At 60.0% G+C, this 57067-nt stretch carries 51 protein-coding genes; 13 read left to right on the top strand and 38 right to left on the bottom strand.

Annotated elements, in window-relative coordinates; genetic code table 11:
• Positions 1–118 precede the first annotated feature (118 nt).
• From ACCC96_RS22410 to astA, 7 genes are all read left to right on the top strand, one after another.
• Complete coding sequence (locus ACCC96_RS22410; RefSeq protein ID WP_007939684.1) at positions 119–898, top strand: transporter substrate-binding domain-containing protein; 780 nt, start codon at positions 119–121, stop codon at positions 896–898.
• 76 nt (positions 899–974) lie between these two features.
• Positions 975–1700, top strand: a complete 726-nt coding sequence (locus tag ACCC96_RS22405) for an ABC transporter permease (protein WP_019649665.1) — start codon at positions 975–977, stop codon at positions 1698–1700.
• Positions 1697–2407, top strand: a complete 711-nt coding sequence (locus ACCC96_RS22400; protein ID WP_019649666.1) for an ABC transporter permease — start codon at positions 1697–1699, stop codon at positions 2405–2407. The genes ACCC96_RS22405 and ACCC96_RS22400 overlap by 4 nt, the downstream gene beginning before the upstream one ends.
• Before the next feature lie 56 nt (positions 2408–2463).
• Positions 2464–3225, top strand: coding sequence for an ABC transporter ATP-binding protein (locus ACCC96_RS22395; RefSeq protein ID WP_007939681.1), 762 nt, complete (start codon positions 2464–2466; stop codon positions 3223–3225).
• A 12-nt stretch (positions 3226–3237) separates the two neighbouring features.
• A complete protein-coding gene (locus ACCC96_RS22390; RefSeq protein WP_007939680.1) occupies positions 3238–3717 on the top strand; it encodes an Lrp/AsnC family transcriptional regulator in 480 nt (159 codons plus the stop codon).
• A 271-nt stretch (positions 3718–3988) separates the two neighbouring features.
• Positions 3989–4945, top strand: a complete 957-nt coding sequence (ctlX, locus tag ACCC96_RS22385; RefSeq protein ID WP_413696935.1) for a citrulline utilization hydrolase CtlX — start codon at positions 3989–3991, stop codon at positions 4943–4945.
• On the top strand, positions 4942–5976 hold the full coding sequence (gene astA, locus ACCC96_RS22380; protein ID WP_019649670.1) for an arginine N-succinyltransferase: 1035 nt from the start codon (positions 4942–4944) through the stop codon (positions 5974–5976). The genes ctlX and astA overlap by 4 nt, the downstream gene beginning before the upstream one ends.
• 149 nt (positions 5977–6125) lie before the next feature.
• Here astA and ACCC96_RS22375 read toward each other — a convergent pair whose 3' ends face one another.
• From ACCC96_RS22375 to argH, 9 genes are all read right to left on the bottom strand, one after another.
• Positions 6126–6821 (bottom strand): HPP family protein, encoded by a 696-nt coding sequence (locus ACCC96_RS22375; protein WP_413696934.1) that lies wholly within the window; start codon positions 6819–6821, stop codon positions 6126–6128.
• A 160-nt stretch (positions 6822–6981) separates the two neighbouring features.
• Positions 6982–8160 (bottom strand): MFS transporter, encoded by a 1179-nt coding sequence (locus ACCC96_RS22370; protein WP_413696933.1) that lies wholly within the window; start codon positions 8158–8160, stop codon positions 6982–6984.
• 55 nt (positions 8161–8215) lie between these two features.
• Positions 8216–9559, bottom strand: a complete 1344-nt coding sequence (locus ACCC96_RS22365) for an MmgE/PrpD family protein (protein WP_413696932.1) — start codon at positions 9557–9559, stop codon at positions 8216–8218.
• A 17-nt stretch (positions 9560–9576) separates the two neighbouring features.
• Positions 9577–10464 (bottom strand): polysaccharide deacetylase family protein, encoded by an 888-nt coding sequence (locus tag ACCC96_RS22360; protein WP_413696931.1) that lies wholly within the window; start codon positions 10462–10464, stop codon positions 9577–9579.
• Positions 10457–11305 (bottom strand): polysaccharide deacetylase family protein, encoded by an 849-nt coding sequence (locus ACCC96_RS22355; RefSeq protein ID WP_413696930.1) that lies wholly within the window; start codon positions 11303–11305, stop codon positions 10457–10459. The genes ACCC96_RS22360 and ACCC96_RS22355 overlap by 8 nt, the downstream gene beginning before the upstream one ends.
• Before the next feature lie 75 nt (positions 11306–11380).
• Positions 11381–12205, bottom strand: a complete 825-nt coding sequence (locus ACCC96_RS22350) for an ABC transporter substrate-binding protein (RefSeq protein WP_019649676.1) — start codon at positions 12203–12205, stop codon at positions 11381–11383.
• A 39-nt stretch (positions 12206–12244) separates the two neighbouring features.
• The gene (locus ACCC96_RS22345) at positions 12245–13009 is read right to left on the bottom strand and encodes an amino acid ABC transporter ATP-binding protein (RefSeq protein WP_018929141.1); all 765 of its coding nucleotides are present in this window, start codon (positions 13007–13009) and stop codon (positions 12245–12247) included.
• 10 nt (positions 13010–13019) lie between these two features.
• Positions 13020–13898, bottom strand: a complete 879-nt coding sequence (locus tag ACCC96_RS22340) for an amino acid ABC transporter permease (RefSeq protein ID WP_018929142.1) — start codon at positions 13896–13898, stop codon at positions 13020–13022.
• A gap of 84 nt (positions 13899–13982) precedes the next feature.
• A complete protein-coding gene (argH, locus tag ACCC96_RS22335) occupies positions 13983–15410 on the bottom strand; it encodes an argininosuccinate lyase (RefSeq protein ID WP_413696929.1) in 1428 nt (475 codons plus the stop codon).
• Positions 15411–15706: 296 nt separating this feature from the next.
• Here argH and ACCC96_RS22330 point away from each other — a divergent pair, with 296 nt between their 5' ends.
• Positions 15707–16672 carry a LysR family transcriptional regulator gene (locus ACCC96_RS22330; RefSeq protein ID WP_413696928.1) on the top strand — a complete coding sequence of 322 codons (966 nt, stop codon included), beginning with the start codon at positions 15707–15709 and terminating at the stop codon, positions 16670–16672.
• 143 nt (positions 16673–16815) lie between these two features.
• Here the strand turns inward: ACCC96_RS22330 and ACCC96_RS22325 are convergent, their stop codons facing one another.
• From ACCC96_RS22325 to ACCC96_RS22260, 14 genes are all read right to left on the bottom strand, one after another.
• Positions 16816–18438 (bottom strand): ArnT family glycosyltransferase, encoded by a 1623-nt coding sequence (locus ACCC96_RS22325; protein ID WP_413696927.1) that lies wholly within the window; start codon positions 18436–18438, stop codon positions 16816–16818.
• Entirely contained in the window at positions 18411–19790 is a 1380-nt protein-coding gene (locus ACCC96_RS22320; RefSeq protein WP_258674036.1) for a UDP-glucose dehydrogenase family protein, read from the bottom strand. The genes ACCC96_RS22325 and ACCC96_RS22320 overlap by 28 nt, the downstream gene beginning before the upstream one ends.
• Positions 19787–20200 (bottom strand): 4-amino-4-deoxy-L-arabinose-phosphoundecaprenol flippase subunit ArnF, encoded by a 414-nt coding sequence (gene arnF, locus ACCC96_RS22315; protein WP_019578860.1) that lies wholly within the window; start codon positions 20198–20200, stop codon positions 19787–19789. Before arnF ends, ACCC96_RS22320 begins: the two co-directional genes overlap by 4 nt.
• Positions 20197–20541 (bottom strand): 4-amino-4-deoxy-L-arabinose-phosphoundecaprenol flippase subunit ArnE, encoded by a 345-nt coding sequence (gene arnE / locus ACCC96_RS22310; protein WP_018925830.1) that lies wholly within the window; start codon positions 20539–20541, stop codon positions 20197–20199. The genes arnF and arnE overlap by 4 nt, the downstream gene beginning before the upstream one ends.
• On the bottom strand, positions 20538–22193 hold the full coding sequence (gene arnT / locus ACCC96_RS22305) for a lipid IV(A) 4-amino-4-deoxy-L-arabinosyltransferase (protein WP_019649682.1): 1656 nt from the start codon (positions 22191–22193) through the stop codon (positions 20538–20540). Before arnT (ACCC96_RS22305) ends, arnE begins: the two co-directional genes overlap by 4 nt.
• Complete coding sequence (gene arnD / locus ACCC96_RS22300; protein ID WP_258674039.1) at positions 22190–23074, bottom strand: 4-deoxy-4-formamido-L-arabinose-phosphoundecaprenol deformylase; 885 nt, start codon at positions 23072–23074, stop codon at positions 22190–22192. The genes arnT (ACCC96_RS22305) and arnD overlap by 4 nt, the downstream gene beginning before the upstream one ends.
• Positions 23074–25068: a bifunctional UDP-4-amino-4-deoxy-L-arabinose formyltransferase/UDP-glucuronic acid oxidase ArnA gene (arnA, locus tag ACCC96_RS22295; protein ID WP_413696926.1), complete on the bottom strand. Its 1995-nt coding sequence runs from the start codon at positions 25066–25068 to the stop codon at positions 23074–23076. The genes arnD and arnA overlap by 1 nt, the downstream gene beginning before the upstream one ends.
• Entirely contained in the window at positions 25065–26084 is a 1020-nt protein-coding gene (gene arnC, locus ACCC96_RS22290; protein ID WP_258614310.1) for an undecaprenyl-phosphate 4-deoxy-4-formamido-L-arabinose transferase, read from the bottom strand. The genes arnA and arnC overlap by 4 nt, the downstream gene beginning before the upstream one ends.
• Positions 26081–27229: a UDP-4-amino-4-deoxy-L-arabinose aminotransferase gene (arnB, locus tag ACCC96_RS22285; protein WP_413696925.1), complete on the bottom strand. Its 1149-nt coding sequence runs from the start codon at positions 27227–27229 to the stop codon at positions 26081–26083. The genes arnC and arnB overlap by 4 nt, the downstream gene beginning before the upstream one ends.
• Before the next feature lie 415 nt (positions 27230–27644).
• A complete protein-coding gene (locus tag ACCC96_RS22280; protein WP_413696924.1) occupies positions 27645–28715 on the bottom strand; it encodes an ABC transporter ATP-binding protein in 1071 nt (356 codons plus the stop codon).
• Positions 28712–30313, bottom strand: a complete 1602-nt coding sequence (locus ACCC96_RS22275) for an ABC transporter permease (protein WP_258674043.1) — start codon at positions 30311–30313, stop codon at positions 28712–28714. Before ACCC96_RS22275 ends, ACCC96_RS22280 begins: the two co-directional genes overlap by 4 nt.
• Positions 30314–31330: an iron ABC transporter substrate-binding protein gene (locus tag ACCC96_RS22270; RefSeq protein WP_413696923.1), complete on the bottom strand. Its 1017-nt coding sequence runs from the start codon at positions 31328–31330 to the stop codon at positions 30314–30316. It lies immediately after the preceding gene.
• A 265-nt stretch (positions 31331–31595) separates the two neighbouring features.
• A complete protein-coding gene (locus ACCC96_RS22265) occupies positions 31596–33011 on the bottom strand; it encodes a sensor histidine kinase (protein ID WP_413696922.1) in 1416 nt (471 codons plus the stop codon).
• Positions 33001–33666, bottom strand: a complete 666-nt coding sequence (locus tag ACCC96_RS22260; protein ID WP_064617807.1) for a response regulator transcription factor — start codon at positions 33664–33666, stop codon at positions 33001–33003. The genes ACCC96_RS22265 and ACCC96_RS22260 overlap by 11 nt, the downstream gene beginning before the upstream one ends.
• A 188-nt stretch (positions 33667–33854) precedes the next feature.
• Between ACCC96_RS22260 and secF the strand changes: the two genes are divergently transcribed.
• Complete coding sequence (gene secF, locus ACCC96_RS22255) at positions 33855–36428, top strand: protein translocase subunit SecF (RefSeq protein WP_413696921.1); 2574 nt, start codon at positions 33855–33857, stop codon at positions 36426–36428.
• Between the two features lie 6 nt (positions 36429–36434).
• On the opposite strand, the gene ACCC96_RS22250 is transcribed toward secF, so the two are convergent.
• From ACCC96_RS22250 to ACCC96_RS22205, 10 genes are all read right to left on the bottom strand, one after another.
• Positions 36435–37961, bottom strand: coding sequence for an ArnT family glycosyltransferase (locus tag ACCC96_RS22250; RefSeq protein ID WP_413696920.1), 1527 nt, complete (start codon positions 37959–37961; stop codon positions 36435–36437).
• A gap of 27 nt (positions 37962–37988) precedes the next feature.
• Positions 37989–39710 (bottom strand): lipid IV(A) 4-amino-4-deoxy-L-arabinosyltransferase, encoded by a 1722-nt coding sequence (arnT, locus tag ACCC96_RS22245; RefSeq protein WP_413696919.1) that lies wholly within the window; start codon positions 39708–39710, stop codon positions 37989–37991.
• Positions 39711–39897: 187 nt separating this feature from the next.
• On the bottom strand, positions 39898–40578 hold the full coding sequence (locus tag ACCC96_RS22240) for a histidine phosphatase family protein (protein ID WP_413696918.1): 681 nt from the start codon (positions 40576–40578) through the stop codon (positions 39898–39900).
• A 288-nt stretch (positions 40579–40866) separates the two neighbouring features.
• A complete protein-coding gene (locus ACCC96_RS22235; protein WP_019649693.1) occupies positions 40867–41421 on the bottom strand; it encodes a membrane integrity-associated transporter subunit PqiC in 555 nt (184 codons plus the stop codon).
• Positions 41422–41437: 16 nt separating this feature from the next.
• Positions 41438–43093, bottom strand: a complete 1656-nt coding sequence (locus ACCC96_RS22230) for an intermembrane transport protein PqiB (protein WP_413696917.1) — start codon at positions 43091–43093, stop codon at positions 41438–41440.
• Positions 43074–43742 (bottom strand): paraquat-inducible protein A, encoded by a 669-nt coding sequence (locus ACCC96_RS22225; RefSeq protein ID WP_019649695.1) that lies wholly within the window; start codon positions 43740–43742, stop codon positions 43074–43076. Before ACCC96_RS22225 ends, ACCC96_RS22230 begins: the two co-directional genes overlap by 20 nt.
• Complete coding sequence (locus ACCC96_RS22220; protein WP_019578875.1) at positions 43739–44335, bottom strand: paraquat-inducible protein A; 597 nt, start codon at positions 44333–44335, stop codon at positions 43739–43741. Before ACCC96_RS22220 ends, ACCC96_RS22225 begins: the two co-directional genes overlap by 4 nt.
• 230 nt (positions 44336–44565) lie before the next feature.
• Positions 44566–45867 (bottom strand): NAD(P)/FAD-dependent oxidoreductase, encoded by a 1302-nt coding sequence (locus tag ACCC96_RS22215; protein WP_413696916.1) that lies wholly within the window; start codon positions 45865–45867, stop codon positions 44566–44568.
• Complete coding sequence (locus ACCC96_RS22210) at positions 45864–46952, bottom strand: polyamine ABC transporter substrate-binding protein (protein WP_019649698.1); 1089 nt, start codon at positions 46950–46952, stop codon at positions 45864–45866. The genes ACCC96_RS22215 and ACCC96_RS22210 overlap by 4 nt, the downstream gene beginning before the upstream one ends.
• A gap of 79 nt (positions 46953–47031) precedes the next feature.
• Positions 47032–48390, bottom strand: a complete 1359-nt coding sequence (locus ACCC96_RS22205; protein WP_018925852.1) for a glutamine synthetase family protein — start codon at positions 48388–48390, stop codon at positions 47032–47034.
• A 162-nt stretch (positions 48391–48552) separates the two neighbouring features.
• Here ACCC96_RS22205 and ACCC96_RS22200 point away from each other — a divergent pair, with 162 nt between their 5' ends.
• Together ACCC96_RS22200 and ACCC96_RS22195 are read left to right on the top strand one after the other, a co-directional pair.
• Complete coding sequence (locus ACCC96_RS22200; RefSeq protein WP_019578879.1) at positions 48553–49479, top strand: helix-turn-helix domain-containing protein; 927 nt, start codon at positions 48553–48555, stop codon at positions 49477–49479.
• A complete protein-coding gene (locus ACCC96_RS22195; protein ID WP_413696915.1) occupies positions 49476–49928 on the top strand; it encodes a hypothetical protein in 453 nt (150 codons plus the stop codon). Before ACCC96_RS22200 ends, ACCC96_RS22195 begins: the two co-directional genes overlap by 4 nt.
• On the opposite strand, the gene ACCC96_RS22190 is transcribed toward ACCC96_RS22195, so the two are convergent.
• Genes ACCC96_RS22190 through ACCC96_RS22180 form a run of 3 tightly spaced genes read right to left on the bottom strand, consistent with a single transcriptional unit; the run spans position 49913 to position 53604 of the window.
• Positions 49913–50944, bottom strand: a complete 1032-nt coding sequence (locus tag ACCC96_RS22190) for a DUF2955 domain-containing protein (RefSeq protein WP_413696914.1) — start codon at positions 50942–50944, stop codon at positions 49913–49915. The two genes, ACCC96_RS22195 and ACCC96_RS22190, sit on opposite strands and share 16 nt — an antisense overlap.
• On the bottom strand, positions 50934–52073 hold the full coding sequence (locus tag ACCC96_RS22185; RefSeq protein WP_413696913.1) for an HlyD family secretion protein: 1140 nt from the start codon (positions 52071–52073) through the stop codon (positions 50934–50936). The genes ACCC96_RS22190 and ACCC96_RS22185 overlap by 11 nt, the downstream gene beginning before the upstream one ends.
• Positions 52066–53604, bottom strand: a complete 1539-nt coding sequence (locus tag ACCC96_RS22180) for an efflux transporter outer membrane subunit (RefSeq protein ID WP_413696912.1) — start codon at positions 53602–53604, stop codon at positions 52066–52068. Before ACCC96_RS22180 ends, ACCC96_RS22185 begins: the two co-directional genes overlap by 8 nt.
• A gap of 202 nt (positions 53605–53806) precedes the next feature.
• On the opposite strand from ACCC96_RS22180, the gene ACCC96_RS22175 reads away from it, so the two are divergent.
• Positions 53807–54328: a transporter suffix domain-containing protein gene (locus ACCC96_RS22175; protein ID WP_413696911.1), complete on the top strand. Its 522-nt coding sequence runs from the start codon at positions 53807–53809 to the stop codon at positions 54326–54328.
• 24 nt (positions 54329–54352) lie between these two features.
• Positions 54353–54877: a cupin domain-containing protein gene (locus tag ACCC96_RS22170; RefSeq protein ID WP_413696910.1), complete on the top strand. Its 525-nt coding sequence runs from the start codon at positions 54353–54355 to the stop codon at positions 54875–54877.
• Here ACCC96_RS22170 and ACCC96_RS22165 read toward each other — a convergent pair.
• Both ACCC96_RS22165 and ACCC96_RS22160 read right to left on the bottom strand, forming a co-directional pair.
• Positions 54874–55506, bottom strand: coding sequence for a response regulator (locus ACCC96_RS22165; RefSeq protein ID WP_413696909.1), 633 nt, complete (start codon positions 55504–55506; stop codon positions 54874–54876). The genes ACCC96_RS22170 and ACCC96_RS22165 overlap by 4 nt on opposite strands.
• Before the next feature lie 33 nt (positions 55507–55539).
• Positions 55540–56901 carry a cache domain-containing protein gene (locus ACCC96_RS22160; protein ID WP_413696908.1) on the bottom strand — a complete coding sequence of 454 codons (1362 nt, stop codon included), beginning with the start codon at positions 56899–56901 and terminating at the stop codon, positions 55540–55542.
• Positions 56902–57067: the final 166 nt, after the last annotated feature.

Below are 57067 nucleotides of genomic sequence, written 5' to 3'. Positions count from 1 at the left end.
AAAACAACAACAAATACGGCTGCGGTGAATGCCGCATCGACTCTCTGCCCTGTCAAAAAGTGTGGTGCGGCGCAGGCGCCAAGCCGCGATAAATCCAAATAATCCGGGACCTTAGAAGATGAACATCAAATGGCTGACCTTACCGGCATTGGCTTTGCTGTGCTGCTCCACCGGTGCCAGCGCCAAGGAGTGGAAAGAGCTGCGCTTCGGCGTTAACCCCAGTTATCCGCCTTTTGAATCCACCACCGCTGATGGCGGCGTGCAAGGGTTCGGCGTGGACCTGGGCAATGCGATCTGCGCCGAGCTGAAAGTGAAGTGTGTGTGGGTCAGCAATGACTTTGACGGGTTGATTCCGGCGCTCAAGGCGGGCAAGTTCGACGCGATCGAATCGTCGATGACCGTGACCGACGCACGTAAAAAACAGATCGACTTCACCGATCGCCTGTACGCCGGGCCGACCGCTATCGTCACCCGCAAGGACTCTGGCTTGCTACCCACCGCCGAATCGCTGCAGGGCAAGACCATCGGCTACATGCAGGGCACGATTCAGGAAACCTATGCCAAGGCCAAACTGGCACCGGGCGGCGTGAAGTTGCGCGCTTATCAGAACCAGGATCAGGTCTACGCCGACCTGGTTTACGGCCGTCTTGATGCCTCGATCCAGGACAAGCTGCAAGCGCAGATGAGCTTCCTGACATCACCGCAGGGGGCAGACTTCAAGAACAGCGAGGGCATCAGCGACCCGCTGGTGCCATCGGAAATCGCCATCGGCGTGCGCAAGGACAACGAAGAACTCAAAGGCATGCTCAACGCCGCCATCAAGGCCCTGCATGAAAAGGGCATCTACGCGCAGATCCAGCAGAAGCATTTCGGCGATCTGGACCTCTACAACAACTGATCCTCGCGCCCCGAACGCTGCGTCCTGGTAACAGGCGCAGCGCTTGCAAGCGGGCGCCTCAAGACAGGTGACTGGCGTGAACTCCTTCCTGAATCTGATCGGGGTCGATCTTTCGGCCCTGCAAGGCTATGGCCCATTGTTGCTGCATGGCACCTGGGTCACCCTAAAACTGTCGGCGCTGTCACTGCTGGTGAGCATGGCGCTGGGGCTGCTCGGCGCGGCGGCCAAGCTGTCGCCGCTGAAGCTATTGAACCTGCCCGCGACTTTCTACACAACGCTGATTCGCGGCGTGCCGGACCTGGTGCTGATGCTGCTGATTTTCTACAGCCTGCAAGGCTGGCTGAGCAGCCTGACCGAGGCCATGGGCTGGCCTTACATGGAGATCGATCCGTTTGTAGCCGGCATTGTCACCCTCGGCTTCATTTACGGCGCGTATTTCACCGAGACCTTTCGCGGGGCGATCCTCAGCGTGCCAAACGGTCAGCAGGAAGCCGCCGCGTGCTTTGGTCTGAGCCGCTGGCAGCGTTTTCGCTTCGTGGTGTTCCCGCAGATGATGCGGTTCGCCTTGCCGAGCCTGGGCAATAACTGGCTGGTACTGCTCAAGGCCACGGCGCTGGTGTCGATCATCGGTTTGTCGGACCTGGTCAAGGTGGCTCAGGAAGCCGGTAAAAGCACCTTCAACATGCTTGATTTCCTGCTGCTGGCAGGCGCGCTGTATCTGTTGATTACCAGTGCGTCGAACTACGTTTTGCGCGTGCTTGAACGACGTTATAACCAGGGAGTGCGGGGGATGGCGCGATGATCGAGTTGATTGCCGAATACTGGAAACCCTTTCTGTTCAGCGACGGCTATAGCCTCACTGGATTGGCGATGACCTTGTGGCTGTTGGTGGCGAGCATCGTGATGGGGTTCTTCCTCTCGCTGCCCCTGGCGATCCTTCGAACCTCACGCTGGGGCCTGCTGCGCTGGCCGGTTCAGCTGTTCACCTATGTGTTTCGCGGCACGCCGCTGTATATCCAGCTGCTGATTTGCTACAGCGGGATTTACGGCATCGCCGTGGTCCGCTCGCAACCGCTGCTTGAAGCGTTCTTTCGCGATGCGATGAATTGCACGTTGCTGGCGTTCACGCTCAACACCTGCGCCTATACCGTAGAGATCTTCGCCGGAGCGATTCGGAGCATTCCTTACGGCGAAATCGAGGCGGCCCATGCCTACGGCTTGAGCGGCTGGCGCCTGTACCTGCGGCTGATCCTGCCGTCGGCCTTGCGCCGGGCACTGCCGTATTACAGCAACGAAGTGATCCTGATGTTGCACGCCACATCGGTGGCGTTCACCGCGACCATTCCCGACATTCTCAAAATCGCCCGGGACGCCAATGCCGCGACGTTCATGACCTTTCAGGCTTTCGGTATTGCCGGCCTGTTGTACCTCGCATTGTCGTTCGGTCTGGTTGGCGCGTTCCGTCTGGCGGAGAAGCGCTGGTTGAGCTTTCTCGGGCCGGCGCACTAATTCCTCTTTTCATCCAGAGCAGCGCCGAGGCCGGCGCTGCTGCAGGAGACTCATGCATGTACAAACTCACGGTTGAAAATCTGTACAAACGTTTTGGTGACAATGAAGTGCTCAAGGGCGTCTCGTTGAACGCACGGGCCGGCGATGTGGTGAGCATGATCGGCGCCAGCGGCTCGGGTAAAAGCACCATGCTGCGCTGCATCAATTTTCTGGAGCGGGCGGACGAAGGCGCCATCGTGCTGGAAGGCGAGCGCATCATCACTCGCCCGGGCGCTGGCGGCATGCGCGTCGCCAACCCGGCGCAGTTGCAGCGCTTGCGCACACGCCTGGCGATGGTGTTCCAGCATTTCAATCTATGGAGCCATCTGACCGTACTGGAAAACATCATACTGGCGCCGTGTCGGGTGCTGGGTGTCAGCCGCAAGGCCGCTGAAGACAGCGCGCGGGCGTATCTGGATAAGGTCGGTTTGCCGCAACGGGTGGCCGATCAATACCCGGCGTTTCTGTCCGGCGGCCAGCAACAGCGGGTCGCGATTGCCCGGGCGTTGGCCGTGGAGCCAGAGATTCTGTTGTTCGACGAGCCGACCTCGGCCCTCGATCCGGAGCTGGTAGGCGAGGTGCTGAAAGTGATTCAAGCGCTGGCCGAAGAGGGGCGGACCATGTTGATGGTGACCCACGAAATGGGCTTTGCCCGGCAAGTGTCCAGCCAGGTGTTGTTCTTGCATCAAGGGCGGGTCGAGGAGCAAGGTGATGCAACCATCCTCGACCAACCAAAGAGTGAACGGTTACAGCAATTTCTATCGGGTCGTTTGAAGTGAGGCAAGACGTACATGGCGGATATCCGCGATATGTCGATTGTGCTTGATCGTATTGATCAGGCCATCATCGAAGTGCTGCGCCACGAAGGGCGCATCACTTATCAAAAGCTGTCCGAGCGCGTGCACCTGACGCCCAGGCCGTGCCTGGAACGGGTGCGCAAGCTCGAACAGCTCGGGGTTATCCGTGGCTACGGCGCGATTCTCGATGAAAAGAAACTGACACCGGGGTTGTCGTTGCTGGTGTTGGTTGCGTTGTCGAACCAGAGCGGGCGGGCGGCGCAAAAGGCTTTTGAGGCCAAGGTCCGTGGTTGTCCGCAGGTGCTGGAATGCCGCTTGATCAGCGGCGCGTTCGACTACAGCCTGCGCATGCGTTGCCGGGACATGGAACATTACCGGGTGCTGACGGAAGTCTGGTTCGACGACCCGGAATTGCACATTGATAAGCTGGTCAGCCATCCGGAATTGGCGATGGTCAAGACCACGATGGAATAAGCGCCGAAAGATCGAAAGATCGAAAGATCAAAAGATCTCAGCCTTCGGTAGCTCCTACGTAGACCGTGTATACCGCAATTTTTGGGTATGAACACCGCCTCTGTAGGAGCTGCCGAAGGCTGCGATCTTTTGCTTTTCGGCCCTCGCCGAATCGGCTGACCCAACCACGTTTTTCAGCCATTTTCATCACATCGCCGGCCCTTAACAACCGGGTTTTTCCGCCGCCGAAACAGACAATGAGTGCCTCTCAACCCTCATTGAATCTGTGCCCATGCAAACCACCAATACCGTTTTGATGATTCGCCCGACACGTTTCTCGTTCAATCAGGACACGGCGGCGAACAACCGTTTCCAGCGCCCGGCCGATGTGTCCGAGGACGTGCAGCTCAAGGCCTTGCAAGAGTTCGATGGCTACGTCGCCGCGCTGCGCAGCCACGGCGTCGAAGTCCTGGTGCATAACGACCGCGAAGCGCCGCATACCCCCGATTCGATCTTCCCCAACAACTGGTGGAGCAGCCATCCCGACGGCACGTTGGTGCTGTACCCGATGCAGGGCCACAACCGCCGTCTGGAGCGCGACAAAGGCGTGCTCGACTGGTTGCGGGACGAGTACCGGGTCGAGCAGATGCTGGACCTTTCCAGCCTGGAACAGCAGGAAGTGTTCCTCGAAGGCACCGGCAGCATGGTGCTGGATCGCGAGCAGCGGATTTGTTACGCCGGCTATTCCACCCGTACTCACGCTCGGGCGCTGGACCAACTGGTCGACCATTTGGGTTACGAGTTGTGCGCCTTCAATGCGGTGGACCGCCAGGGCGTGCCGATTTATCACACCAACGTGATGATGAGTGTCGGTACTCGGCTGGCCATTGCGTGCCTGGCCTCGGTCACTAACCCGGCAGAACGCCTGGCGCTGCGCTCACGGCTGGAAGACAGCGGTAAAAAGGTGATTGCCCTGGACTGGGCGCAACTGGAGTCGTTCGCCGGCAACATGCTGGAAGTCCACAACGCCGCGGGCGAACCCTTACTGGTGATGTCACGCACCGCCTGGCAATCGCTGGATGCCGATCAACGCCGCTTGATCGAAACCCACGTCACGCCGCTGCCGGTGAACATCGACACCATCGAACGTATTGGCGGCGGTAGCGCTCGCTGCATGTTGGCCGAAGTCTTTCTATCCAAGCGTCAATCTGAACGTCAGCCGAAAGCTGCCCAGGAGCAAGTGCGATGATCGTCCGTCCTGCAACACCGGCAGATTTGCCGGCACTGTTGGCCCTGGCTCATAGTGCCGGGACCGGTTTGACCACGTTGCCGGCCGATGCGTCGCGCTTGAGTCATCGCCTGGAGTGGGCGGCGAAAACCTTCGCCGGCGAGGCAGAACGTGCGGATGCCGACTACCTGTTTGTGCTGGAGAACGACCAGCAGCAAGCGGTCGGTATTTGTGCCTTGGCGGGCGCTGTCGGCCTGCGTGAGCCCTGGTACAACTATCGACTGGGCCTGTTTGTCGCCGCGTCGAAAAACCTCGGGATCAATCAGCAACTGCCGACGTTGTTCCTTGGCAACGACATGACCGGCCACTCGGAATTGTGTTCACTGTTTTTGCACGCCGATCACCGCAGCGGTCTGAATGGCCGCTTGCTGTCCAAGGCGCGCTTCCTGTTTCTGGCGGAGTTTCGTCAGCACTTCGGTGACAAGGTGATCGCGGAGATGCGCGGTTATTCGGACGAAGAGGGCGTCTCTCCGTTTTGGGAAGGTCTGGGTCGGCACTTTTTCAAAATGAATTTCGCCGACGCCGACTACCTCACGGGCCTTGGCAACAAAACCTTCATCGCGGAACTGATGCCCAAGTTTCCGCTGCCGACCTGCCTGCTGCCTGAAGCGGCACGCGCGGTCATCGGCCGCGTTCATCCCAACACTGAACCGGCGCTGGGCATGCTCAAGGCTGAAGGCTTCGAGCATCGGGATTACATCGACATCTTTGATGGCGGGCCGCTGATCGAATGCGCCACCGGCGACATCCGTGCGGTGCGCGACAGCCAGGTGTTGCAACTGAGCATTGGCACCCCCGGAGAACACGCAGCGACGTACCTGATTCACAACCGCCAGTTTGCCGAATGCCGGATTACCGCAGCCCCGGCGCGAGTCGCCGCTGGCACCTTGATTGTCGATGCGCAGACGGCGAAGACATTGGGCTTGAGTGCTGGTGCATCGGTACGCGCGGTGAGTTTGGCGGTGCCGGCGCGGCAGCAGTCTGCGGCCTGAACTGTTGTCGAGTCCAACTTCAACCTGTGGCGAGGGAGCTTGCTCCCGTTCGACTGCGCAGCAGTCGCAGGCTCGGTGAAGGGGCCGCTTCGCAGCCCAGCGGGAGCAAGCTCCCTCGCCACAAAAGCCTGCTGCTGCCGTTGATGAACTCAGACTCTGCTGCTCAGCACTTCGCCGATACTGCGCCGCTTCGCATGCAACTCACTGGCATGAATCAACTGCTCGAGGTCTTCAGGGGTGACGTCGTAGAAGGCCTCCATGTCGGCGAGTGCGCGTCGCAGATCTTCGGCGGTGATCGCCTGGCTGTCGGCCGCGGGCATTAGCGGGGCCGGTTCGGCGGGACGCTTGGGGTAACGAATGCGCGTGAAGTTGTTGTACGCCAACGCGCTGAGCAGCATCGTCGAGCCGCTGAGCATCACCGGGCCGAGGGCTTTCCAGTCCATGGCGATGGTCGCCGGGTCTGCCAGCACCATCAGCAGCGCCAGCGCCCCGGCGGGTGGGTGCAGGCAACGCAGCCAGCACATCAGAATCAGCGCCATGCCCGCCGCGAGGCAGGCGCTGCCGAGGGTGCGGCCGAGTACGTGAGCGACCAGCAGCGAGATCACCCCCGCGCAGAGGTAACCGCCAAGAATCGACCACGGCTGGGCCAGCGCACCCGAGGACACGGCGAACAGTAATACCGCCGACGCGCCCAACGGACCTATCAGATGCAGCGCCACATCGATGCCGAACACCTGGCCGCACAACCAGACACTGAACATCGTCCCCATGGCCATGCCGATGGCGGCACGGCTCCATTCGGAGGGGCGGGTGTTGATGGCGGCGGGCAACCAGTGAGCGAGCATGACGAACATCGATCCTTTGACAAAAACCAGGGCAAAAAAAAGGCTTGTCCGGATACCCGGAAAGCCCTTGAAGTGGTTCCAACTATTGGGGGAGGAACGGCGCACAGTGTGCCGGTCATTACCGATGCTGACAAATTCATATTAATGCAGCTTCAATGCATTATTTTTGCAGCATCGCGACGCGTCGACCGCTCATGAAACAGAGAAAGCCGCCCATCGCCGTCAACGCGCTCAGGGCGTAGAACATGGTGGGCGCGGGCGTGTGCATCAGCAGGAAGCCGCAGATCACCGGGCTCAGCGCACCACCGAGGGCTGCGAGGTTCTGCGCGCCATAGTAGCTGCCGCGCAGTTCTTCCGGGGCCAGGGTGTCGACGAAGAGGAATTCGGCCGGGTAAATGATCATTTCGCCGAGGGTGAAAATGAACATCGCGATGCACCAGCTCACCAGGCTGTCGGCCAGGCTGAAACCGATCAAGCCGAGGATGAACAGGCTGCTGCCGCCGACAATCCAGTAACGCAGTTGTTCGCGTTTGAGAAACCGGCCGATCTGGTATTGCAGCAGGATCACGCTGATGGCGTTGCAGGCGAGCAGGGCGGCCATGGTTTCCAGCGCTCGTTTGGAGTCGTGGGTCACCAGCAGGTATTGCGACAGGTACAAGGTAAAACGACCGTGCACCACGGTACTGAGCAGGCAGCCGCAGGTGAACATGATCAGCGTTCGGTCGTTTTTCAGGGTGACCAGGGTTTTGAGAAAGCTTTGGGGCTGGCCGATGGCGGGTGTCTGGGCCGGGTCCTTGGGAATGCCGCTCATCAGGAAAATGCTGAAGAACGCGATGCCGCCGGCGATCAGGAACGGCGCAATCGGGTACACGCCGGCGATCACCACGCCGAGCATCGGGCCGGTGGCGTAGCCGATGTTGGTCAGGGTGTAGCGCAGCGAAAAAGCCTTGGCGCGCTGGCCCATGGGCAGGTTGTCGCTGAGGATTGCCTTGGAGCCGATCAGAAACAGCGCCGAGGCGGTTTCGGTGATCACCAGGGTGGCGGTGGTCAGGTAGAGGTTTTCGGCAAAGGTCAGCAGCACGAAGCCGATGGCACTGGAGAGCATGGCCAGGATCAGCAGCCGGCGCTTTTCGAGGCGGTCGATGATGTAACCACCATAGAGCGCGAGCAGGGTGGCGATGAACACCGCAATCCCGAGCAGCAGGCCGACGTCCTGTTGGTTGAGGCCGAGCTTGGTGCTCAGGAATAGCGTGAGCAACGGGCTGGTGATGGCGCGACTGACGACGATGGTCAGCGAGCAGATCATCAGCCGGCGGATAACGAGCGAGTAAGTGGCCACGGTGGGGCAAATGTCCTTATTCAGATTCTGTGGTGTTCGACGTGCAACGCCAGGCTCAACTCAGCCACCGATCAAGCGCCCTAACCGATTCCAGTTCTTCCAGCCGCCACAACTGCTCCAGCAGCTCTTTTGCCTGCTGCAGCGGTATCACCCGCCCGGCCAGGCTGAAGAATTTCTCCTCCAGCGCCGCATCACTCAGCGGATTGCCCGGCGCCCCCAACGGCACCTCAACGCACAGGCTCGCTTGCCGACCGTCCACGGTCCGCACGCTGACGACAGGCTCGCCATCCTCGGACAGATGCGGGTCGACTTCAAGGCGAATACGCGACATCCAGTGTGCAATCCGTGGGTGGCGGCGCTGTTCTTCGTCATAGGCTTCCAATCGGCAATGACCGTGATTCAGCCGGGCCGCCAGGGCATAACGCAGGCTCATCTGCGCCGCCGGCAACGTGCTGACGTCCTGGCCACCGCACATGTCCTGAAGGAATCCGCACAGCGACACCTGTACGTCCTCGACCTGCTCGGCGCTGATCTGCAATTGATCGAGCAACAAGCCCAATGCGTCGATCGCCGAATGCGTCCCCCGGCATGCCGCATAGGGCTTGATCGAGCAGCGCGCGAGTTTCCATACGTGGCCCAGTTCGGCGTCCAACGCCTCGGGTACAGCAGTATCCGCCGCGAGAGTCTTGAGGAAACCGCCCCAGACGTCATCGAACAGTTTTGTCGGGCCGGTGATGCCTTGTTGAGCAAACCGCGCGGCCAGCAATCCACCTTCGGCGGCGCGTCCGCTGTGGAGTCTTTTGCTTTGCGAACCGTCATGGATAAACGCCCACAGACCACCGCTGAAGCTGCCGGCGATGCCCAGTGCCGACAAGGTTTGTTGTGCATCCAGCCCCAGAATCCGTGCACTGGCCGCCGCCGCGCCAAACACTCCGCACGTCGCCGTGGAGTGCCAACCGGCGCCGTTATGGGCCGAGTAACTGCCGCAGGCTTCGAGCACCCGACGGCCGATTTCGTAGCCGATCACCACCGCAGTGATCAGTTCGCGGCCGTCTACTGGCTTCGTTGACATCGACAGCGCCGCCATCACCGCCGGCAGCACCACCGCGCCGGAATGGTCGCAGCCGCCGGTATCGTCCAGCTCCAGGGCATGCGCGGCGATACCGTTGAGCATGGCGGCTTGCGCCGCGCCGACTCGCTGACCGGTGCCCCAGACCAACGTGCTGCCGGCTTCCCCCTTGAACACCTGACGCGCCTGTTTCGCCACATCGCTGCCGGCTCCGGCCAGGGCTGCGCCGAAAGTGTCGAGAATGTGTCGTTTGGCTTGCTCCACCAACGCGGCGGGTAAATCGTCGAAACGGGTATCGACGCAGAACTGCGCCAGCCGCGCCATTCGCATAACCCCATCCTGATCTCTCATACGCCGTAATCCCGATAATGACGCTCGTACACAGCGGCCGGGTGATCCTCGGTCACCGGCGCTGCCGACTCGGCCCACCACTGAGCCACTTCGGCACCGGTGGCGATCCACACATCGTCGTGCTGCTGAATGCTTTGCAGCAATTCGCGCAACACGCCGATCCGCCCTGGCGTGGCGATGATTTCCGGGTGCAGCCGCAGTACGTAACACAAGCCGAACCGGTGAAACCCGGCAAAGTCCATCTTCAGATTGCCAAGGGTGTGGCTGTAAGAAGCGATGCGCGATTGCGCCGGTGGCACCGCCGGGCTGAGGTTGAAGGCGAAATAGGGCTCGTCCTCCAGTTCGTAGTGCAACGGCAACTCGATCACCTCAGGCGCCGTCGGATGCGCGAAGGGCAAATCATCGCCGCGCCATGACGAGGACCAGCGGATTCCATGCTCACGCAACGCCTCGATGTAACCCGGCGCGCCATTGCCGGCGGGAATGCGAAAGCCTGTCGGACGCTGGCCGGTCAGCGCGCTCAAGGCCGCGCAGCCCTTGGCGATTTCGGCGCTTTGCTCGGCCAGGGTCAGGTTGTCGTAGTGCTGATGGCGATAGCCGGCGCAGGCAATCTCGTGCCCGCCGGCCTGGATCGCCCGGAGGTGTTGCGGGTTTTCCTCGGCGACGATGCCGGGCACGAACCAGCTGCTGGAAACCCCCAGTTCTGCGAACACGCCAAGCAAACGCTCGACCCCGCGCTGGGTGCCGTAGCGCCACACCGACAAGGTCTTGTCGCGCCCGGCGACTTCCGGCGCCTGGGTGAGGATGCCGTGGATGTCGTTGTAATCGACCGTCAGCACCACGGCGCAGCGGTAGCCGTTGGGCCAGACAATGGAATCAGCCATGGTGATGCTCCTTCAGCCACCAGTGGGCGACGTCGCGGCAGGTGGCGAACCACACGTCGTCGCGCTGGCGCATGTGTTCGAAGAGTTTTTCCAGTAACAGGATGCGCCCCGGTTTGCCGGTGATCTTGGGGTGGAACAGGGTGGTCAGGCACAGCCCTTCAGCCATGGCGCCATCGAACTCGCGGCACCAGTTATCGAGGGTCAGTTCGTAGCTGGCGGTGCGGTCCAGCCCGGAAGGGAAGTCCGGTGCGCGGGTGTAGGCGAGGGAGGCGTAGTCGTCCATTTCCCAGCGGCCGGGGATTTCCACCAGTGGTGTATCGAAGCCCGGCACCTTGACCAGGTAGGGCCGGTCATCGCCGCGCATGCTGCTGGAATAGCTCACGCCGGCTTCCACCAGCATGGCCGGCGTTTCGGCCCGCCAGTCGCCGGACGGCGTGCGGAAACCTTCAGCGCGGATGTTCAGGTACTTCCAGAACACCTCGCGGGATTTGTGCATCACATCCTTCTGCTGTTCCAGCGTCAGGGCGTAAAAAGATTCGTGTTTGTAGCCGTGATAGGCCACCTCATGCCCGCGCTCGACAATCGCCTGGCACTGTTTCGGCCAGTTCTCCACGACCCAGGCCGGGACGAAGAACGTGGTCGGGATGCGGAACTCATCCAGCAGATCGAGAATCCGCGGCAGCGCCCGATAGGGGCCGTAACCGCCGAAACCGAAATACTCGGGCTTGCGCCAGATCGAGCCGTTAAGCATGGCATCGCCGGTGGGGCCATCGAGGTCGAAGGCCAGGGCGAGGCAGGCCTTGTGCTGGTCGGGCCAGGTGGATTGCAGCGAGGAGGACATCGTGGCGCTCCAGAATTTATAGTTGAAACACCCGTAGCAGCTGCCGAGCCCGCGAGGCAGCTGCCACGAACCGTGTTATTTCCCGGCGTTGATGGTCACGGTCTTGATCGCGCCCAGTTCCAGGTCCCATTTCTTCAGGATTGCCTGGTAGCTGCCGTCATCGATCATGCTTTGCAGCGCGACTTTCACCGCTTCGCTCAGCTCAGGTTTTTTCTTGCTCACACCCATGCCCGAGAACTGCTTGGAGATCGGCAGGCCCACGGTTTTGTACATGTCCTTTTCCTGGGTCTTGAGGTACGGCAGGGTTTCGCTGCCTTGCATGGCCGCGTCGATACGGCTCTGACGCAATTGCGCACGGGCGTCGGCCGAGCCCTCGGTGCCGATCACGTTGATCGCAGGTTTGCCGGCGGCTTCGCAGTTGGCCTTGCTCCACTCGGCGATTTCCGCCGGGAAGGTGGTACGGCGGCTGGTGCCGACTTTCTTGCCGCACAGGTCGACGATCTCGTTGGTGTCCTTGTTTTTCTGCAAGGTGTAGAACTGCGGGCCACTGGTGAAGTAATCGACGAAGGTCACGCTGGCCTGACGCTCGGCGGTGTCGGTCATGCCCGACAGCACCATGTCTACGCGGTCGGTCGTGAGCGCGTTGATCATTTGCTCGAAGCCGGTTTCCTGCCATTTGATCTTCACGCCCAGACGTTCGGCCAGGGCGTTGCCCAGGTCATAGTCAAGGCCGGTGAGGGTGTTGGTGGCCGGGTCCTTGAAATCCATCGGCGGGTAGTTCGGCATGATCGCAACAACGATCTCGCCCTTGTCCTTGATGCTGGCCGGCAACTCGGCAGCGAAGGCGAAACCGGATGCCAGGACGCTGGCAAGTACTGCTGGGATTACTAGGTTCTTCATGGTCGTTCTCTTATGAGTGTTGTGAGCGCCAAAGAGCGCTTAGGTTCGAACGGCAGAAATGAAGCTTTGGGTGCGTGGGTTTTGCGGACTTATTAGTATTTCTTCGGGGCTTCCAGCCTCCACGATCTGCCCGCCGTCCATGAACACCATGCGGTTGGAAACCTCGCGAGCGAAGCCCAGTTCATGGGTGACGACGATCATGGTCATGCCGGTTTGCGCCAGATCGCGCATCACCGACAGCACCTCTCCGACCAGTTCCGGGTCGAGTGCCGAAGTGGGTTCATCGAACAGCATCAGCTTGGGGCGCATGGCCAATGCACGGGCAATGGCGACACGTTGTTGCTGACCACCCGACAGTTCGATCGGGTAGCTGTTGCGCTTGTCGGCCAGGCCGACGCGAGCGAGCAGTTCCACGGCTTCTTCGTGCGCCTCTTTGGGCGAACGCTTGAGCACCTGGCACGGCCCTTCGATGATGTTTTGCAGTACAGTCATGTGCGGGAACAGGTTGAAACGCTGGAACACCATGCCGGTGGCCAGGCGCTGACGGGCGATCTGCGACTCGTTGAGCTCGTGCAGTTTGTTGCCGACGATCCGGTAACCCACCAGTTCGCCGTCGACCCACAGGCCGCCCTTGTCGATTTTTTCCAGCTGATTCACGCAACGCAGCAGGGTGCTTTTGCCGGAGCCGGACGGGCCGATGATGCACAGCACTTCACCTTGCTCGACCTCGATGTTGATGTCCTTGAGCGCGTGGAAATGGTCGTAATACTTGTTCAGGCTCACGGCCTTGACGATGCTTCTCATGTTGGGCTCCTCAAGAACGCTTGCCGGCGCCGCGAGCGAAACGACGCTCCAGACGGCTTTGACCAAAGGACAGCACGGTGACCGTGGCCAGGTACCAGATACCGGCGACGATCAGCAGCTCCATCACACGGGCGTTGGCGTAGTAGATGTTCTGCGCGTTGTAGAGCAGTTCCGAATACTGGATGACGCTCGCCAGGGAGGTCATTTTCACCATGCCAATGAATTCGTTACCGACCGGCGGAATGATGATCCGCATGGCCTGGGGCAGGATGATCCGGCGCAGGGCTTGCAGGCGCGGCATGCCGATCGACTTGGCGGCTTCGTACTGGCCGGTGTCCACCGACAACAGGCCGGCACGCACCACTTCGGCGGTATAGGCGCCCTGGTTGATGCTCAAGCCGAGGAGGGCGGCTACGAAGGGCGTCATCAGGCTTACGGTGTCCATTTCGAACAGGCCGGGAATGCCGATGGTGGGGAAGATCAGCGCCAGGTTGAACCACAGCAACAGCTGCAGGATCAGCGGCGTGCCACGAAACAGCCAGGTGTAGGTCAGCGCCACATAGCGCAGGATCGGGTTGGCCGACATGCGCATGATCGCCGTGATCACCCCGAAGACAATGCCCAGCGCCATCGCCAGCACCGCCATGACGATGGTGTTGAGCAAGCCCCACATGATCGCTTGCGAAGTGAGGAACTGGCCGATGTACGACCATTCGATCTTGCCTTCGGCGAAGGCTCGTACCAGGCCAATAATCGCAATGACGATGACGCTGGCGAAAAAAATCCGCCCGTAATAACGCCGTGGCACGTGTTGGTACTGGGTGATATCGAACTGGTTTTCCGCCAGTTTGCGCTCCGCCTGGAGTCGTTCTGCCTGTGTCTGGCTCATGTTGGTTCTCCGTACGCCGCCCTCGATACGGGCGGCGTGTGTGGTTTATCAGTTGCAGCGCTCGCGCAGGGTTTTCGCCCTGGATCAGAGACGGAAGCCCTGATAGTTCTCGGTCCATGCTTGCTGCGCGACAAGGGCGGTTTTCAGTCGGCCGATCTGCTCGCGCACCTGTTGCGGCGCGGTACCGCCCCAGCCACTGCGGGCGGCGATGGCGGCTTCGAGGGTCAGGCTGTCGCGCACCTCAGGTGTCAGGCGCGGATCGATCTCGGCCAGCAGCGCCGGTGAGGCTTCCCACAGTTCGATGTCGTGTTTCTCACAGGCCTGGACCAATGCGCCGGTGATTTCATGCGCTTCCTTGAACGGCACACCGCGCATCGCCAACCAGTCGGCGACTTCGGTGGCAAGGGTGAAACCCAGTGGTGCCTGACGGCGCAGTTCTTCGACGTTGACTTTCATGGTCGCGACCATCCCGGCCATGGCCGGCAGCACCAGCAGCAGGGTGTCGACGCTGTCGAGCACGCCGTTCTTGTCTTCGCTCAAGTCACGGTTGTAGGACAGCGGCAGGGATTTCAGCGTCGAGAGCAGGCCGGTCAGGTTGCCGATCAAGCGGCCAGCCTTGCCCCGGGCCAGTTCGGCGATGTCCGGGTTTTTCTTCTGCGGCATGATCGAACTGCCGGTGGCGTAGGCATCGTCCAGCGCGACCCAGCGAAATTGTCGCGACGACCACAGGCAGAATTCTTCGGCGAGGCGGGAAATGTTGATCCCGAGCATGCTGGCGATAAACAGGAACTCGGCGACGTGATCGCGGCTGGCCACGGCGTCGATGGAGTTTTCGCACACGCCGCTGTAGCCCATTTCCTTGGCCGACTGCTGGGGCAGGCGAGCGATGGCGGAACCGGCCATGGCCGCCGCACCCAGTGGCGACAGCGAGGTGCGCGCGTCCCAGTCCACCAGACGCTGCACGTCGCGCAGCATCGATTGGGCGTGGGCCAGCAAGTGGTGAGCGAAGACGATCGGCTGGGCCTGTTGCAGGTGAGTGAAGCCCGGGCAGATGCTCTCGACGTGTTGCTCGGCCTGCTCCACCAGCGCTTGCTGCAAGGCCAGCACTTCAACGGCCAAGGTACGGACGTGATCACGCAGGAACAGCCGCAGGTCGTTGGCGGTCTGGTCGTTGCGCGAACGGCCGGCGCGCAGCTTGCCGCCCAGTGCGCCGAGCCGTTCGGTCAGCAGGCGCTCGATGAAGGTGTGCACGTCTTCGTCGTCCAGGGTCGGCGCGATGCTGCCGACACGGAAGTCATCACCGATGCGCTGCAGGGCGTCGAGCATGGTCTGGGTTTCCTGCTCGCTCAGAAGACCGGCGCGCTGCAATTCCCGGGCATGCGCCTTGGAACCGGCGAGGTCGTACGGGGTGAGGCGAAAGTAGCGCTCGGGGCAACGGGACAGGGCCGCCAGGGCTTCGGACGGACCGCTCTTGAAGCGGGCACCCCAGAGACGGTCGGTGGTTTGAGACATTGTTGTTTTCCTCGTCGGTAACGCGAACTGAAATCGGTGTGCAGAGCCTGAAACAATTCCCGGAAATTACTCGGGTGTTGTCATGGCCAAGCAGTGTTCAAGAGGGCAGTTGCTAAAGGGCGAGAGCTGATCGAAGTGTCAGCTTTTAATAGTTCGAAATCAGTGAGTTGGCACTGATCGGCGGAATTTATTAACGGTTGCCAAGCCTTGTTTTCTGTGTTCATTATTATTAGCCAGCACTGTTTTTGTTGTTGGACACAGGTTGTTGAATAGGGCGCCAGAGGTAAATAAGCATTATGGAAACCCCACTTTCCAATTCCGGAAACCCGCCGCTAAAAACGGTACATCGGGCGCCGCTGGCCCTCAGCGGCCTGGACTTCAAACTGCTCAAAGTATTCAAGGCCGTGGTCGAGGCTGGTGGCTTCAGTGCGGCGCAGAACGAGCTGAATGTGGGGCTGGCGGCCATCAGCAAACAGATTTCCGACCTTGAGATTCGTATCGGCATGCGCCTGTGTACCCGGGGACGGGAAGGGTTTCACCTGACCGAAGAAGGGCGTCTGGTGTATCAGGCCTCGATCGATTTATTTGCCTCGGTCGATAACTTTCGTGATCGGCTTAGTTCTGCGCAGAATGAACTTATTGGCGACCTTGGAGTGGGCGTTATTGATAATACGATTACGGACTCCAATTCGCCGTTAGTTGCGGCGCTTAGAAAGATAAATGAAGAGTCGCCGAAAGTAAGGTTTCAACTTCAGGCATCCCAGTTAGATGAAGTGGAAAGAGGCGTTGTCGAGGGGCGGTTAGTGGCCGGAATTGTGCCGGTTTATCAAAAAAGAGAAGAGTTCGATTACTTCCCGCTGTATGAAGAATGCTCGTACGTGTATTGCGCTGTCGGTCATCCACTGTTCTCGGTGCCGGAGGCGGACATGGGCGGCAATGTGCTGCAGGATTACGAGTGCATCAACCACCGTTACGCGATCCATCGGGACAAACTGAATTTTGCCCGCTACGACAGCTTTTCCGCCTCGGCGACTCAAGTGGAGGCCGTGGCGCTGCTGGTCAAGACCGGCCGTTTCGTCGGTTTTCTGCCCGAGCATTACGCGGCCAACCTGGTGGCTCAGGGACAGTTTCGGGCGGTGCGTCCGGACCTGATCAACATCGTCACGCCGTTCAATCTGATCCTGCGCCACAACACCGTGCGCAGTCCGTTGGTGAAGGCATTCGCCCAGGCGCTGGGTGTGGATTTGAAGGCGCCGGTTTGATCTCGAACGTAGGTGTTCAAGTGTGGTTAACAGTAACTAACGGACAATACATGCCTACGTAGGAGCTACCGCAGGCTGCGATCTTTTGATCTTGCTCTTCAGCAACATCGAAACCATCAAAAGATCGCAGCCTGCGGCAGTTCCTACAAGGGAGGCGTGTGCAGCAATACGAAATCGTTTTTATCGAAACGTCCGCTCAATACCGGTGGCTGGGCACCCAGCGGAGTGCCTTGCAAGGCGTTGTAGTCGTTTCGGTCCATCATCAGCCAAGCCGGCCCCGAGAGGGCTTCCAGTTCCTGTGTCGACTCGGTGAACACCGGTTGAAAGTCCTGCTCGACATTGACCATGAACTTGATCGCCTTGGCGTCTTTGCCCATGCCGTGCAGCACCAACGGCGCCGGGGCTTTTTGAATCTCTGCGAACGCGGCTCGACTGAAGGCTTGCGTGTCGTAAAGCTGACGTTCGACCGGTTCATACACCAGGATATAAACCGACCACAGCGCCAGGACTGCGCAACAGGCCAGCACCTCGGCTCGCCAGTGGGAGCGGAACCAAGCCGCCAGCGTGATGACTTGCAGAGCCGCAAGCACGATCAATACCGGCACAAAGGCAGGAGGTTGTGCTGGCAGACGCCGCTGAATGATCAGCAATGCGACAATCAACACCCCCGGTATCACCAACCACAGCCCTTGCATCAAACCCCGCAACCAACCGAATACCCGACCTTGCGCCACCTGAAACGGGTACGCCGCAATGATCGCCGCCATGGGCAGCATCGGCAGCAGGTAACGGGCCTTTTTCGCCTGGGGAATCGATAAGCCAATCATCACGATCAACCCGGCCGCCGTGCAGTATTGCAACAAGCGTAATGCCGGACCTGCCTGCCGTGGATTCGTCAGCCAGACCGCGGCCAATACCAGCAGTGCCAATGGGTAAGCGAGCGCATAGTTGCCAAACGAAGCGGTGAAGTAATACAGCGAACCACTGACGCCTTCACTGCCGTCCATGCGCCCCATGAACTGCATGCGCACCACGTCATGCATGAAGGCCGTTCCACCACTGGCTTCGGCCAGCCACAGCAGTGCGCCGACGCACACCACCAACAACACCGCCGCCAACAGGCCAAAACCGAACAACCGCGACCATTGGCGATTGAGCAGGTAGTAGCTGCACAGCATACCGGTGGGGATCACCAGCCCGATCGGCCCGCGAATCCCGAAGCCCAACAGCAGCAGCACAAAAATCAGCGGCCACCGACGGGGCATCGCGAAATGATCGGCGGCGTACCCAAGGTAGAACACCGAAAAGGCCACGGCCGCCAGCATCAGGTCCTGGGACACGGCACGGGTTTCAGTGACAAATGTACTGGTGAGCAACAGCAACGCGATGCTTAGCAGCGCCCAGCGTGTGGAGCAGGGCGCGACCAACCGGTACATCAACGTGACGATCACCGCGGCGCCGATGGCGCTCGGCAACCACGCGGTGAGGCTATTGACCTGACCGAACGGCAGGGACAGCAGCCAGACAAACACCGTAGACAGCGCCGAGTAATCGGCATAGGGCTGGCCATAGGTGGTCGGGAAAAACGACGGCCCGTGGCGCAGCATCTCCTGGGCGAACAGCACGAACCGCGAATCGAAACCGATTGCTGTTTGCTGATAGACCCCCGCGATGAACAGCATGAACGTCAGCAGCCCGAACCCTAAGGACTGCCGACGAATGCCGGGCGATAGCGTACTCACGCGACGACTGAGGCCGATGGCCATTGCTGAAGGGGAATTGGCAATTTGCGGGATTCACCTCGGCCCATCGGGAAGTACAGGAAGCCGCTGCGGGCCAGGCGCTCTGCGTCGTACAGGTTACGTCCGTCGAAAATCACCGGTGCATTCAGGCGTTGCTGGATCAGGTCGAAGTCCGGCGCCTTGAACTGCTGCCATTCGGTGCAGATGATCAATGCATCGGCGCCCGAAAGGACTGATTCCGGCGTGCCCATGAGCATCAGCTTCGGTTCGTCAGGATAAAGCTGTTGGGTTTCCTGCATGGCTTCCGGGTCGAACGCCCGTACATTGGCCCCCGCAGCCCACAGCGACTCCAGTAGCACCCGGCTCGGCGCATCGCGCATGTCATCGGTGTTGGGCTTGAAGGCCAGGCCCCAAACGGCGAAGGTCTTGTCGCGCAAATCACCCTTGTAGAACGCGTTGATGCGTTCGAACAATTTGTGTTTTTGCCGCTCGTTGATGGCTTCCACCGCTTGCAGCAGGTCGCTGTTGCAATGGGCTTCTTCGGCACTGTGGATCAGAGCGCGCATGTCCTTGGGGAAACACGAGCCGCCGTACCCGCAGCCAGGGTAGATGAAGTGGTAACCGATGCGCGAGTCGGCACCGATGCCCAGCCGTACCGATTCGATGTCGGCCCCCAGGTGTTCGGCCAGTTCGGCGATCTGGTTGATGAAGCTGATTTTGGTCGCCAGCATGCAGTTGGCGGCGTATTTGGTCAGTTCGGCGCTGCGCAGGTCCATGAACATGACGCGGTCATGGTTGCGGTTGAACGGTGCATAGAGGTCGCGCATCACGTCGCGCACTTCATCGCCTTCACAGCCGATGATGATGCGGTCCGGGCGCCGGCAATCGGCCACGGCCGAACCTTCTTTCAAAAACTCCGGGTTGGAAACGATATCGAACTGCAGCTGACGGCCGGCCTTGAGCAGGTACTGGTCGATATGGGCGCGCAGCGTATCGCCGGTGCCCACCGGCACCGTGGATTTCTCCACCAGGATCACCGGTTGTTCACGATGACGCGCGACCGCTTCACCCACGGACAACACGTATTGCAGATCCGCCGAACCATCCTCCCGGGACGGCGTGCCGACGGCGATGAACAGCACCTGGCCATGTTGCACCGCGAACTTTTCGTCCGAGGTGAAGTGCAGCCGCTTGGCATCCAGGCTTTCACGCACCAGGCTGGCCAGCCCCGGCTCGAAGATGCTGACGTGGCCTTGTTGCAGCAACGCAACTTTTTTCTCGTCAATGTCCATGCACACTACGTCATGGCCGACTTCAGCCAGGACGGCGGCTTGCACCAGACCAACGTAACCGCTACCAAATACACTGATTTTCATGATGCACTCCTAAGTTCGGGCGCGCGAGCAGGTCGAGAATTAATAGTGATGACCCCCAGGATGACCAGCGCCACTCCCAGGGTTTTTGAAAGACTGAAGGATTCGTTGAACAGCGGCAGGCTGGCGGCCAGCACATACACCAGCGCGTAGCTGATGCTCAGCAGCGAATAGGCCCGACCCAGCGGCACATCCCGCAGGGCGGCGAGCCAGGTGAGCATCGACACGGCATAGGCGAGGATGGCGGCCAGCACGACAATCACAGCGGGCATATCGACGCTGCCGCTGCTCAAGGCCGCTAACCACTGTTCGGGATGTGGCAAGCGAGTCATGCTCCAGCGCATGCCCAACTGCGCGGCGGTGCCCAGCACTACGCTGCCCATGGCAAAGGCGATTCCGCGACGCAGGCTCATGCGTGTTGCCCCAGCAACGCCACGCCACCAATCACCAGCGCCACGCCCAACCAGTGACGGCGGTCGATGACTTCGTGAAAGACGAAACGGGCGACCAGTGTGATCAGCACGAAATTCAGGCTGAGCATGGGATAGGCGATACCGACTTCGAGACGCTGCAACACCAGCAGCCAGACCAGCAAACCCAGCCCCAGAGAGGCGAGCGCCAGCCACAGCCAGGGCGAACGCAGTTTCTCGCCCCAGCCCGAGGTCTTGCCACGCCAGCTTTCCACGGCGTACTTCTGGGCGATCTGGCCAAGGCAAGTCAGCAGGCAGGCGGTCAGTAGCAGCAACAGGCTCATGACGCATCCCGAGGGAAGATCAGGATCACCAGGTTGCCTTGTTCATAACGTTTGCCATCCTTGGGCAGCAGTTCGATTTCTTGCAGTTCGTCATCCCCTTTGACCCGCATCACCACGCCGACCGAACCACTCTGACGCGCTTCGCGCATCCACTGTTGCACGTGCTCGAGATCGACCCGCTGCTGCATTGCATCTGGATCAGGGTAGTCGAGGCCGTATTTCAATTCGCCTATCGTGTTGTACAACGCCACCTCCGGGCGTTTCAAGCGCCAGGCCAGCGCCGAGGCAGCGCCCAGGTCGTTGCTCAACAGTTTGTCGGTTTGCGCCAGCTCCGGGGCGTGCTGGAGGATGAACTGGTCGGGCATCTTGTTCGCCACCACCGAATCCGGCATGCCGGCCGGCAGCACGCCGATCAGCAGCAAACTGCCAAAAGCCGGTGCCGCCCAGCATTGCAAGGGACGGAAGGCCTGCAGCAGGTTGGCCATGATCCAGCCGATCAACCCGATGAACACCAATACCAGGTTGTGCAGTTCGTGGGTGTACAGCGGTTTTTTCAGTTGCAGATAAACCAGCGCAATCAGGACGATCAGGCCCAGCGTCATGTTCAGCAGGCCATTGATCCCCAGCACCCGGCCTTGTTCCAGCTTCAGTCGGTCCGCCAGGGCATGGCCCAGCAACAACGCCAGAGGCAGCAGGCAGGGCATGATGTAGGTCGGCAGCTTGCCGTTGCTCAGGCTGAAAAACAGCAAGGGCATCAGCAACCACAGCAGCAGGAAAGCGATGTTGGCCTGACGCCGGGTCTGCCAGGCCTGTTTCAGCGCCGATGGCAGCAACGCCGCCCATGGCAGGCTGAACGCCACCAGCAGCGGCAGGTAGAACCACCATGGCGCATCGTGTTGGGCGTCATCCCCGGCGAAGCGGCGAATGTGTTCGTGCCAGAAGAAGAACCGCCAGTAATCGGGTTCCTGCGTGTGCACCGCCAAGGCCCACGGCAGGCTCACCGCGATGGCCACGACAATCGCCACTGGGCCGTAAGTCAGCAGTTCCCGCCAGCGTTTCTGCCAGAGCACCCAGGGCAGGGCGATCAATACCGGCAACGCCCAGGCGAGGAAGCCCTTGGTCATGAAACCCATGCCGCAGGCCAGCCCCAGTACAGTCCAGCCGAGCAGACGTTGGCCACGGCTGGTGCTGTCCAGCGCAAACCACAAAGCCACCAGGCTCAGGTTTACCCAGAAGGTGAATTGCGGATCGAGGTTGGCGTAGCCGGCTTGCCCGGCGATGATCGCAAAACTCATGTACAGCAGCGCGCAAGCAAAACTCTTGCGCGGCTCGTTCCACAGCCGGTGAGCGATCAGATAACACAGCAACACGCTCAGCCCGGTGCTCAGCACCGAGGCGATACGCACGCCAAACAGATTGTCGCCAAACAGCGCTTGGCCGATGGCAATCATCCAGTAGCCTGCGATGGGTTTTTCGAAGTAACGCAGGCTCATGAAGTGCGGCGACACCCAGTTACCGCTCAGGAGCATGTCCTGGCTGATCTGGGCGTAACGGGTTTCGTCGGGAATCCATAGGCCGTGGGTGCCCAGTGGCAACAAGTACGCCAGCAGCAGAACGACCAGTAATAACGGCAATGCCCAAGGTTTGCTCATGCGCCTTGAACCCCTAGCCATCCTTCGCGACCCTCAAGGGTGCCGCGTACAACCCGGCCCTTCGGCAAGATGACGGGGGCGTCGGGTAGCAAATTGCCCAAGGGTTGGAAATGAATATCACGTTGGCGAGCATCGGCCAGTAATTGGCGAAAATCGTTGGCCATCAGAATCCCTTCTACTTCGGCATGGACAGTGTAGACATTGAGTTTTTGCGGGGAGAACCGCTCAAGAATAAAGGTGTTGAAGTCTTTGGCTGCGACGGTGGGGCCGACCACTTCGTCGAAGGTCGGCAGGTCCACCGGAATCTGCGGTGCGCCCAGACTACCATTGGTCAGGATTGGCTGGAACAGGTGCTGGCCTCGACAATCGCTGTTGTAGCGAAAGCCGAAACCTTGCTTGGCTTCGATCACACGCTCGTCCGCCCGCCAACCGGCGGATGCCGAGCATTCGACTTTTTGACCGAGGATGTCACTGAGGCTATCGACGCCACGGCGAATTTGCTCGATCAGTTGCGCCTGGCTCCAGCGTCCGGCATTGGCCTGCCAGCCGTGGTGATCCCAGGCGTGCAGGCCGACTTCATGCCCGGCCGCCTGGGCCTGACGCATCAGGTGCCCGAGGTCGCGACCGATCGGTTTGCCCGGCCACGCAGTGCCGGCCAACAAAATATCCCAGCCATACAGGCCGGCAGCGTTGGAACGAAGCATCTTCCAGAGAAACTGCGGACGGATAAGGCGCCACAAGTGGCGCCCCATGTTGTCTGGCCCGACGCTGAAGAAAAACGTCGCCTTGACCTGTGCTTCATCGAGTATTTCGAGTAACCGCGGCACCCCTTCACGGGTGCCTCGGTAGGTGTCGACATCGATTCGAAGGCCTGCCTGCATCAACGTTTTTTGTCCGCGATTTCGAGCATGGCCTCGCGCAGGAAGAAGTCCAGCGTGTTGCCGATGGTTTCCTTCATCTCCACGGTGGGTGCCCAGTCAAGCAGACGCTTGGCGTTGGCGATGCTCGGTTTGCGGTGAGACACGTCCTGATAGCCAGTGCCGTAGAAAGCCTTGCTTTCGATATCGCGGAAACCGGCGAATGGCGGGAAGTTGTCGCGCAACGGGTGAGCTTCGAACTGACGCAGCAGTTCTTCGCCCAGCTGACGAATGCTGGCTTCGTTGTCCGGGTTGCCGATGTTGATGATCTGACCGTTGCAGACATCGTTGTCGTTGTCGATGATCCGCGCCAGGGCTTCGACGCCATCGGCGATGTCGGTGAAGCAGCGTTTTTGTTCGCCGCCGTCGAACAGGCGAATTGGCGTGCCTTCCACCAGGTTCAGGATCAACTGGGTGATGGCCCGGGAACTGCCGATACGCGCCGAGTCCAGACGGTCCAGGCGTGGGCCCATCCAGTTGAAAGGGCGGAACAGGGTGAAGTTCAGGCCTTTCTGGCCGTAAGCCCAGATCACTCGGTCAAGCAGTTGCTTGGAGATCGAGTAGATCCAGCGTTGCTTGTTGATCGGCCCGACCACCAGGTTGGAGCTGTCTTCGTCGAAGTTGGCGTCCTGGCACATGCCATAGACTTCGGAGGTCGACGGGAAGATCACGCGCTTGTTGTACTTGACGCAGTAGCGAACCAGTTTCAGGTTCTCTTCGAAATCCAGTTCGAACACACGCAGCGGATTGCGGGTGTATTCGATCGGCGTGGCGATCGCCACCAGCGGCAGGACCACGTCGCATTTCTTGATGTGGTACTCGATCCACTCCGAGTGGATGCTGATATCGCCTTCGACGAAGTGGAAGTTCGGGTGGCTGCGCAGGCGCTCGATGGCGTCCGAGCCGATATCCAGACCGTACACTTCATAGCGATCGTCACGCAGCAGACGCTCGGACAGGTGATTGCCGATGAAGCCGTTGACGCCAAGGATAAGCACGCGGGTGCGGCGCGGTGCACGGCCCGATTCGGCGCCACGCAGCACAGAACCGTCGACCAGCCCCAGCTCGTTGGCCAGTTGCGGGCCGCTGAGGTACAGGCCATTGTCGTTGCGTTGGCCGGCGTTGATCACCAGCGAGTCTTCGCCGCAGGCGATTCGCAGCGGATCGACGCTGATAACCCGGCCGGGTGCCTGGCCTTCGTTGCCCTTGACGACATCCGCGCTCCAGACAATCAACTTGTGCTCGCCCACGGCACAGAACGCGCCCGGGTAAGGTTGGGTCACGGCGCGGACCAGATTGAACAGTTCTTCGGCCGGTTTGCTCCAGACCAGTTTGCCGTCCGCCGGGGTGCGACGGCCAAACACTGTGGCTTTGGATTCGTCCTGCGCAGTCTCGCTGATTTTGCCTTGAAGCAGTGCAGGCAAGGTGTCGCGCAGCAGATCGCTGGCAGCCTGGCGCAATTTGCCGTGCAGGGTCAGCGCGGTGTCGGCGCGCTCGATCGCTACCCGCTCCTGGGCAATGATGGCGCCGGCATCGGCACGTTTGACCATGCGGTGCAGGGTCACGCCGGTCTCGGTTTCACCGTTGACCAGTACCCAGTTGGCCGGTGCGCGGCCACGGTAGCGAGGCAGCAACGAACCGTGCAGGTTGAAGGCGCCTTTGCTGGCCGTGGCCAACAGTGGTTCGCTCAGCAGGTTGCGGTAGTAGAACGAAAACAGGTACTCGGGGTTGAGTTTGCTGATGCGCTCGATCCACAGCGGGTGGTTGGCGTCTTCCGGAGCGTGCACCGGGATGCCTTTACGGGCGCACAGTTGCGCAACCGAGCCATAGAACGCATTTTCCTTCGGGTCATCGGGATGGGTGAACACGGCTGCAATCTCGAAACCGCTGGCAAGCAGGGATTCGATGCCGGCACAGCCAATATCGTGATAAGCGAAGACAACAGCTTTTGCACTCATGAGAGAACCTGATCTGAAGAAGTGGAAGTGAGACCGTCAACGGTGACAACGGGGGCAGGAGCAGAAGGGGTGCTACGTAAAACTTTTTCGATAAAGAACCGTGGACGTGCCCGGACGTCGCTGTACATGCGGCCCAGGTACTCGCCCAGCAGGCCCATGCCAATGAATTGCCCACCGGTGAAAACGAACAATACGGCGAACAGGACGAACGTACCGCCGCCCGCCCAACCGGCGCCGAAAGCCATGCGCAGCACAATCAGCGCGATGGCGAACAGCACGCCGAGGCCGGCCATGCCGAAGCCGACGATGCTCAGCAATCGCAGGGGCGTGGTGGTCATGCAGGTGATCAGGTCGAACATCAGGTTGATCAGGCGCATCGGGCTGTATTTGGATTCGCCGTGTTCACGCTCGGCGTGGGTCACCAGAATTTCCGTGGTGTGCCGGGCGAAGCTGTTGGCCAGGATCGGGATGAACGTGCTGCGTTCGCGGCAGGCGAGCATGGCGTCGACGATGGTGCGGCGGTAGGCGCGCAGCATGCAGCCGTAGTCGCTCATGGCAACACCGGTGGAGCGTTGCACGGCAAGGTTGATCAGCTTCGACGGCCAGCGACGCAAGGCCGAGTCCTGACGGTTGTTGCGCACCGTGGCGACTACGTCATAGCCCAGTTCGGCCTGAGCCACCAGCCGCGGGATTTCTTCAGGCGGGTTTTGCAGGTCGGCGTCGAGGGTGATCACCACGTCGCCCTTGCATTGTTCGAACCCTGCCATGATCGCCGCGTGCTGGCCGTAGTTGCGGTTGAGAATGACCGCCACCACCGGGCTGCCGTCGAGACTGGCCGCGTCCTCGAGGATTTGCGCCGAGTTGTCGCGGCTGCCGTCGTCGACCAGCACAATTTCGTAGTCATGATGCAGTTGCTGGCACGCCGCTTCGGTGCGCCGGAGCAACTCAGGCAGGCTGTCTTCTTCGTTATAGACCGGGATGACGATTGATACGCAACGGATCGGATAAGGTTTCACAGGCTTCTGTCCAGTGTTTTTTCAATGGCGCCGACGACACGATCGACATCATCGCTGGTCATGTCGGGGAACAACGGGATCGAACACAGCCGCGCCGAGTTCCATTCGGTGTTGGGCAGGTAGATGTTGGGGAAACGCTGCCGGTAGTAAGTGTGCAGGTGGGTGGCGATGAAGTGAATACCTGTGCCGATGTTCTGTTCCTGCAACGCCTTCATGAACGCCTCGCGATCCAGCCCGCAACGTTCGGCGTCGATGCGCAGGATGAACAGATGCCAGGCGTGCTGTTGCGCATGGGCCGGAATGGCCAGCGGTTGCACCGGCAGGCCTTCAAGGCGTTGCAGGTAGGTCTGGGCCAGCTCTGTGCGCTTGGCGTTGATCGCGTCCAGGCGTTCCAGTTGCACCAGGGCGATGGCAGCATTGATGTCGGCCAGGTTGTACTTGAAGCCGGGTTCGATCACCTGGGCCTGGGGTTTGCGGCCGTGGGTGAGGCGGTCGTAGGCGTCGACGCCCAGGCCATGGAACTTGAGCATGCGTACCCGATTGGCCAGGGCTTCGTCGTCGCTGACGAACATCGCGCCTTCGGCGCAGGTCATGTTCTTGATCGCGTGGAACGAGAAGATCGCCGTGCCTTGGGCGCCGACATGCCGACCTTTATAGAAAGTGCCCGCCGCGTGAGCCGCGTCTTCGATGACGGTGATGCCATGTTTGTCGGCCAGAGCGTAGAGCGGATCGAGGTCGAATGCCGCGCCGGCGTAATGCACCGGAATGATTGCCTTGGTGCGAGGCGTGATCGCCGCTTCGATGCTCGCCAGGTCGCTCATCAACGTGTCGCGGTCAACGTCGACGAAAACCGGCGTCGCACCGAGCAGGCAGATCATGTTGGCGGTGGACACCCAGGTCTGCGACGGAGTGATGACTTCGTCGCCGGGACCGATACCCAAGGCCAGTAAAGTAATGTGCATGCCACCGGTGGCCGAGGACAATGCGACGGCATGTCGACAGCCGACATAGTTGGCGAAGTGTTCTTCCAGTTGCTGGTTTTTCGGCCCGGTAGTGATCCAGCCAGAGCGCAGTACTTGCTCTACCGCAGCAATTTCTTCGTCGCCGATACTCGGGCGAGAGAAGGGGAGAAACGCCTGACTCATGGGCACCTCGGAACTGAAAAAAAATTAGACTATCAGGCTTGAACGTTGGATCCAACATCAGCGTAGACGCTAAAACAAACGCTGCATCAAGCAGTTGCCAGTAATTTGTGACAAATTACATCGGTTGACTTTGCTTGTCATGCCCGGCGGATTGGACGCCATCAAGACGCCATCTCCGGTCCGTTGAGGGTAAGCGCGATTTTGTGAAAGGAACATGAAAAACCGGTAGGTGATTCGTTTTATTTCAAGCCCATACAGGCACTGTTCAGACTTCTACCGGCTCATCGCACTTTTTGTAGGGAAAGGCGTCCAGAAGTGTCCGCCTTGATGGACTTGCGCTGCATTGCTTAGTTGTTTTTTTTCAATTGTTATATTCGGGGCGATTTCGTTTCTTACCCGTTACCGATTCAAAACCTTAAGGTTCGCTCAGTACATGAGCATGGCCGATGGTCGACACATGAACCTCGCTGCCAGCGGGTGGCGCATGCATGCCGGAGCTGCGCACCAGCAATGAACGCCCCGGACGCTCATCAGCGCTCAACGTCTGCAATTCCACGGTCAATGTGCAGGTATTACCGCCGAAATCGCATTCGGTGACCACGCCGCGACAGCCGTCCTGTTGCTCCAGGCCGTGGGGCGCGCTGATCAGCTGAAGTTGCTCGGGGCGCAGCATGATTTGCGCTGATCGGTTGTTTCTGTGGTTGTTGACCGGTATGCGACCCAGATCGCAATGAGCCCAACCCGCTTCGATTCTGGCCGGCATGACCACGGCATCCCCGAGAAACAGGGCGGTTTGTTCATCGGCGGGATAGCGGTAAAGGTCCAGCGGATGTCCGGATTGCACTAGCCGGCCCTGACGCATCACCGCCAACTGATCGGCGAATGACAACGCTTCACTTTGATCGTGAGTCACCAGAATGGTCGTGACACCGGCGTCAGCCAGAAGCCTTGCGACCAATTTGCGCATGGCGGCGCGCAAACCGGTATCGAGTGCCGAAAACGGCTCGTCCAGCAACATCAGCCGTGGTTGTTGCGCCAGGGCCCGGGCCAGCGCGACACGCTGTTGCTGGCCGCCGGAGAGTTCATGCGGCCAACGATTGGCCATGCTCGAGTCCAGTGCCACGCTGTCCATCAACTCAGCGACACGTTCCTGTTTGGCAACGCCCTTGGCCGCCAGCCCGAAACCGATGTTGGCGGCTACGGTCATGTGCGGGAACAGTGCACCATCCTGCGGAACATAGCCGATCAAGCGTTGATGCGCGGGTACCTCGCGGGTGCCGTCGACCAGCGTCTGACCATTGAGCGCAAGGCTGCCCGAGTCCGGGAACTCGAAACCGGCGATCATTCGCAGCAAGGTGGTCTTGCCCGAACCGGACGGGCCGACGATCACCGTACGGCTTCCCGTCGGCACCGACAGGCTGATGTTCTCCAGGGCTCGTTGAGAACCGTAGGACTTGCAGATCGAGTGGAGTTCAAGAGCGTTCATCGGCCAGCCGTGCGTTTGGATTGGTGGTAAAGAAGTCCGGTTAACGGAAGCGACAGCAGAATCATGAGCAAGGCATAGGGCGCCGCGGCGGCATAGTCGATTTCACTGGTCATTGCCCAGAAACCGGTGGCCAGGGTGCGCGTGCCATTGGGGGCGAGCAGCAGGGTGGCGGTCAACTCATTGCTGACCGCCAGAAACACCAGCGCAGCGCCAGCGGCAGCACCGGGTGCGGCCAGACGCAGAGTGATCAGCCACAACGCCCGACCAGGCGAACGGCCGAGGCTGCGCGCCATGTTCTCCAGTTCCACCGGCGCCTGGGCGATGCCTGCGCGCAAACTCACCAGGGCGCGGGGCAAAAACATCAGTAAATACGCCAACAGCACCGTGATGGTGGTCTGGTAAATCGGTCGGGCAAAATGAATCGTCAGCGTTACCAGTGCCAGCGCAACGACAATCCCCGGCAACGCGCTGGTAATGTAGTTGCAGCTTTCCAGCACACGTTGCAACGGGCCCGGTGAGCGAATCGACAGCCAGGCGATCGGGATGGCCGCGCATGTGGTAATGAGCGCACCGGCGGCCCCGAGCATCAGCGTCTGCTCCAGCGCCGGCAACAGTTCGCTCAGGTTCCAGACTTGCGCGCCACCGGCGATCAGCCACTTGCCAAGGGTGATCAACGGCACACCGAGTGCCAGCACACAGGTCATGCCTTGCAGCGTGAGCGCGAGCAGGGTGGTGCGCAACTTCAAGCGCACGATCCTTTGTTCGCGCGCGCTTCCCGACCCGACCCGGGCGTAGCGCGCCGTGCCGCGAGCAGCCGACTCGGCCGTCAGCATGGCGAGGCAGCAGAGCGCGAGGACGCCGGCCAGCATATTGGCAGCAGGCCCGTTGAAGGTGGACTTGAACTGATCGAAGATGGCCGTGGTGAAGGTGTCGAAGCGAATCATCGCGTACAGACCGTACTCGGCCAGCAAGTGCAGCCCCACCAGCAAGGCACCGCCGCAGATGGCCAGGCGCAACTGCGGCAGCACCACGCGAAAGAACACTGCCCAGGGCTTGAGCCCCAACGACTCGGAGACATCTTCGATGGCCGGATCGAGCCGGCGCAAAGTCGCTGCTATCGGCAGGTAAAGAAACGGGAAATAGGCGATGACCGACACCAGAACACCGGCAAACAGCCCATGAATCGGTGGCACCAGACTGACCCACGCATAGCTGTGCACGAATGCCGGCACCGCCAGCGGCGCCGTCGCCAACAGCGACCACCAGCGTCGCCCCGGCAAGTTGGTGCGTTCCGTCAACCAGGCCAGCGCCAGCCCTAGTGCGATGCACAAGGGAATAGTGAGCACCACCAGGAGCACGGTGTTGATCAGCAATTCGCCGACGCGTGGGCGCCATACCAGCGTCACCAGTGTCGCCCAGCCAGTCTGCACCGATACGCCGATCACGAAAGCAATCGGCAGTAACGCCAGTAACGACATCAGCACCGACAGACTAATCACCCAGGCGCCGCCGCGGCCTGCGAAGAGGCCGCGAGAGCGTGCGCGCAAGTGTGCAGAGGACGCCGCAGCGACCTCTGCCGGTAGCGTTTCAGGAAGCAATTAGAGCAACCCGGCCTGGGTCATCAGCTCAACCGCCTTTTTGCTGTCGAGTTTCGAGACGTCGACAGTCGGAGCGTCGAGTTGCTGCAGCGGCACCAGTTTCGGATTGGACTCTGCATTCTTGCCCACGGCGTATTCAAACGAGTTGCCGTTCTTGAGGATCGCCTGGCCGTCTTTGCCGGTAATCCATTTCAGGAATGCCTGGGCCTGTTCCTTGTGTTGACTGGAGGCCAGGACGCCGCCGCCGGACAGGCTGACAAAGGCACCTGGATCCTTGTGTTTGAAGTAGTTCAGCGAGGTGTTCTTGCTGTTCTCGCCGGTCTTGGACTGATCGACGAAGCTGTAATAGTGATAGATCACGCCGCTGTCGATCTGACCGGCATTGACCGCCTTGAGCACGGCGCTGTTGCCCCGGTAGGCGGTGAAGTTGGTTTTCATGGCTTTCAGCCAGTCGAGGGTCGCGGCTTCACCCTTGAGTTCCAATACAGCTGCGACGATGGCCTGGAAGTCGGCGCCTGCTGGCGAAGCAGCCCAGCGGCCTTTCCAGTTCGGTGCGGCGAGGTCCATCAGCGATTTTGGCAAGTCTGCTTCAGACAGCTTGCTCGGGTTGTAGACGAACACCGTGGAGCGCGCGGCAATCCCTACCCATTTGCCATGCGCCGGACGATAGGCCGCGCCCACTTGTTCCAGCGTGCTCGGCGCAACCGGTGCAAACAGCCCCGCGTTGTCGACCAACACCATCGCCGGGGAGTTTTCGGTCAGGAACACGTCGGCCGGGGAGGCTGCACCTTCCTGCACAAGCTGATTGCCCATCTCGGTGTCGTCGCCATTGCGCACGGTCACTTTGATACCGGTTTCCTTGGTGAAGCCTTCGATCCAGGCTTTGGTCAGGCTTTCGTGTTGAGCGTTGTAGACCACGATACCGTCAGCCTGCGCAGCGGCATACACATGACCGGCGCTGAGGAAAGCAGTGGTCAGCAATGCGTTTTTAAGGAACGAGGGGATGCGGGAAATCATTCTGTCGACGGCTCCTGTTTTTTTAGTCAACACGCGCGGATTCATTATTGGAACAATGCGAATCATTTGCATGTTTGAGTCGCCGCGAATGTAGAGCTCCAAATGAGAAAAAAACGTCAAAAAATCGTAAATAGATGTCATTTCACTGTCGGTGGAAAACTTGAGCCGACACGGTGGTGGGCAACTTTCAAACGATATCTTCGATCAGAGTGTGGCTTTGGGCCCCTTGGCTGAACTTTGGCCTGGTCTGAGGTGGCGTGGGGGCTCAAGGCTTATAACGCATCATAGCAATGGTCACGCGTGTCCCTGTCTGCGGCGTACTTTGAACCGTCAGATGTCCACCCAGTCTTTCGACAATCCGCTTGCAGTGGGCAAACCCAAGCCCGAACGACGATGGTTGCGACCGTGCGGCGTCGGCACGAAAAAACACTTGCCCCAACTGCCGGATCTCTTGCGCGGACATGCCTGCACCGTTATCGGTGATCCGGATGATCAAACCGCTGCCTGGTTGTTCGTCCAGAGTGACGTCGACAGTACCGCCGGCCGGGGTGTACTTGATGGCGTTGTCCAGCAAGTTGCCAAACACCACTTCCCACTGTTCCGGACCTCCGGCGACTTGGGCCTGATAATCCTCCAGCAGATGCAGGGAGAGACTGAGACCTTTGAGTTCGGCGGCCTTGCGCCAACGCTCAACGGCATTGAGCGCATTGTCATTCAACCCGCTTGCCTGCCCGGCAATCTCGGTGGTGCCCTCCAGTTGCGCAAGGTCCAACAGGCCGAGAGACAGGCGCTTGAGCACCTGCATTTCGGCCAGCACATCACGACAGGTCTGGGCGTAATCTTCGGCGTGCCGTGGCCGCGCCAGAATGACCTCCAGCGCAGAGGTCACGGCAGCAATCGGCGTCTTCAGTTCATGGGAGGCGTTGGCGATAAACAGCCGTTGATGTTCCAGCACCTCCTGAACCGCCGCTTCCATTTGCGCGTAGCTGTCGAACAGCAGTTTTTCTTCCGCCGAGTGCGCCTCGAACACCACCCGGCGGGTGAATTCCGGCGGCTTCAAGGTGCGCAGTTGTCGAGCGAAATGGCGAAGGTTGCGGGTGGAGAGCGACACTACGATAAAACTGCCAAGCGTCGTCAACAGCAATATCCCTATCGCGGCCAGAGCCACCACCCGTTTGAAGGCGTCGACCGCATTGAGCACCGGTTGCGCGTTGGTGGCCACCAGCAGCCTGGCTTTCAGCGGGCCTTCGGGGCCGGCGCGCTCAAGGTCGCCCATCTGTGCGATCCATTTCTCGTGACCGACATCGAACAGGAACGTCTCTTCGTCGCCCGCGCGAACCTGACTCATGGCCTCGCGAAGCGCTTTGCGCATTGACGGCGTTGGCCCCCAGGACTCTTGCAGCATCTCACCCGATATCGATGACAAATCAAAATACAGGTCGTGATCGTGATCCAGTTCCGAGGCGAATTCACCCTGGCGCTGATAGACCAACTGTGCGTTTTCGACGCTGATCAGCGACTCGATGACGTCCGACTGGGTATCAAGATGGTGCCGCAGTTCATCGAGCCGGGTGGTTTGCACCCAATGACTCAGCCACACATAGCCGACGAGCAACACACACGCCTGAACCACGAACAGCGTGAGTGCGATTTTGATGTTCAGTGCCAGGTTACGCCACACGAAGGATCAACCCTTTGCCGCGAACGGTTTCAATCTCGACGTCGGCCCCAGCCAACTTGCGTCGCAGGCGATTGAGCAGCACGTCCAGGCTGTTGCTGTCCGGCTCGCTGTCGAAAGGGTAGAGCAACCCCAGCAATACCGTGCGGGTCTGCAGTTGATTCGCCTTGCCGGCCAGCGCCACCAGTAGATTGTATTCCATGCCCGTGAGATCCAGCGGACGGTCGCCGATGCTGACCCGCAAGGTGTCGAGTTCGATGTTCAGATTGCCCAGTGTCAGCGATTTCGAGCCACGGGCGATCGAGCGTCGATAGAGGGCATTGAGCCGCGACACCAACTCGATCATTTCGAAAGGTTTGCTCAGATAATCGTCGGCGCCACGATCCAGGCCCTGCACCCGATCCACTACTTCGCTTCTGGCCGTGACCATGATCACCGGCACGTCGTTGCCCTTGCCGCGCACCACGCTGAGTACCTCCAGACCCGATATCTGCGGCAGCATCCAGTCCAGCACCAACACGTCGTATTCACTGGCATCGGCATAGTACAAGGCCTCTTTACCGTCCCTGGCCAGATCCACCACCCAGCCTTCTTCCTCAAGCCCGCGCTTGATGCTGTTACCCAGCAGGGCATTGTCTTCGGCCACCAGAACCTTCATCGCTCGCTTCCTGATCAGGCATCGCAGGCGTGCATTCATTGCATGTCCGGCACGCACTGGCAAGCCGTCGCACAGCCATGCGACTTCGTTAACAAGCGGTTCATTTTCGCTTCTTTAGACTGCCCGCCAGTGGTGAGCGAGCCTTTTGGCTTCGATTCGCTTTTCAGTCCCTTTTCTGGATTTCTTCCATGAGCCTTTCCAGTCGACGCCTGTCGTTCATCCTCCTGACGGGGCTGCTGGCCTGTCTGGTGGCTGCGACATTTTCCAGCCTGGCCACTCATGTGCGCTTCGGGCTGGAGTTTCGTGGTGGTTACGAGATTTATTACGTTGTGAATCCGGCACCGGGCAAAACCCTGCTCGCCAAGGATGACCTGTTGCAGACGGTCGCGATCCTGAGTAAACGCGCCGACAGCATCGGTATTACCGAGCCGGACATCCGGGTCGAGGGCGCCAACCATATTCGGGTGAAACTGGCAGGCCTGACGTCCGCCGAAGAATCACGCTCGCTGCTCGGAAGTTCGCAGGGGTTGCCCACGCAGCTGACTGAGAAATACACCCAGACCGTCGGCAGCGTACTCGGCAAAACCGCGCTGGCGGAAACCGTTCAGGCTGGTTTGATCGGCATCGCCTGTATTTTCCTGTTGCTGGTGGGGCTGTACCGCACCGCCGGTTTGATCGCCGCGTTTTGTACGCTGGTCTACCTGTGGCTATTGCTGATTGTGTTCACCGCCTCGGGTGCCACCTTGTCGCTGTCGGCGGTGGTGGCGTTTGTGCTGGGTATAGGCATGGCGGCGGATGCGAGCATCATTTGCCTGGAACGTATTCGCGAGGAAATCGACCTTGGCCGGTCTCTGCGCGAAGCCGTGGATAACGGTTTCAAAGGCTCGCTGCCGACGATACGTGATGCAAACCTGGTGACCGCGCTGGCGATGATTGCCTTGTTCGCGGCCGGCATCGGACCGATTCAAGGATTTGCGCTGACCATGCTGGTGAGCATCGTGATCAGTGTCGCCACTAACTTCTTGCTGATTCGCCAGCTGATGCTGTGGCTGGTCGATACCCAGTGGGTCAACCAGCGCTGGTTGATTGGCAAGGGCAAGCCGCGCGCCACCAAGGCGCGCCGTTTCAACTTCGTGGGCCTGGGTAAAACGGCGATTGTGGTCTCGTTGCTGACCATCGTTTCCGGCTCGCTGTATTACCGCGCTCACGGCCTGAACCTGGACATCGATTTTACCGCCGGCACTGCGCTGGACATCGACGTCGACCGTGCGATCACTCAGGAAACCGCCACGCAAATCATGACCGGGGCGGGCACCATCCCGGCCACCGTGGCCGTGGGCGGTGCACAGAATCAGCACATCGCCGTACGCTTCGATGAAGTGCTCAAGCCCGCTGATCTTAAGCAGATCATTACTGCGTTCAAGGGTAAGTATCAGACCGTAGAGTATGAGGAAAACACCGCAGACCCGGGCGTTGCACGGGATTTTGCCACTCGGGCCATTTATGCGGTGATTGCGGCATTCGCCAGCATCGCGATCTATATCGGCCTGCGTTTCTCCTGGGCCATCGCCTTGGCAACCTTGCTGCCGATCGTTCAGGACATCCTCATCGTTTCGGCGATCTTCTCGCTGTTCAAGTTCGAGATCGACGTCACTTACATCGCGGCATTGCTGACGATCATCGGCTATTCACTGAACGACAAGATCGTGATCTTCGGACGCATTGTCGAAAACGTGAAAAAGTCCCCGCCGGTGGATGCGCTGGCCTTGTGGAGCCTGATCAACCTGAGCATCAGCCAGACCCTGAGGCGTTCGCTGTACACCGTGCTGACAGTGGTGATGGCGTCGACCTGCCTGTATCTGTTTGCCTGCGAACCGTTGCAGATGTTCTCGCTGGCTCTGGTGCTGGGTCTGATATCCGGCGCGGTGTCGTCGATTTTCATGTCCAGCGCTATCTGGCTGACGCTGTCCCGACGAAAACTTCAGGTGGCGAAGGTTGGCTCGACGTTGAAGATCAGCCCCAAACGCATCCCGCATCTGGCGTCCACGCCATTCCTGGGGGCACTGCTGGCTGTCTGCATGGTCGGCGTCGGTGGATGGTTCTGGGTGCCGGCTCAGGCAACAGCCGGTAAAACGGTGGTCAGTGCCTCGACGGCAGCCGGTTCACTCGGCGATTTGTCGAGTTTCCGGACGATTACCGTAGACACTGCCCGTTTAGTGGACGCCGGCGACCTGAAGGCAGCCAAGGCTCGCATCACCGATCTGGAAACAGCGTGGGATCAAGCCGAAGAAACCTTGCAGCCGAAGGCGCCGGCATCCTGGACTTCGGTCGACAAATCGATCGACCGTGCGCTGTCCCAATTGCGCTCCGGCAAACCGGACCCGAAAGCCTGTGCCGACGCCCTGAAAACCCTGCTGGCCAAGCTTGATAGCCAGCAGAGCAGTGCCGCCACTCCTGTAGCGGCACCTTCCGCGGGGTCGATGGGTGACTTGTCCTACCTGAAGGTCATCATCACCGACACTGAAAAACTGCTGGGCAGTGGCGACATGAAAGGCGCACGGGCCAGGATCACCGACCTGGAAAGCACTTGGGACCAAAACGAGGAAAAGCTGCGACCGATTGATCCTGAAGGCTGGACCTCCATCGACAAGTCCCTGGACCGGGCGTTGAAGCAAGTCAGAACCGGGTCGCCGGATCTGGCGGCGTGTACCGAGGCACTGAGCAACCTGGCGACAAAGATCGACAGCAAAAGCGTGCACTGACCTTTATTAGCCCCCGGGTATAAACGCCACGCTCTGGTCTTCACGGCCGTGGAATATGCGCTCGCCGTTGGTGGGCGTGGTGGTGATGACCTGATGGTCTGCACTCAGGTAGTCCAGCGGTACCGCATCACCGTTGCGGTACTGGGTGATAACGATGGTGCGTTGCGGGTCCCAGTGCTGGCCGCTGGTGTTGTCCAGCCAGGTCATCAGCGCGGCGGTATCGCCGGTGCGAGGAAAGTCCTGGGTTTGCTGCACATAATAGAAGGGGGCGCCGCCGGTTTGCAGGTACATCGGCACTTTGTTGTCCACCTCGATCATCACCAAGCGCCATGTATTGAGCGGTGCGCGTTTGCTGGCCTCAAGCCTGACCGTCTCACCGAACTGAACCACGCCGCCACCGCCGTTGGTCCAGGGATAGAACACACCGAGTATCGCCATCAACAACACAGCGGTCAGGCCGAAACCGATTTTCAATCGGCGACTACCGAACCTGTCTGTGGCATTGCGTTCGGCCATTCGCCGGGTGATCCACCAGGCGCCCAGCAACTGGGCGAAGGGCACCAGGGGCAACACGTAGTAACTGCGTCGACTGCCGCTGGCCGTGAAAAACAGCATCAACAGACCCAACCCCCAAACCAGCCAGCGCGTATTGGGTTCGACGCTGCGCCAGTGGCGCAGCGCAAACCACAACCCCAGCATCCAGCAAGGCGCCCATGGCAGTGTGTAGACTGGGAGGTAAATCAGATAGGTGTAGATCGGTCCGATGTTGTCGAAGGGCTGGAAAAACCGCACGACGTTTTCCCGCAGCACCAGACCCAGGCCACTTTCGCCATAAGTCGGCGCGCCGTAGAGGTGCGACAATATGAATGGTGTCATGTAAAACGCCCCGGCGATGACCAGGGCCGCGCACAGCCGCAGATTGAGGTGGCTTTTCCAGCGACCGTCCTGCACCACATGCGGTAACAGCAGCAAGCCCGGCAGAATGAAGCCGATCAGGCCTTTGAACAATGAGGTCAGGGACAACAGCAGGAAAAACACCAGGTAACGGCTGAAACGCGTGTCTTGCGGCCCGCGCCAATACCACCACACCGCCGCCAGCACACCGCAGACGGTGAGGATGTCGGCGGTGGCGACCCGTGCCCAGAACGCGAAATAGAAGGTGGTCGCCAGCATCCAGCCGGCAATCAACCCGGTGCCTTTGCGCATCAGCTGCTCGCCGATCAAGTACACCAGCCAGACGCTCAGCCAGGCAGCAACCACCGAGGACAAGCGTAATGACCAGTGTCCCAAACCGCCGGTCAGCCACGCGGTGGCCGTGATCAGCCAGTAGGAGGGCAGCGGTTTGTCGTAATACGGCCCGCCCTTGAGGTAGGGATCGAAATAGTCACCGCTCTGCAGCATTTGCAGCGCGATGTTGGCCCAGCGGGTTTCCGGCCCCCATAACTCCCGCGTGCCCAGACCCAACAACAAAATCAGCGCAGAGGCGCCGAGCAGGAGCGCCAACGCGCCCCTGTCACTAGCCCGAAGGTTCATGGCGGGTTTCCTGTAGGAAGAACGGCGTCAGGGTTGGCTCTGCGGGAATATCAGAATCTCCAGTTGGCCGCGCTGATAACGCTTGCCATCGATGGGCAACATCTCGACTTCCTGCATTTCCACGACGCTGTTAACACGCATGACCACACCGACCGCGCCTTTTTTGCGGGCCTCGGTCATCCATTGCCCGACGTTGTCCATGGTGACTTTACGTGACGCCATGGCGGGATCATCGAGGCCATATTTCAGCTCGCCGATAGTATTGTAAAGATCGACCTGTGGCCGCTTCAGTCGCCACGACAAAGCTGACGCCGCACCCAGATCGTTGCTGAGCAACGATGTCGTCTGACTCAAGGCATCCAGATGCTCGGCGATGAACTGGTCAGGCATTTGGCTATTGACGATCTGTGCCGGCATCGCAGCCGGCAACAACGCTACCAGCAGCCAGATGCCGAGTGCCGGCACGGCCCAGAACATCAATGGACGCAGCACCTGCAAGGCGTTGGTGATGATCCAGCCGAGCAACACGATGAACGCCAGGGACAGGGTGAACATCTCGGTGTTTACGTAGACTTCCTTGGTGGCTTGCAGATAAAGCAGGGCGATCAGGGCGCTGGTGGCGATGACGACGTTGATCACGCCGTTGATGCGAATGATCCGGCCTCGCCCCTGATTCAACAGCTCCATCACTGTGTGTCCCATCAGCAACGCCAAAGGCAACAGGCACGGCATGATGTAGGTCGGCAGTTTGCCGCTACTCGAGCTGAAGAACGCCAGCGGCAACAGCATCCAGAGCAACAGAAAACCGATCACGGGCTGGCGCTTTTGCTGCCAGGCCTGAACCAACGTCGTCGGCAACAAGGCGGCCCACGGCAGGCTCGAAGCGACCAGCAGCGGTAGATAGAACCACCACGGGCGAGCATGTTGCGCGTTATCGGCAGCGAAACGGCGAATGTGTTCGTGCCAGAAGAAGAACCGCCAGAAATCCGGTTCCTGATGGTGAATGGCGAGCACCCACGGCAGGCAGACCACCGCCGCCACGACCACCGCCAGTGGTCCGTAGCGCAACAGCTCGCCCAGGCGTCGCTGCCAAATCATGTAGGGCAGGGCGATCAACACCGGCAACAACCAGGCGAGAAAGCCCTTGGTCATGAAGCCCATGCCACAGGCAAAACCCAACAGCGCCCAAGCGCCGAGTTTGCCGCGGGAGGAATGGCTATCGATGGCAAACCACAACGCGACCAGGCTCAAGTTGACCCAGAGCGTGAATTGCGGATCGAGGTTGGCGTATCCGGCTTGTCCGGCGATCAGACCGAAGCTCATGTAGAGCAAGGCGCAGATAAAACTCTTGCCCGGGTCATTCCAGAATCGGCGAGCAATCAGGTAAGTCAGCCAGACGCTCAGCCCGGTGCTCAGCGCCGAAGCGATACGCACACCAAACAGGTTGTCGCCAAACACCGCTTGACCGATGGCGATCATCCAATAACCGGCGATGGGTTTCTCGAAGTAGCGGATACCCATGAAGTGCGGGGACACCCAGTTACCGCTCAGCAGCATTTCCTGACTGATCTGGCCATAACGGGTTTCATCGGGAATCCATAGACCATGGGTGACTAGCGGCAGCAGGTAGAAAACCACGTAGGCCAGCAGCAAGCCGGGCACGATCCAGCGTTCGGTGATGGGCAGCGCACGCGCGGTGCCGCGCAATAAAGAGCCGTCGGGGTGGGGCAACAAGTTATTGGACGTCATGACTCGACCTTGGCGCAGAAGGATGTTGCTCCGCTAGGTGCATGCGTGCACTAGCGGAACTTCTTACATAAAGCAACACAATAGTGATGTGGACTACAGAAGTTGCGTCAGCCATCTAAGGGTTACGGACTAGTTATAGTCTGCCCGAGCAAAAACGCTTTCTCGGCTTCGACTTTTTTTGCCGCGATTATTGTTTCAAGGCTTTGCCGTGCAACAGCGTCTGCCAGTCAGTAGCATTCACAATGCCGAGTACCTGGGGTTGCCCGTCGGCGGCAATTTGCACGAACAAGGCGCTGCCATACTTACTGGTCGTCGCGTGCTCGAAACCGGTCTGGGCTTCGAAGTCGCTGATGCAACCGCTGTGCGTGACCAGCACCAGATTCCGATGGGCTTGCTTGTGCGCCACCACATCGTTACGCAGGGTTTTGCCGCAACTGACCAGCCATTCCTGGGTCGCCGCGTCTTTACCGAACATGTAGCGCGAGGTTTGTGCCGTGCGGGTGGCTGGGCTGCTCAGCACATCGGTTTGGGTCATGCCCAACTGCATAAAGCCTTGGCCCACAGCTGTGGCGGCTTCGCTGCCGACTCGGGTAATGCCGTCGGCGGGGCCAAGGCACGGATTGCTGGACTGGTCGCAGCGTTCCGCATGGCGAACCAGCACCACCACTTCACCGGCTTGCCAGCGATCGACCAGGCTGTTGGTCGCTTCGGACCCGGCGGTCGCCAGGTTGATCGGCGATCTGGGCCACCAGACAAACCCCGTGACGAGTGCCGCGATAAGCAGAGCGGCCGTTACCGCGGCCAGTTTGCCGAGCCGCGATGTAACGATTCGTGCCGCTGGCTGTTTGCGCGATACATGATCAACCATGTTTTGTTTACCCGTCGGTACGCAATAGAGAACAACTTTCAAATACAACCCTGCGTAACAACGCTTGAAGGGCCATGGAAAGACACTAGTTCAAGGCAGGTGTCGGAGTGGTGAAAGGGATGTGAAAAATTTGCGTATAAAAATTTCAGTATTTTTTTTAGTTGGTTGTTGCAACGCTTGTCTTGAACACCACGTGCAGTGCCCCATCAGAATTGGCGTGTGGTACACAGCAGCCTTCAGCCCAACGGCAGTTGTTTCACCATTGAACTGGAAGGCGCCTGACGACTGTCATTTAGTTGCCGGGCAGCTTTTCGATGTGCCTGCGGTAGCCTGGCTGATGGTGGCGGCCAAGCGCTTCACATTGTTCTGATGAGCCACCACCAACTCATCGATACTCGTGCCGGAAGGCGTCTGCAAGGTGCTGCGGCAGGTGACCAGTGCAGCGTCGCCTTCGCCGAGTTTGCGCAGGCGCCATTTGACGTCGATCAATGCGTACTGGCCGGGTATCGAATCAAAACGCTGAACTTCCAGGCGCAACGACACTTTGCGCTGCGGGTTACTGTTGACCAGTTGATCGACCAGGGCACTGCGCAGTTCTTCCGACAGGCTTGCGCCCCACCATTGTGTTTCGAGGATTGCCAGGCCGGCGTTGCCTTGACGAATGACGATCTGCGGACGGTCGACCTGGGGCGGCACGGTGATGCTTTCGATCTGGATGTCCGCGCCGCCGCTTGCACCGCTCGGTTGAGCCGGGGTCAGGGTGTGGAATTGAATCGGATCACTGCGGCAAGCGGCGAGTAGTAACAACGCAGTGACCAGCGTGATCTTCAGCGAAAATGCCATGGGGTAGCTCCTGTGGTCAGTTGCGCGGTGGCCCTTGCAGATCCATCGGCGGGGCATTGTCGGGGCGGCCGCGAATCAGCGATTCCGGATGCCGTCCCATGTAGTCCGAAAGTTCACGCAACGAGCGCGACATGCGTCCAAGTTCGTCCAGGGTCTGGCTCAGTTGTTCCCGTTGCGGCGAATCTTCGGCGAGGGTCGAACTGGCCGATTGCAAGGTCTTGCTGACGTCCGACAGGGTGGTTTGCACGCCGGGCAGGGTCTTGGCGTTGAATTGTGCGAGGCCTTTGCGCAGTTCGACGAGGTTGCTGTCGAGGTTGCCGGCTATGCGTTCGATGGGCAGCTGGTTGATCTTGTTGACCATGCTCTCGAGTTTTTCCTGCAACTGCTCAAGGCTTCCGGGAATGGTGGGAATAACGACGGGACGGGCGGTTGGATCGAACGCAACTTTCTCTGCTTTGGGGTAAAAGTCGAGCGCGATGTACAGCTGGCCAGTCAACAGATTGCCGTTACGGGCCTGGGCTCGCAGGCCGTTTTCGATGAAGGAGCCGATCAGGCGCACGCTGGCGGCTTCATCGTTGGGGTCATGCTTCAAGGCCTCGAGCAATTTGAGATGAGCCTTACCGAGGCGTTGCGGGTAGATCACGATGCCGACGTTAACCGGGAAGCTGCGGTTCTTCACGTCGAAATCCAGATTGACCGCTACCACCCGGCCGATCTCCATGCCGAGGAATTCCACCGGTGCATCGACCTTGAGCCCGCGCAATGCCTGATCGAAACGCAAGCTCAGGTACTGCGCCTTGCCGTTGGGCGGGGCGAGGGCGGTATGCTCATCCTCGAACAGGTCGAAGGCATTATCCTCCGCTGCCACTTGATCGTTGGGGCTGTATTCCGGCGCGCGAAACGCGATGCCGCCCACCAACAGGGCCGACAGGGACTCGGTCTTCACCGCAAAACCGTTGGCGCCGACATTCACATCAATACCGCTGGCGTTCCAGAACCGGGTATTTTCGGTGACATAGGCGTCGTTGGGTGCATGCACGAAGATTTCGATGTTCACCCCTTTGCCGTCGGCATCCAGTTCATACGCCACCACTTGCCCGACGGGGATCTTGCGGTAGTAGACGGGGGAGCCGATGTCCAGCGAGCCGAGGTCCTGAGTGTGCAACATGAAGCGTTTGCCCGGCTCGCCATAGGTAATGGGCGGCGGGTTTTCCAGCCCGGTGAAGTGTTTGGAACGGGCATCGGCCTGGCCGATGTCGGCACCAATGTAGTCGCCCGACAGCAAGGTATCGATGCCCGAAACGCCACCGGCACCGATGCGCGGCCGCACAACCCAGAATTGCGAGTCTGCACGAGTAAAGCTTTCAGCCTGTTTGTCGAGCTGGATCGTGGCGTCGACGCGTTTCTGGTCGCCGCTCAGTTTCACCTCCGAGACGCGGCCGATGACCACATTGCGGTATTTGACCTCGGTCTTGTTGGCCACCAGGCCGCTACCGGTCTTGAACGTGATGGTGATGGTCGGGCCTTCCTGCAGCCAGCTGTGCACCACCAGGGAAATCCCCACCAACACCGCTACGATCGGCACGATCCATACCAGCGAAACGCTGAAGCGACGAGTCTTGATCGCGGCCTGGCCAGGGGCGTGCGGACCGTCAGTGGCTTGGGACTTCATCCATGCGCTCCTCATCTTGTGGGTTTTCCGGCTCTTGATCCCGTTCTTTATCCCAGATCAGTCGCGGGTCGAAACTCATCGCCGACAGCATGGTGAACACCACCACCAGACCAAAGAACAGAATGCCCGGGCGCGGTTCGATATCGCCCAAAGCCTGGAATTTCACCAATGCCGCCACCAGCGCAACGACAATTACGTCGAGCATCGACCAGTAGCCGATCAGCTCGACAAAACGGTAAAGCCTCGAACGTTCCTTGCGCGCCCAGAAGCTGCCGCGTTGCACCGTGATCAGCAGCAGGGAGAGAGCAACGAACTTGATGCCCGGCACCGCGATGCTGGCAATGAAAATGATCAGCGCAATGTCCCATGCACCGTGTGCCCAGAACTCCAGCACACCGCTCATGATGGTGCTGTCGGAGCCGTTGCCGAACAGACTGGTGTTCATTACCGGCAGCAGATTGGCCGGGATATAAAACACCAGTGAGGCCAGCAGGTAGGCCCATGTCCGGGTCAGAGAGTCAGGTTTGCGGGCATGCAACGGCGCGCCGCAGCGTTCGCATTCGTGAGGTTGATCGGTCATGTCGCAGGCCATGCCACAACTGTGGCACAGGCAGAGGTTGAGTTCGCTGGCGAGCGGAGGCCTGTTCATAGGGTGTCCCACAGATCACGTACATCGCGCCCGGCGATGCGGATCAGCAACAGGCTGAGGACCGCCAGGGCAAACATGCCGATACCCGGCAGCACATCCAGCAACCCGGCGAGTTTGAACACCGCGACCATCGCCCCCAGCAAGCAGACTTCCAGCATGCTCCAGGGCCTGAGGGTTTCCAGCCAGCGCATGCACAGCTTGAAGCCAGGTGAACGTCGGGAGGTAAGGGCGAAGCTCAATACCCAGATCAACAGGAGCAGCTGGAACATCGGCGCGATGATGATGGAAATCGCCGCCACCAACGCAATGAAAGTGATCGGCCCCTGGCTCAGCGCCACCACCGAATCCCACAGCGTCGCGCTGTTCTTCATGCCCTTGAGGCTGATGGTCATGACCGGGTAGAAATTCGAGAAAGTCCACAGCACTGCCGCCGTGAAGCTCAGCGCCAGGCGTTGCTGCACCGACAAGCCGTTGTAACGCGCAAGCACACCGCCGCAACGGGTACACAGGGCCTTTTGATGTTTGGCGAGCGTGACTTTTTCATACACGCAGTCGCAGTGCTCGCAGATGATCAATGGAGCAGTCGTCGCCATGGGCCGCACTCGCCGGAAGGCAGAAGAGTCAGAGCACTCCTTCAATATAGAAGTGACTTGCGATTGAGCAAATCTAAAGGCTACTCCAGGGATAACCCGGATGCGACTTGTGGCGAGGGGGCTTGCCCCCGTTCGGCTGCGCAGTCGTCAACCGGTATGCCTGCATGAATGCGATGGCAGGTTTTGGGGTCGCTTCGCGACCCAACGGGGGCAAGCCCCCTCGCCACAGTTCAGCCAAGTAATTCACGCAGGCGATACCAGAACATGCCAAGCGCCAGCAGCGGTGAGCGCAAGGCTCGTCCGCCGGGAAAGGTCATGTGCGGCACGGCGCTGAACACGTCCAGCCCCTGGCTGTGGCCGGCCTGAATCGCTTCGGCCAGCAACCGGGCGCACCAGTGGGTCACGTTCAGGCCATGGCCGGAATAACCCTGGGCGTAGAACACGTTCGGGTACTGGCTCAGGCGGCCGGCCTGGGGGAAACGGTTGGCGGTGATGCCGATCCTGCCGCCCCATTGATAGTCGATGCGCACATCCGCCAATTGCGGGAAGACCTTGAGCATTTTCGGCCGCATATAGGCGCCGATGTCCACGGGGTCGCGCCCGGAATAATGGCAGGCACCGCCGAACAACAGACGTCGATCCGCCGAGAGCCGGTAGTAGTCGAGGCCGACTTTCTGGTCGCACAGCGCCAGGTTTTGCGGAATCAATTGCGCGGCCACGTCGGGTGCCAACGGTTCGGTGGCGATGATGTAACTGCCCGCCGGCAGCACCTTACCGCTCAGGCGCGGTTCGAGTTCTTCCAGATGTGCGTTACAGGCCAGCACCAGGCTGCCGGCGCGCACTGTACCGCCGGCGCAGCGAACCTGCACGGTGCTGCCGTGGACCAACTCCAGCACCGGGCTCTGCTCGAAAATCCGTACCCCGAGGGATTGCGCCAGTTGCGCTTCGCCGAGCACCAGATTCAGCGGATGCAAGTGCCCAGAACCCATGTCGATCAGGCCGCCGGCATAAAGGTCCGAGCCCACCACTTGCTGGCGGATCTGCTCGGGGCCGACCAGTCGGGTTTCATGGGCGTACTCCAACTCGGCGAGGCTTTGCAGCTCAGCCTTGAACGCAGCGAACTGCGCCGGGGTATTGGCCAGTTCGCAGAAGCCCCAGCGCAGGTCGCAATCGATGCCATGTTCACGGATGCGATTGCCCACCAGCTCCACGGACTCGATGCCCGCACGCTCCAGATAACGCACGCCTTCCTCGCCGACATAACGGGCGAACCCACTGACGTCATGGCCAATGCCACGGATCAACTGCCCGCCATTACGACCGCTGGCGCCCCAGCCGATTCGCCGGCCCTCCAGCAGAATCACCGAGAGCCCGCGCTGCGCCAGTTCGATCGCGGTGTTGACCCCGGTGAACCCGCCACCGATCACGCAGACATCGGCTTCAAGGTCCGAATCCAGCGTAGGGTAGGGTGCCATGCCATTGGCCGATACCGCGTAATAGGAGCGGGCATGTTGCTTGTCGTACTGATTCATTGGTTGGACTTCACTTTGCTCCAGGAACGGGTCATCAGGCGCATGATCGCCTGGGGCGGGGTGGTGGAAATGTAGAGTTTGTCGAGGACGTCCTGGGGTGGGTAGACCTCAGGATTATTGACCAACTCAGCATCCATGTAGGCCTTGGCCGCCGGGTTCGGATTGGCATAGCCCACCGAGGCACTGACCTTGGCGATCACTTGCGGGTCCAGCAGGTTATTGATGAAGGCGTGGGCCTCTTTCGTGTTGCTGGCGTCGGCGGGAATTGCCAGCAGGTCGAACCACAGGTTGCTGCCTTCCTTGGGGATCGAGTAGGCGATGTTCACGCCGTTCTTCGCTTCCTTGGCGCGATTGGCCGCCTGGAACACGTCGCCGGAGTAACCGAAGGCCACGCAGATGTCGCCGTTGGCCAGGTCCGAGACGTACTTGGAGGAGTGGAAGTAGGTGATGTAAGGCCGGATGCTCAAGAGTTTGGCTTCGGCTTTTTTAAAGTCCTCAGGGTTTTCGCTGCGTGGGTCCATGCCCATGTAGTTGAGGACTGCCGGGAATACTTCATCAGCCGAGTCCATCATCGACACGCCACACTGGCTGAGTTTCTTCAGGTTCTCGGGTTCGAAAAACACGGCCCAGGAATCGATGTGATCAATGCCCAGCACTTGCTTGACCTTGTCAACGTTGTAGCCGATGCCGTTGGTGCCCCACAGATACGGTACGGAATGCGCGTTCTGCGGATCGTTTTTCTCCAGCAGCGTCAGCAGTTTCGGGTCGAGGTTTTTGAAGTTGGGCAGCTGCGAGCGATCCAGTTTGAGGAACGCACCGGCCTTCACCTGGCGCGCGAGAAAGTGGTTGGACGGCACCACCACGTCATACCCGGTGCGGCCGGCGAGCAGTTTGCCTTCCAGGGTTTCGTTGGAATCGAATACGTCGTAGATCACCTTGATCCCGGTTTTTGCCTGGAAGTCGGCGAGGGTGGTCTCGCCGATGTAATCGGTCCAGTTGTAGACGCTGACGCTCGGCTGAGCCTGCGCCCCGGCGCTGAACAATACCGCCAGCGCGACCGGAACCACGGATTTCAATAGACGCATATCGACACCTCTTTGTGTTATTTGGTGATCGTCGTTGATCGTTCCGACGCAGAGCGTGGGAACGATCATTAGGGGTGGGTTAGACGCTAAGCAGCAGGAACTCCCGCTCCCAGGAGCTGATCACACGCTTGAAGTTTTCATGTTCGGCGCGCTTGACCGCGACATACCCCCGGACGAATTTGCTGCCCAGGTAGCGCTTGATGGTTTCGCACTCTTCCATGCGTGTGAGTGCGTCCTCGATGGTGATCGGCAGCCGCAGGTTGCGTCGCTCGTAGGCACGCCCCTGCACCGCGGCGCTCGGCTCGACCTTTTCGACCATGCCCAGGTAGCCGCACAACAGGCTCGCGGCGATTGCCAGGTAAGGGTTGGCGTCGGCACCCGGCAAACGGTTTTCCACGCGCATGGCGTCGGGGCTCGAGGTCGGCACGCGCAGGCCGACGGTGCGGTTTTCTTCGCCCCATTCGACGTTGACCGGCGCCGAGGTGTCGGGCAGGAAGCGGCGGAACGAATTGACGTTGGGCGCGAACATCGGCAGCACTTTGGGAATGTACTTTTGCAGGCCGCCGATGTGGTGCCGGAACAGTTCGCTCATCTGCCCGTCGGCATCGGCGAAGATCGGCTGGCCGCTGGCGATGTCGACCACGCTTTGATGGATGTGCATGGCGCTGCCAGGTTCGTCACCAATGGGTTTGGCCATGAAAGTCGCAGTCACGTTGTGCTTGAGTGCCGCCTCGCGCAGGGTGCGTTTGAACACGGTGATCTGGTCTGCCAGGTCCAGCGCATCGCCATGACGGAAGTTGATTTCCATCTGCGCCGGGCCGTCTTCGTGGATCAGCGTGTCGAGGTCCAGGCCCTGCAGTTCGCACCAGTCGTAGACGTCTTCAAACAGTGGATCGAACTCGTTGGCGGCGTCGATGGAAAACGACTGACGACCGCTTTCCGCCCGGCCAGAACGCCCCAGCGGTGCCTTGAGTGGCAAGTCCGGGTCTTCGCAGCGCTGGGTCAGGTAGAACTCCATTTCCGGCGCGACAATCGGCTGCCAGCCTTTGTCGGTGTAAAGCTGCAGCACTTTCTTCAGCACATTGCGTGGCGACAGTTCGATGGGGTTGCCGAACTTGTCGAAGGTGTCGTGGATCACGATGGCGGTGGGTTCGATGGCCCACGGCACCACGTAAACCGCGTCGGCGACAGGTTTGCAGACCATGTCGATGTCGGCCGGGTCGAGCAGGTCGTAGTAGATGTCGTCGTCGACAAAGTCCCCGGTTACCGTTTGCAACAGCACACTTTCCGGCAGGCGCATGCCTCGCTCATGCAGGAACTTGTTGGTGGGTGCGATCTTGCCGCGAGCAATGCCGGTCAAGTCGCTGACCACACACTCGACCTCGGTAATCTTGTGATCTTTCAGCCACGTGAACAGCTGATCGAAAGGGACATTCATAAAGACCTCATTGTTGGTTTGAATTACGCCGGGGAAGGCGCCTTCATCCACCGGACACTTCCCCTGTGGCGCGTTGACGACTATCTTGGGTGAGCCGCAGCGTTCCATCTATCCACTTTAAGCAGCACCAAAACGCACCAAACGAGTGCGTAAGGTCACCCCATGACAGCGTGCAATCCGTTACAGGTTCAAGCCTTCAACACCGCCGACGTGGCCGAGCAGATCCGCGCCACACCGGGTTGGGTGCAGCACTATCAGCAGATGTCGCCGGGGCATTTCGCCGGGCGGGTGCGCTATCTGGACTTGCAAGGCGTGGAGATTTACGAAGAGCAGATGAACACCCGGGTCGAGCAGAATTTCAGCGCCCCCGAAGGCTCACTGGCGTTCTGTTTCGATCGCAACGACAACTCGCTGTACATGTTGAACGGCGAGAGCCGCAACATCTGGATCACCCCGGAGAACTACCAGGAAATCGCCGTGGTGTTCGGGCCGCAATTCGTTCAACGGCATGGCCTGGACGTGGCGCGGCTCGAAGGCTTGTTCATGTCGCCGCTCAATTGCGGGCAGAACGCGCTGTTCAGCCGCTGGTTGAGCGGCACCTTGACGCGACTGGAGCAGACGCTGGATCCGCCGAGCAAAGAGGCATTGACCCAGCAGTTGTTGGAGGACTGTTTGTTCATCCTCGATAACGCCTGTGTGTGCCTGGATCGAGCAGGCTTGCAGCGCCGGGCCGAAGAGCGAACGATCATGAAGCGCGTCGCCGAATGGGCCGCCGATACCCCGGAAGAAACCCTCAATTTGCTGGAACTGTCCCAGGTGGCCGGGGTTTCGTTGCGTCAGTTGCAGCACGCGTTCAAGGCATACACCGGGATGACGCCCTCGCATTGGTTGCGCTTGCGCCGGCTCAACAGTGCGCGCCGTGAGTTGCTCAGCCGAACGGCCAGCGACACGACAGTCGCGCAAGTGGCGATGCACTGGTCGTTCTGGCATTTGGGGCGGTTTTCCAGCAGTTATCGAGCGTTGTTCCAGGAACTTCCCAGCCAGACGCTCGCCCGCCAACACAGTGGACCTTGTCGGAGGTCATCATGAGTCGGTTATCGTCTTGGAGTCTGTGTGTCGTAGTGTCGATGGCCTGTACGCAGGTCCAGGCCGAAACGGTTGTGCCGTTGAAAGGGCAGAGTTCGCAACAAACCCAGCTGGACATCAACGATTGCCGTAACGTCGCGGCGAGTCAGAGTTCCTCAACCCCACCACCCTCGGGCGGGCGACTGCGCGGTGCTGCGGTGGGTGCCGCTGCCGGGGCGGTGGGCGCTGAGGTGCGGGGGCGTCAGCATGACGAGTTTTACGATCGGGTCGACGACGATGTGAAGCAGGAATATCGTCAGAACCGTGCCGGGCAAACCGCGGCGGCGGGCGCGGTGGTCGGTGGCGCGCGTCAGCGTCAGGAACGCCGGGCGCAGCAAAAGACCAACGCGTCGACCAGTTCAACCGCCTATACCAGTTGCCTGCAAGGGCGGGGTTATCAGGTAACGCCCTGAGCACCAGGCGTTCGCTGCCGCTGTTCGATCAGGTGAACCATCAGGTCGGCATAGAGCGTGAGGGCGATAAACAACCCCATGCGCACGGCGAAGGCGGTATAGACGTCTTTGCCGGCAAGACTGTCCTGCACCGACTGGCCCAGCAGGATAATCAACGTGACCAGGCTGTTGAGCCAGAACCCCGGGGTTTGCCGAGTCGGACTCAGGGCATAGAGCTTGCGCGCCAACAGCAAGCCAAACAGCAGCATCCACAGAAAGAACATCCACAAGTGCACGAACAGGCTGAGCGCGCACCAGAACACAATGGCCAACAGCCCGCCCATCAAGGTCGAGCCGAGCAGTTCACGACTGGCGTTGCGCGTCGTTACCGTTGAACTCTGCTGGCCCAGACTGACCGCTTTTAAAATGATCGGCAGATAACTGGCCGGGTCAATCAGCGCCAACAGAAACGCCGGCATCACGATCAGGGTGGCACGTAGCGCAATCCTGGGTACTTCCTGCGCCGGCATAGCGCTGGCGGCAGGTGGCGTGGGTGCATTGGCCGGTTCGGGAAACAGCCAGTGACTGATCGCGACGACGATGACGGCGAGGAGCAAGCCCTTGACCAGGGCACCGATGACCATCATCGCCAGATCGAACTCGGCAACGCCGGCCGAGGAAATCATCGTCAGGCCAATGATCAGAAAGGTCACGACCAGGGCGTTGCCACCGCGCAGCCCGAAACCAAAGGCCAGGAACAGACTGACACCGATCAGCAGCACACCGCTGAGGGGGTAATAACGCAGGACCGGGATCAGTAACAGCCCGATGCCGGTGGTCAGCATGGCAACCACTGCCAGCATCACTCCGGCCTTGAATGGCAGGGGTTTGTTAAGCGTGGCTAACAGCAACACAGAAAGCACCGGCGCAATAAACGGAATCGGCAGCGCCAGGCCGAAGCTGATGGCCAGGCACAGCGCCGTGCCGACGGCGAGACGCGGCGCCCGTTGGAATCCGGGCGGGCGATCAGTAGGCATAAGACAACCAACTCATCAGCCAGAAAAACAGGCGTCCCAAGGGATTCAGCGGATTGTTCTGCGCAGGAAAGGCCATGACTTCGGCCTGGCCACCGGCACGAATGGCGCGACTGTCACGCAGCACCTGCATCGCCTCGTCAGAAAATTCGATGATCACCGGGAAGCGTTGGGCCGGACGCAACCAGTCGCGACTGTTCTGCACGCTAGGCAAGGTGCCCGGCGCCGGCGTCTGCCCCACGCTGACGCCGTAGCCGACGCTGCGCACCCGTCCCTCGAAGACCTCGCCCGGCAGCGCGTCCAGCACGATCGCCACCGGAGTTCCAGGCTTGACCCGCCCCAGGTTGTTCTCGGTCATGTCCGCACTGATCCACACATCGTGAATGGCAATCAAGGTCATGACCGGCGTGCCGACCGCGGCGAATTGCCCGACGTCGGTGCGCAGGTCAGTTATCAAACCCGCCGAGCGCGCGCGGACCTGGGTGTTGGCCATGTCGAGTTCGGCTTTTGACAATGCCGTGGCGGCGCTGCGTAACAGCGCGTTGTCTTCCTCGCTGCCACCTTCCTGTTCCCGTGCTCGCTGGACTTCGGCACGGGCCGCGGCGACCTGGCTGACGGCCTGTTCACGGCTGGCCCGCGAGGCTTCCAGCAGGCGCACGGAAATGGTTCCGCGGTCTTGGCGGTACAGGCTTTCAAGGCGTTCGTTATCCTGCCGGGCCTTGAGTTCATTGGCCTGGGCCGCCCGCAACGAGGCTTGCGCGGAGGCAATGCCGGCAGTGCTGGCGCCGATCTGCCGGCGGGTAGACTCAAGGTCAGCCCGTGCGCGGTCGGCGGCTATTTGATAGGGCTGCTGATCGACCTCGAACAGCACATCGCCGGCCTTGACGTCTTGGTTGTTGCGCACATTCACGCGGATCACGCGGCCGGCCACTTCAGCCGCCACCGGAATCACAAAGGCACCGACCCGAGCCTGTTGCGTATACGGCGTGAAACGGTCAGCCAACAGATACCAGGCCAGGCTCAGGACGATCAGCAGCAGCACCCATTTGATGCCTTTTTTTGCCGGATCGGCAGCCGGTTCGGGCGCCTTGGAAGAGGGCGCTTCAGTGGCGGGCGGTGAGGGTTCACTCATCGGCTTTGACCTTGTCTGGCGTGGAAGAGGGGGCTGGCGAAGGGGCCGGTTCATTCAGCAGGTTGCCCCAGTCGGTGCGGTGTTCCATTTGTTGGCGAGTGCCTGGGTCGACGGTTGGCAGGGCGCTGTACCAGCCACCGCCGAGGGCTTTGTACAAGGCGATCAGGTTGCTCACGGCATTGCTGCGGCTGACCAGGTAATTGTCCTGTTGTTCGAGCAATGCGCGTTGGGCATCCAGCACCCGCTGGAAGTCCGAGTAGCCTTCGCGGTATTGGCTGTTGGCCAGGCTCAGCGAGCGCTTGGCGGCGACCTGCGCTTCACTCAGGATGCGCTCGCGTTCCAGTGATTTGCTCAGGCCGCTGGCGGCATCATCGGCTTCGCGCGCAGCCTCGCGGACTTTGTCGCGATAAACCTCGATCAGCTGCTGCAACCGCGCATCCTGCACCCGCACGTTGTTGCTGATCTGACCGTGATCAAACAGGTTCCAGCGCAAACTGGGGCCGCCGATCAGGTCCAGGCTGTTGGAGGTGCCCTTCAGCGTGTCGGTCGACCAGACGATGCTGCCGAGCAAGGTCAGCGACGGGTAGAAATCGGTTTCTGCCACGCCGATCAGCGCCGATTGGGCGGCGACGTTGAGTTCGGCTGCGCGTACATCCGGTCGACGCAACAGCAGACTGGCGGGTACGTCTTGCAGCACGGCACGGTCTACCAGCGGAATCAATCCCTGGTTTTCGAGCAATCGGGGCAGGGCGTTGGGTGGCTGTCCGATCAGTACGGCCAATGCGTTGCGGGTGCGCAGCACTTGCCCTTCAAGCTCGGGAATGCTGCTCAAGGTGCCGAGGTACTGGGTCTTGGCTTGTTGCAAATCGAGCTCGGCGCTCTGGCCGCTGTTGAACAGTTTCTCGGTGATTTCAAAGTTGCGCTTCTGCTGTTCGGCGTTTTCCCGGGCGACGCGTAAACGCGCTTCGGTGGTGCGCAATGAGAAGTAAGTGTCGGCCACTTGAGCACGCAGCAGTACCAGTACGTCTTCATAATTGGCTTGAGCCGCAAAGTAACTGGCATCTGACGACTCGATGGCCCGACTGAAACGTCCCCAGAAGTCCAGCTCCCAACCGACATCAAAGCCCACGCTGTGTTGCCAGAAATGGCTGTCTTGCGGGTTATTGCCGCCGTATTGCCGACGGTTGATGTACAAGCTCTCGGCGCTGGCCTGTTGCAGTTGCGGATAGCGTCCGCTTTGGGCAATCCCCAACCGGGCACGGGCTTCCATGACGCGAAGGCCGGCAATTTTCAGGTTGGAATTGTGCGCATCCGCTTCGGCGATCAGCCCGTCGAGGACCGGGTCGGCGAACACTTGCCACCACTGGCGCACATCGGGATAGGCGCGTCTTTGGCTGGCCTGTTCAAGCGCAGGGCTGCTCCAGAGTTTTGTCCAGGCCTCGCCCGGGGCCTGGAAATCCGGTCCCAGACGCACGCAGCCGCCAAGGCCCAGGGCGCCCAGCAGAAGTAGCCGAGCCGAACGCGTCAGCATGGCTGCACTACAAGCAGGTCACGGGAAAACCTCATCCTGGAGTCCCCAAGTATTGAATGCCCTGGCTATTGGGCTTGAGCCGGTTTGCTTAGGTTAGTACAGCCCGGACAAACACAAGGTCATGTTGGACGATCATGGGGTCGGGCAACTGCTACGCTTCTGAAAGTTATTCATTCGGGCCAAAAAGACGGGTACGAAGACCATGAGCAGCCCCCAGGACGAGATTGCCCCCAGTTCCACCGGTTGGCGCTTCAAAGCAGGCATTGCGATACTCAGTTTGACAGTGATCTCCTGGCTGACGGTGCCACTCGCCGCCGCCGCGGATGTGCCCGGCCCAAAAATCGCGGCACTGACAGGCATCCTGTTTATCAGCAACAAGATTCTGCTGATCCTCGCCATCGCCGTCATGGGCAAGTCTGGTTTTCAGCAACTCAAGCGCAGCGTGTTTGGCTATGTTTCCACGCTCGCACCGACTGAACTGGAAGTAGGCCCGGCTCGCCATCGAATTGGCCTGGTGATGTTTTGCCTGCCACTGATTTCATCGTTTCTCGAACCTTACGTAGATACGCTTTGGCCGGGGCTGAGACCGAACCTCTGGCAGGTCCAGGTGTTGGGCGATGCCCTGTTGGTCGGCAGCTTTTTCGTATTGGGCGGGAATTTTTGGGACAAGGTCCGTGCCTTGTTTATCCGCACGGCGCGTGTCGTGAATACCAGTACAGTGTGAATCGTCGTCAGGAGCGTCTGCAGGATGAAGAAAGATGGACTCGATACAAACAAACCTGATGCTCAAGCCATCGTCGCTGCGCTCAACCTCGAACCGCACACGGAAGGTGGTTTCTACCGCAGAACCTTTCAGGCGGATCACCGCGCCATGGTTGAGACCGATGGAGGTCAGCGTTACTTGCTGACCTCCATCTATTACCTGTTGACCGAGGATGCGCCGATTGGCCATTTCCATCTGAATCAGTCCGACATCGTGCATTACTACCATCTGGGCGACCCGATTCAGTACAGCCTGATTTTTCCGGACGGTTCATTGAAAACCGTGGTGATGGGCAGCGACGTGATTGCGGGTCAGTGTTTGCAGCTGCATGTGCCGGGCGGCGTCTGGAAGGCTTCGCAACTGCTGGATGGCGCGGCAGGTTACGGCTTGATCAGTGAAGCCGTTGCACCGGGGTTTGATTACGCGGACATGCAACTGGGGACTCGGCGCAAGCTCGGTGAAATGTTTCCCGAGCATTCGCAATTGTTTGAAAAGCTGACTGCGGATTAACCAGAAATGATCCCGTGATCGATCGCGTATTTTACGAGGGCGGCGGGTTTGTCGATGTTGAGTTTGCGGCGGATGCTCAGGCGATGGGTTTCCACTGTGCGGACGCTGATGTCCAGCTCGCGAGCCATTTCCTTGTTGTTCAACCCCTGAGCCATTTTGTACAGCACCTGGCTCTCGCGTGGTGTCAGTTCGTTGTCGGTACTTTTATCGGCGATGAGCCGTTGGGCGATTTCGGCACTGTAGAACGTCCCGCCACTGACAATGGCCTCGATGGCCGCAATGATTTCCCGTGAAGGCGCGTTCTTCAGTACATAGCCGCTGGCCCCCGAGCGAACCGATTCACTGACGTATTCGTAGTTGTCGTACATGCTCAGCACCAGCACCTTGAGCGACGGGTACTGGCTGCGCAACAGCCGGGTCAGCTCGAGCCCGTTGATATCCTTCAGGCTGATGTCGACCAGCAACAAATCCGGCTGGCAGCGTCCGACCATCTCGATGGCATCGGCGCCATTCTCGGCCTCGCCCACCACTTCCAGCGGCGCCATGACCGACAGCAGCGATTTGATTCCATCGCGGACCAGGGAGTGATCGTCGACCAGGGCGACGCGGATCGGGTAGGGCAGGTTCATCGCAGGCATTCACTCTAATTGTTATGGGTGGAGTCAGCGTTCTGTACCGGGTGGTTTCATCGGCAGCACTACGTCCAGCTCACTTTTCCCCGGCATCGAGGTCAGGTCGAATCGACCGCCAAAATGCTCGACTCGCTCGCGGATATTACGCAGGCCAATGCCGGCCTGGCGACGTTCGACCTGGGCGACGTTGAAACCGATGCCGTCATCGATCACCGTCAACCGTACGGACTTTTCGCAGCCGTGCAGGGTAATGATGACGTGTTTTGCCTGAGCGTGGCGTTCGATGTTGGTCAGGCCTTCTTGCACAATGCGAAACAGCGAGGCGGCGGCGCCATCGGCCAGGTGACAGTCAAATTCGTTATCGTTGAAGGTTACAACAAGACCGCTGCGTTGCTCGAACTCGGCGGCGAGTTGACCGATTGCCGCCGGCAGGCCGAGGGTGTCGAGCAATGATGAGCGCAGGTCGTGGGAGAGGCTGCGAACCTCACCGATCGCTTCCCCCAGGCGCTCGGTGGCGTCTCTTAAAATGCTCAAGCCTTTGTCTTGGCCATTCTCCAGCACATGGCTGGCCAGTTCGAACTGAAACTTGATAGAGACCAGCAACTGGCTGATACCGTCGTGCAGCTCTCGGGAAACCCGCGAACGCTCTTCCTCCTGCAAGCTGACGATGCGTTGGGTGAGGCGCTGCAGTTTTTTGTCGGCCAGGCGATGCTCGCTGACATTCAGCGTCATGCCGCTGGCGAACACAAACAGCACCGCCACGAGCGCCACCGCGGCAATCGCCAGCATGGTTGTGCGGATGCCCTGAGCCACTTCGGCACGCGCTTGCTGGGTGGCGCGTTCAACGTCTTCAAGGTAGATGCCGGTGCCGAGCATCCAGCCCCAACGATCGAGCATCACCACGTAGGCGAGCTTGTCGGTCACTTGGCCGGAAGAGGGTTTGTTCCAGGCGTAACGTTGAAAACCTTCGCCGGATGCCGCGCTTTTGAGCAACGCCTGTATTACCGGCAGGCCGTGAGGGTCTTTCATGTCCCACAGGTATTGGCCCACCAGCTCCGACTGGCGTGCGTGCATCAGGCTGCGGCCTTCGCGGTCGTAGACGAAGAAGTAGCCATTGATGCCAAAACTGAGCTTGCGCAGTTCTTCCAGCACTTGTTGCTGTGCGTGTTCGTCACCACGGCCGTTGTCGTACAGCGGCGCGATCAGGCTTTGCGCCATTTCGACGTAGTTTTTCAGCTCTGCGCGCTTGCTGGCCAGAATGCTGTCTTCGATCAGTTGCGCCTGTTGATCACCCAGTTGGCGGTTCAGGGAAATCACCAGCGCGCAGATGACCGCGATCGCCAGCACCAGCGGCAGAATCCCGAGCGCGACGATTTTGTGTTTGAGCTGCATCTCTACTCCTGGCCAGACCGAGGGAGGGCGAAGGCCCGGCATCATATGCCAAAGATACGCGCCTGCGGTCGTGATGAAATGCAAAACCTAAGGGAGTGAGGGGTTGGGGGGGGGGGGGGGGGGGGGGGGGCCGCGCCCCCCCCGGGGGGAGGAAGACGCAACAAAA

The organism is Pseudomonas sp. Pseusp11 (genome assembly GCF_047304405.1).
Taxonomy (GTDB): Bacteria; Pseudomonadota; Gammaproteobacteria; order Pseudomonadales; family Pseudomonadaceae; genus Aquipseudomonas.
This window is presented reverse-complemented; position numbering and strand designations above follow the sequence as displayed.

What these genes read in the sequence shown, in the direction of transcription:
- ACCC96_RS22410 (WP_007939684.1), top strand. Translation starts at nt 119, where the DNA reads ATGAACATCAAATGGCTGACCTTACCGGCATTGGCTTTGCTGTGCTGC.
- ACCC96_RS22400 (WP_019649666.1), top strand. Translation starts at nt 1,697, where the DNA reads ATGATCGAGTTGATTGCCGAATACTGGAAACCCTTTCTGTTCAGCGAC.
- ACCC96_RS22395 (WP_007939681.1), top strand. Translation starts at nt 2,464, where the DNA reads ATGTACAAACTCACGGTTGAAAATCTGTACAAACGTTTTGGTGACAAT.
- ACCC96_RS22390 (WP_007939680.1), top strand. Translation starts at nt 3,238, where the DNA reads ATGGCGGATATCCGCGATATGTCGATTGTGCTTGATCGTATTGATCAG.
- ctlX (WP_413696935.1), top strand. Translation starts at nt 3,989, where the DNA reads ATGCAAACCACCAATACCGTTTTGATGATTCGCCCGACACGTTTCTCG.
- astA (WP_019649670.1), top strand. Translation starts at nt 4,942, where the DNA reads ATGATCGTCCGTCCTGCAACACCGGCAGATTTGCCGGCACTGTTGGCC.
- ACCC96_RS22375 (WP_413696934.1), bottom strand. Translation starts at nt 6,821, where the DNA reads ATGCTCGCTCACTGGTTGCCCGCCGCCATCAACACCCGCCCCTCCGAA.
- ACCC96_RS22365 (WP_413696932.1), bottom strand. Translation starts at nt 9,559, where the DNA reads ATGCGAATGGCGCGGCTGGCGCAGTTCTGCGTCGATACCCGTTTCGAC.
- ACCC96_RS22360 (WP_413696931.1), bottom strand. Translation starts at nt 10,464, where the DNA reads ATGGCTGATTCCATTGTCTGGCCCAACGGCTACCGCTGCGCCGTGGTG.
- ACCC96_RS22355 (WP_413696930.1), bottom strand. Translation starts at nt 11,305, where the DNA reads ATGTCCTCCTCGCTGCAATCCACCTGGCCCGACCAGCACAAGGCCTGC.
- ACCC96_RS22350 (WP_019649676.1), bottom strand. Translation starts at nt 12,205, where the DNA reads ATGAAGAACCTAGTAATCCCAGCAGTACTTGCCAGCGTCCTGGCATCC.
- ACCC96_RS22345 (WP_018929141.1), bottom strand. Translation starts at nt 13,009, where the DNA reads ATGAGAAGCATCGTCAAGGCCGTGAGCCTGAACAAGTATTACGACCAT.
- ACCC96_RS22340 (WP_018929142.1), bottom strand. Translation starts at nt 13,898, where the DNA reads ATGAGCCAGACACAGGCAGAACGACTCCAGGCGGAGCGCAAACTGGCG.
- argH (WP_413696929.1), bottom strand. Translation starts at nt 15,410, where the DNA reads ATGTCTCAAACCACCGACCGTCTCTGGGGTGCCCGCTTCAAGAGCGGT.
- ACCC96_RS22330 (WP_413696928.1), top strand. Translation starts at nt 15,707, where the DNA reads ATGGAAACCCCACTTTCCAATTCCGGAAACCCGCCGCTAAAAACGGTA.
- ACCC96_RS22325 (WP_413696927.1), bottom strand. Translation starts at nt 18,438, where the DNA reads ATGGCCATCGGCCTCAGTCGTCGCGTGAGTACGCTATCGCCCGGCATT.
- ACCC96_RS22320 (WP_258674036.1), bottom strand. Translation starts at nt 19,790, where the DNA reads ATGAAAATCAGTGTATTTGGTAGCGGTTACGTTGGTCTGGTGCAAGCC.
- arnF (WP_019578860.1), bottom strand. Translation starts at nt 20,200, where the DNA reads ATGAGCCTGCGTCGCGGAATCGCCTTTGCCATGGGCAGCGTAGTGCTG.
- arnE (WP_018925830.1), bottom strand. Translation starts at nt 20,541, where the DNA reads ATGAGCCTGTTGCTGCTACTGACCGCCTGCCTGCTGACTTGCCTTGGC.
- arnT (WP_019649682.1), bottom strand. Translation starts at nt 22,193, where the DNA reads ATGAGCAAACCTTGGGCATTGCCGTTATTACTGGTCGTTCTGCTGCTG.
- arnD (WP_258674039.1), bottom strand. Translation starts at nt 23,074, where the DNA reads ATGCAGGCAGGCCTTCGAATCGATGTCGACACCTACCGAGGCACCCGT.
- arnA (WP_413696926.1), bottom strand. Translation starts at nt 25,068, where the DNA reads ATGAGTGCAAAAGCTGTTGTCTTCGCTTATCACGATATTGGCTGTGCC.
- arnB (WP_413696925.1), bottom strand. Translation starts at nt 27,229, where the DNA reads ATGAGTCAGGCGTTTCTCCCCTTCTCTCGCCCGAGTATCGGCGACGAA.
- ACCC96_RS22280 (WP_413696924.1), bottom strand. Translation starts at nt 28,715, where the DNA reads ATGAACGCTCTTGAACTCCACTCGATCTGCAAGTCCTACGGTTCTCAA.
- ACCC96_RS22270 (WP_413696923.1), bottom strand. Translation starts at nt 31,330, where the DNA reads ATGATTTCCCGCATCCCCTCGTTCCTTAAAAACGCATTGCTGACCACT.
- ACCC96_RS22260 (WP_064617807.1), bottom strand. Translation starts at nt 33,666, where the DNA reads ATGAAGGTTCTGGTGGCCGAAGACAATGCCCTGCTGGGTAACAGCATC.
- secF (WP_413696921.1), top strand. Translation starts at nt 33,855, where the DNA reads ATGAGCCTTTCCAGTCGACGCCTGTCGTTCATCCTCCTGACGGGGCTG.
- ACCC96_RS22250 (WP_413696920.1), bottom strand. Translation starts at nt 37,961, where the DNA reads ATGAACCTTCGGGCTAGTGACAGGGGCGCGTTGGCGCTCCTGCTCGGC.
- arnT (WP_413696919.1), bottom strand. Translation starts at nt 39,710, where the DNA reads ATGACGTCCAATAACTTGTTGCCCCACCCCGACGGCTCTTTATTGCGC.
- ACCC96_RS22240 (WP_413696918.1), bottom strand. Translation starts at nt 40,578, where the DNA reads ATGGTTGATCATGTATCGCGCAAACAGCCAGCGGCACGAATCGTTACA.
- ACCC96_RS22235 (WP_019649693.1), bottom strand. Translation starts at nt 41,421, where the DNA reads ATGGCATTTTCGCTGAAGATCACGCTGGTCACTGCGTTGTTACTACTC.
- ACCC96_RS22230 (WP_413696917.1), bottom strand. Translation starts at nt 43,093, where the DNA reads ATGAAGTCCCAAGCCACTGACGGTCCGCACGCCCCTGGCCAGGCCGCG.
- ACCC96_RS22225 (WP_019649695.1), bottom strand. Translation starts at nt 43,742, where the DNA reads ATGAACAGGCCTCCGCTCGCCAGCGAACTCAACCTCTGCCTGTGCCAC.
- ACCC96_RS22220 (WP_019578875.1), bottom strand. Translation starts at nt 44,335, where the DNA reads ATGGCGACGACTGCTCCATTGATCATCTGCGAGCACTGCGACTGCGTG.
- ACCC96_RS22215 (WP_413696916.1), bottom strand. Translation starts at nt 45,867, where the DNA reads ATGAATCAGTACGACAAGCAACATGCCCGCTCCTATTACGCGGTATCG.
- ACCC96_RS22210 (WP_019649698.1), bottom strand. Translation starts at nt 46,952, where the DNA reads ATGCGTCTATTGAAATCCGTGGTTCCGGTCGCGCTGGCGGTATTGTTC.
- ACCC96_RS22205 (WP_018925852.1), bottom strand. Translation starts at nt 48,390, where the DNA reads ATGAATGTCCCTTTCGATCAGCTGTTCACGTGGCTGAAAGATCACAAG.
- ACCC96_RS22200 (WP_019578879.1), top strand. Translation starts at nt 48,553, where the DNA reads ATGACAGCGTGCAATCCGTTACAGGTTCAAGCCTTCAACACCGCCGAC.
- ACCC96_RS22195 (WP_413696915.1), top strand. Translation starts at nt 49,476, where the DNA reads ATGAGTCGGTTATCGTCTTGGAGTCTGTGTGTCGTAGTGTCGATGGCC.
- ACCC96_RS22190 (WP_413696914.1), bottom strand. Translation starts at nt 50,944, where the DNA reads ATGCCTACTGATCGCCCGCCCGGATTCCAACGGGCGCCGCGTCTCGCC.
- ACCC96_RS22185 (WP_413696913.1), bottom strand. Translation starts at nt 52,073, where the DNA reads ATGAGTGAACCCTCACCGCCCGCCACTGAAGCGCCCTCTTCCAAGGCG.
- ACCC96_RS22180 (WP_413696912.1), bottom strand. Translation starts at nt 53,604, where the DNA reads ATGCTGACGCGTTCGGCTCGGCTACTTCTGCTGGGCGCCCTGGGCCTT.
- ACCC96_RS22175 (WP_413696911.1), top strand. Translation starts at nt 53,807, where the DNA reads ATGAGCAGCCCCCAGGACGAGATTGCCCCCAGTTCCACCGGTTGGCGC.
- ACCC96_RS22170 (WP_413696910.1), top strand. Translation starts at nt 54,353, where the DNA reads ATGAAGAAAGATGGACTCGATACAAACAAACCTGATGCTCAAGCCATC.
- ACCC96_RS22165 (WP_413696909.1), bottom strand. Translation starts at nt 55,506, where the DNA reads ATGAACCTGCCCTACCCGATCCGCGTCGCCCTGGTCGACGATCACTCC.
- ACCC96_RS22160 (WP_413696908.1), bottom strand. Translation starts at nt 56,901, where the DNA reads ATGCAGCTCAAACACAAAATCGTCGCGCTCGGGATTCTGCCGCTGGTG.